Raw genomic sequence first — 50436 nt, 5'->3', positions numbered from 1 at the left:
GGCTTGTCCTTTTCCCCTCAGCCCATCCATGCTCGCTCGACCGTAGTGACCGCTATGCTCTTCGCTCCCGAGCACGTGCTGAGGGGAAAATGCCTGCGCCATCATCACGCCCCAGGTGAGAAATGCGGGCTAGAAAAACACCCGCTGGATCATCCAGTAGGCGCCCATGGCGGCAATGGCCAGGGACCCGGGAATGACCACGGCCTTGCGGTAGCGGTCCGGATCGCGCAGCCAGATCGTCAGCAGCAGGCCGGCGGCGATCACGGTCAACTGGCCCAGCTCCACCCCCAGGTTGAATCCCAGCAGTCCCACCAGCAGGGCCGCTGCCGGCAGGTCCAACTGGCTCAGGGCCCCCGCGAACCCCAGCCCGTGCACCAGGCCGAAGACGAAGACCACCAGCAGCCGCCAGGGGGTGTACCTGGGATAGAAGATGTTTTCCAGGGCGATCACCACGATGCTTCCGGCAATGATCGGCTCCACCACCGAGGCGGGGACGTGCACCACCCCGGTGGCGGCCAGGCCCAGGGTGAGGGTGTGGGCCAGGGTGAAGGCGGTCACCTGAAGCAACAGGGGCTTCCAGTGCCGGCTGAGCAGGAAAAGGCCCAGAACGAAGAGGATGTGGTCCATTCCGAGGGGCACCACGTGCACGAAGCCCGAGCGAATGAAGCTGGTGAAGGTGGCCCAGTTGCCGGGGGCGGTGATGCCTTCGATCAGGTTCTGGTCGGGGTCGCCGGTTTCCGCCTGGGCCAGGTTGGCGAGGTCGAGGACCCGACTGGTCTCATCCGGGAACAGCACCTGGATTCCCCGCAGGATTTCCCCCTGGTAGTAGTTTAGAAACAGCAGGCTCAATTCGGCCTCGGGCAGGGAGCGGGCCTGGTAGCCCGTCAGTCCCGAGGTGTCCTTCAGACGCCAGGACCCGGTCATCATCACCGGATCGTCGGCCCGGGTGAGTGGCCGGCCCCGGAAGGTGGTGAACTCGAATTCCCATTCGGGCCGGGCCGCTCCCCCGGGCTCGAAGGAGAGCTGGAGGACCTTGTCGGCGTAGGCTCGCGCCTGGGCCCGCAATTGGTCCCGGTCCGCCTCGCTCAGCAGCAGGTAATCCTCCAGGAACAGATAGGGCTCGGCTTCCGGATCCTGGCTGAAGCAGCGGGTGTCCAGCTCGATCTTGATGACTGCCGAGCCGTCGGCCTCGAAAAAGGACCGCAGGGGCACGTCGGGGATGGGATGGGCGACGGCGATTGGGACGAGGGACAGCAGCAGCCAGAACCTCAGCGCCATCCTTGCAAGGATGGACGGAGCAGGGGTTCGGCTGGTTCGCGGGCCGCGGCCGGGCTCCGGGACCTGACCGGCATTTGGGACAGGGCAACTTGGATGTTGTCTCATGGCGCTCCCTATGCTTTACTATGAGTAGTTAGGTCCAAAGACAATTGGTATGCGGCCTGACCGCTGTCAGCAAATAAGGAGAATCCGATGAAACTCTTCGTTTCGATGATCCTGGCTGCCGTTCTTGCCTTTGGCGTCAGCCTGGGTCCGGCCTACGCCGGCTGTGGCAAGAAGGTGACCAACAAGGGCACCCTGAAGAGCGTGGATGCCGACAAGAAGACCATCGTGGTCGCCAGCAAGGGTGAAGAGACCAAGCTGTCTCTGACCATGGGCACCAAGGCCATCGGCGCCGACAAGGTTGCCGACATGAAGGGCAAGATGGTCAAGGTGATCAGCGAGCACGGCAAGGTGGATTCCGTCGCCTTGCTCAACTAGCTGGACGCAGCTATTAGAGCCGGTCAGTGGTTGAAACCGACACTTCTAACAACACCAGGTGCGGATGAACTCAGCATAGGTGTCCGCGCCTCGGTGTAGCTGCTCGACCGAAATCCACTCGTCGAAGGTGTGGGCCTGCTCCACGTCTCCCGGTCCGATCAGGACCCGGTTCTTGAGGTCAGTATAAACCGAAGCCTCGCTTCCGTACCCCACCGTACGAGCACTCTCCCGCCCCGTAACCTTCACTACTTCACGGACGAAAGACGACGTGGGGTCCACGTGAAAGGCTTCGTGCCCCCGGTCCACCTTCAGTTCCACTCCGCATTCTTGCGCCGCCCGGGTCACTCGTTCGATCAACCGGTCGGTGCTGGTGCTGGGCATGGGGCGGAAGCCGATGCGGCAGATGCTGATCGGCTTCTTGACGTTCATGGCCTCGGGGTAGTCCTCGATACCGATGTTCCCTCCCAGGGTCGGAGGGTCGAACTCCGGGTCCTGCCACTCGGGACTGCTCTGGGTTTCGTCGTAAAGCTCCTTCATCCTGACCAGGAAGGGAATCATGACCCAGTTGGCGTTCAGCCCCACCCTGGTGCTGGAGTGGGCCGACTCTCCCCGGGCCGTGGCCTCGAATGAGCACCCGCCCTTGTGGGCGTAGACCACGTCCAGCAGGGTGGGCTCTCCCACGATGGTCCTGGTCTGGGCTTCCACCATCTCCCGATAGAAAAGGGATTCCTCCTTGACTTGGATGGCCCCTCCGTACCCGACCTCTTCGTCGGCGGTGCAGGCGATGTAGACAGGTTGATTCAACTCACCGGCTTCGAAACGCTCGGCCGCGGCCAACATGCTGGCCACCGATCCCTTCATGTCGCAGGCTCCCCGCCCGTAGAGCTTTCCCTGCCGAACGGCGGGCGTGAAGGGTCCGTGATCCTCGGTGAACCAGTTGATGGCCGGCACCACGTCGGTGTGCCCGAAGTAGGCCATTCCGCCCCGCCCTTCGCCCTTTTTCCCCACCACGCTGGCCTTGCGGACCCCGTTCTCGTCCTCATACTCCAAGCGTTCGGTCCGACAACCCATCTGCTTGAGACGATCCTCCAGGTAGTCGGTCAGGGCCACGTTGCTGAGGCTGCTGGTGGTGTCGAAGGCGATGATATCTTGGGCGTATTGGAGGGCGTCCACGAATCGGTCCTTTCTGTTGACGACGTAAGAGGCATTCCTGCGGAAGAGATAGTCTACAACCGGCGGATGCCGGCCTCAAACCCTATTCCGTCTTGAATGGACAATCACCATGTGGGCCTTCGTGGATTGAGAACCGACGTCTCCGGCCATTGGTGAGAAATGGGCGATTGGCTCCGTATCATCCGTCGCCGACCTGGATGCTGACCTCCTCCAGCACCGGAGTGCTGCCCCCGTCGGGGGTGGTGAGCAGGGCGCGGTACTGAAGCCAGCGGTGACCGGGAGGCGGCGGGGGAAGTTCGGAGGGCTGCCGGTAGTAGCTGCCGGGGCCGGCCGGCCCTTCCCAGGAGGCGGTTCCCAGAGCTCCTTGCGTCGGCCCGCTTCGCAGTTGAAACTTGACCGCCGTCCCGTGGGGCGTTCGGGCACGCCAGTCGAGCCGGGAGGGGCGTTTGCCCGCCGGGATGCTCAACGGGGGCGAATGGTACTCCTCTTCCAACTTTCGGTGATAGATGTTGCCGACGTCGTGGCGGACGCTGAAATGAGGCCCGAAGGTCTGGATCCAGAGCCGCCTGGAGAAGGAATACCCCTGAGGGGATCCCCAGAAGATGTTGGTTCCGACCCCGTGGTCGCCGTCGCGCAGGTGGTTGAATGGGACGATATCCATCCATCCGTCCTGATTCAGATCGGCCACCGTGAGGGCCAGGGTCGATTCTCCGGGCAGGCCCGTCCTGCGGGACTCGCTGTAGCCCTCCGGACCGCCCCAGTAGATGAAGCAGGGCAGCTTGCGGGTGGTGTAGGCGTGATAGTTGGTCATGACGATGTCCAGGTAGCCGTCCTTGTTGAGATCGGCCACCGACTGCTCCTCCGACTCGTAGGCCTCCAGCCTCTGGCTGCGGGAGAGGTCGAATCCGTCGGCGCTACCCCAGAGAAGGGTGGCGTGGCGCATGGGGCGCCCGTGCCTGGCCATGTCGTAGACGCCCCCCAGAACCAGGTCCAGCCAGCCGTCGGCGTTGAGATCGGCGATCTCCACCGTGGAGGCCGAATGGACCTTGAGCAGGCTGTGATTGTCCCGGCTGTAGTCGCCGCCGCGGCTGCCCCAGAAGATGTCCACGTTCTCCCGGTCCACGTCGGGGAAAATCAGGTCCAGAAACCCGTCCTTGTTGAGGTCGGCGATGGCGGCGCTCTGGCTGATGTTGGTGTTCAGGCTCAGCTCGGTGCGCCGCCGGCCATTGAATCCGTCCTCTCCGCCCCACAGCAGGATGCCCCGGGATGAAGCCTCCTGACCGTAGGCCGACCCGGAGGGAATGACCAGGTCCAGGTAGCCGTCGCGATTGAGATCGGCCGTGGAGGCGCCGTTCCCCCCCTCCAGGTTCAGCTCCTCCCTCCTCTGGGCCCCGTAGCCTTCGGCGTGCCCCCAGTAGATCCAGCCGTTGGGAAAGGCGATGTCCGTCCAGCCGTCCCGATTCAGGTCGGCGATGGCCGGCACCGCGCCAATGGCTCCCGGCACCCTCGAGACGGATGCGGCCGAGTAGTGGTGGCGTGGATTACCCCAGTAGATCAGGGAGTCGATGGCATCACGCGAGCCGCTGTTGCGGTTGACCAGCACCAGGTCGGGAAAGCCGTCCCGATTCAGGTCGGCGCCCTGGAGACTGACGGGGCCGAACCCCTGTAGCTGCAGCCTGTGGGCCGGGTCGAAGCCCTGGGGACCGTTCCAGTAAATGTAGGAGGGCACGTCGTGGGTGCGGGCATCGCCTTCATTGGCAAAGGCGACGTCGATCCAACCGTCCCGGTTGAAGTCGGCCGCCACGGCATCGCTGGCGTCCAGGGTGGGCAGGTCGGTCCGCCGTCCGGTCTCGTACCCCTGCGGGCCACCCCAGTAGATGGTGGAGGGCTTCTCGCCCCGGTTGGCCAGGATCAGATCGGGAAAGCCGTCCCGGTTCAACTCGGCGACTGTGCATCGAACCGCGCCGGCGGTGGGCAGCTCGGACCAGGGTTTCGCGGGAAAGTCTTGGGTTCCGCCTTTGAAGAGCTGGGCCCGGTCGTCGCGGTGAGTCACCACCAGGTCCGGGGCGCCGTCCCGGTCCAGGTCAGCCAGGCGCAGCCCCACCGGGTCTCCGCCCTCCATGCGGTGGCGCCGCTCGACGGAAAAGCCATCGGGGCCGCCCCAGTAGAGAAAAACGCTCTTCTCCTCATGGTTGTTGTTCACGAACAGCAGCTCGGGGAAGCCATCCCGGTTGAGGTCGCCGGCGGCCACGTCCAGGGCGCTGATCGAGGGCACCACCGTCCGCCTCTGGCTGCTGAAGCCAGTGGGACCGTTCCAGTAGATATAGGACTCCAGGTGTTGGGCGGTCCCGAAGCGTTTCCAGCCCTCGATGCCGTGGTTGGCGATGGCCAGGTCCACGAATCCATCCCTATTGAAATCGGCCGCCGCCACCGCGCTGCCCAGCAGGGTAGGCAACAGCGTTCTCCGGTTGGGCTGAAATCCCTCCCGCGACCCCCAGTAGATCATGGCGTCGGTCTCGACCCCGTAGTTGTGAATGAAGTTGCAGAAGACCAGGTCCAGGTAGCTGTCCTGATTGAGGTCCACCAGCAGGGAACGCCCGCCGCCCTTGCTGGGAAGCCGGGTCACGCCGGCCTCGCGCTGGCGAATCTCGCTCAGCAGCTTGCCCAACGGCTGCTGGTCGGGCAGGTCGGGAAGCAGGGAACGGAGTCCTCGCGGTCCCCCCCAGTAGACGAGAACATCCTCGCTCTCCACCTGGTTGTGGTCCTGTCCCACGAACAGGTCCAGGAACCCGTCGTTATTCAGGTCCCAGCGGTGGATCATCTCGACGGATCCGTCCCGGCCGACGTAGAGATTGGCGCCCCCGTCGGCCAGCGTTCCCCGCGAGAAATCCTCGAAGCTGGAGTGTCGCACCCAGGGCTGGTGGGAAACTGGACCGGAGGCGGCCGACAGCAGCAGCCCCGCCCCCAGGCACCCGGCGATGATGGAGGTTTTGGTCATGGTTGGGATGGGGCTGGCGGCGGCCCCTTGAACTTCAGGGGACCGTAGACCTCGTAGGAGTGGAATCCGCCGCTTTCGGTCACCGGGGCGGTGGCGGTATTCCGCGGCTGTTCCCAGCGCCCGTCATAGTCATACCTGCAGGCTGCCGCCTTCCAGACCTCCCCCTGCTTCGGGATGGAGTTTCCGGCATGATGCAGATCGGCCAGGGGAAGGGCCAGCTCCAGGGACCATCCTCGGTCGTCGTCCTCCGGATTGTTGAGAGTGCCGTCCACGGCCACCGCCACCCGGAGCCCGCTGTCCCAGGCCGTGGCCTCGTCCAGGGGGGCGCCGCGCTTGACAAAGTAGGCGTCGAAGATCTGGTTGCTGGGGCTGAACTCGAACTCGTAGTAGAGCGGAGAGGACTCCAACGGCTTGATGAAAAGCTCCAGCACGTCCTCCTCCCACAAGCGGGCGTCGCGGCCGGTCAAGGTGGAGCCCACATCTCGATCCTGGGCCGTCATGGCCACGAAGAGCTCCTTCCCGTCCCAGAGGAACCGGGCCGAAGCCCGCGTCGGGGACACCGGATTGCCCACGCCGTCGAACCGGAGCGGGATCTCCGGGGCCTGCCGCCAGGCCGGCTCGTCCGGGCGCCCGTCGATCTCGATGGGATCGCTGGTCAGGTAACAGGGAATGGGGTCTGCTTCGGCCGGCGGCGGGGCGCTGGCCTCCGGAGCCGGATCGACTTCCGGAGCGGGCGCACAGGAGCCGCAGAGCAGAGCCACAAGCAGCGGGGAAAGGATTGGGTTTATGCCTTTCATGAATTCGACCTCTTCAATCAGGGAACGGTTTCGTCTGTGTTGCCCGGGTAGTGGAAGCCTTCCCCCGGACCTGAAACGGATTCGGACTCGATCGGTAGCTCCCCATTGTCTCCAAAGTCCGACCGTTGCGCCAGAGACGCCGTTCGGATGCGACGCCAATCGGATCGAGTGGGAAGTCACCTCTCTTTCCTGAGAGACTAGTCCGACACGCCAGCCTCTTTCATCGCGGCCTCGGCCCGCTTCGCCATCTCCTCCTCGGAAACGTCCTCCACGTGGGTGCTGATGGTCCACACGTGGCCGAAGGGATCGGTCAGCGTTCCGGAACGGTCTCCGTAGAACTGATTCTGTAGCGGGCGAAGTTCCTTGCCACCGGCTGCAATTGCCTGCGGGTATGTCGTGTCGACGTCATCGACGTAGACCATCAGGGTGACGGAGGTTCCTCCAAGCGACTCGGGACCCCTGTAACCCATGTCGGGATATTCATCGGCGAGCATGACGTGGGAGTCCCCGATCTTGATCTCGGCGTGCCCGATCTTGCCACCCGGAGCCTCCATGCGGAACAGCTCCACGGCGCCAAGGGCCTTCTTGTAGAACTCGATTGCGGCGGCCGCGTCCTTCAGGATCAGATAGGGAGTGACTGAGTGGTACCCCTCGGGAATGGGTGAAACCGGCATGGTGCATGTCTCCTTGGTTAAGTCCATGATGGCAAATGACGCCACCGCTGCATCGGGGGAATAGTGCCTCCGGGTGGCGAATTGTACTCGGCGAGGCTGGCACTTGGCCAGTTTGTCCCGGAATGCACGACTATTTCACCCTACGACCGGTGTAGCACCGTGTCCCGCAGGGGCAGGCTGGGACCCAGGTCGGGGTCCTCGTTGCGATGGTAGTTCCTGCCCATCAGGTAGCGGATTTCCAGTTCCACGTCGTGCAGCAGAATTTCGGGAATGATGGTGGCGTCCCGGTGTTCCAGTAGAACCTCCACTTCGTTTTTTCCCTTCCGAGGCCAATGGGAGGCATCCAGGCGGTAGACGAACCAGTAGCCGAAACCCCCGCCCCGGTTGGGAGTGCTCATTCGGTAGAGCTGGTTGATCTTCCGCAGTCCCGAATCCGGCAGGGACCGGCCGTTCAGGCGGAAGACCAGCCGGTCCAGTTGATTGGTGTTCATCACCCGAAACCTCAGCAGCACCTCGTGGACCCGGTTGACCCGATTCCAGAAGGGCAGGTCGTCGCTGACGGGAAGTTCCAGGCGCAACGGTTCGCCCTGTGCCAGCTTGCGGGGCAGGGGCATCCCGGGTTCCCAGGGCGGGGATTGGTAGCTGCCCGCGGTCGGGACGAGATAGAGCTTGTCCTTGGGGGCCATGATGTCGGGATGGGGAATTTCCCGAAGCTGTTCGTAGAAGGCGGCCCGATAGGGCCAGTTGGCCCCCTGGAACCACTGGTTGAGGTAGATGCCGTCGACCCCCTGATCCCAGTAGTTGCAGGCCGCTGCCCGGATCATTTCAATCGAGCCGTTGGACAGGCGGTCGGAGTCGACCATGCTGTTGAGCACGGCGAAAACGCGGGTTGAGGTGCCCCTGGCCGCCTCCAGCAGGGGCCGGTAGTCGGCCGCATGGTCCACCCGACCCCAGTAGACCCCGAAAGTCTCGCCAATGACGACGTCCACGATCCCCTGCCGCATCCACTCCCTTACGTCCAGGCCCAGCCCCAGGCAGGTGTCGAGGTCTCCGGGGACCCGGATGGCCAGCTCACGATCCTGGCCGGTCTTCTTCAGGGTCCGGTGGATCCGCTCGATCCAGGCAGTCATGAGGGGACGGCCGGCCTCGACTTCATCGGGATGGAAGAAGTGGGGCGAGGGGCTCTGATAGGCCAGCGTCAGTTCGAATCCATCCACCGGGTAGTTCCTGAGCACCTCTTCGATCAGGGCGAAACGCTCCTCCCGGACCTCCGGATGCTTGAAGTCCAGGCTGGTGAGTCCGGAGAACTCCGGATCCAGGTCGCCGCGGGCGCCGATCTCCAGGTGCTGGTTGTCCAGGCGGAAAAGGGAGCTGCGCACGTCCTCCTCGCGTGACCCGCGCCTGCCCTGGTTCACCAGCAGAGCGGGATAGAGCAGCATGCCCTTTTCGTGGGACCGCTCGCAGAGCACCTGCAACTGATCCAGCCCGGCCTCCAGCAACGAACTCGCGTTCTGTTGGGCGCGCTGGAAGACCACGTGGGGCCACTTGCGGACGTGGTGTCCGAACACCTCTCCCACCTTCGTATCGTGAAAAAAGGTGCGGCCGTCCGCCAGGCAAAAGTTGAGCACTTCCACCGAGGTTTCTACCAGCTCATCCACGGCAGCTTCCACCTCCTGTTTCTGAATGGGGGGCTCGTACATGTACATGAGGGGATGGCGGCTGTCGTGGTAGAACATAATGCGCGGCTTCTTCGGGGCGGCCCCCGACCGTGGCCGAATCGGATTGGCCGACGCCGCTGGGGCCAGCAGACCCGGAGCCAAACCTGCGGCCAGTGCGGTTCTCACGAAATCGCGTCGTTTCATCGAAGCCTCCTTGAGGGGTGGTTGGGATGAGTATGGCTGGGGTCCATTTCTATCAAACGCTCCAACCGGAGAAAAGCATTCCGTAGTGACCATGCGGGGAGTTCGCGGACACTTCGCCTGAGACTCGCCTTGTTTCACCCCCGAAGGACCCGCCGGCAAATCGAGACGGCACCGCCCGGGAGCGCGGGCGTCCCGCCCGCCTGCTATCCCGCTGGGTGCCGCTCAGTTTCCCTGCGATGAGGCACGCGGCCACCGTCACGGCGGGAGCGGCATAGGCCCGGTCGAAGCAGACCCCTGGCGCCGTCGCCGGTCGACCCGGGTCGAGGAAATGGGCGAGGCCTTGCCAGTGTTGTGCGGGCGGGACGCCCGCGCTCCCGGGGGGACTTCATCCCATGACATCGTCCCACCGAGGGAACCCCCTGATCAATGGGTGCAAGCCGCCTCTCGAGGCGCTATACTTGCCACCCTAAATCTAACTGGGAACCACGAGAGGCAAAGGCGCCGCGCCACCGGACCCCTGTCTCTTGAAGGCAGCGCAATGCCATGAAGTGTTGCAGCCGGCCCCTGGCCCGTATTCTTGCGATGGCCGCCGCCGGAACAGTCCTGATCTGGTGGGTCTTGAATCCCTCGGACGGGAGCCGGCTTTCGGCCGGTCTGCAGGCTGCCACGGAAGCGATCGGAGCCAAGTCGGAGTTGCGCCCGCGGCCTGCTTACCCGCCGGAAAAGGTGGTGCGCATCCAGATCGAGGCCCTGGGAGACAATGACCGGCCCCACCCGGATGCCGGAATTGAAATCACCTTCCGTTTCGCATCGCCGGCCAACAAGAAGGCCACCGGCCCCCTGCCGCGCTTTATCGAGATGGTGCACAATCCAGCTTACCGGCCCATGTTGAATCATGGCGGGGCCCGCTATGGTAAACTCAAGCGGGAGGGGAATCAGGCCTCCCAGACGGTCATCCTGAAGGCAGGGGACGGCAGCCGGGTGGGCTATCTGTTCCAGTTGTCACGGCAGTCCGAAGCTCCCTTCAAGGACTGCTGGATGACCGACAGCGTGATGCGTTTCGAGGTTCGAGAGGATTACCGGCAGGTCTGAACTCGGCTGCGGTCGCCGCCTTGCATCCGGCTGGCGACGGATGCCGGCCAACAATCCAATGCGAACGAAATTCCTTCCGGTTCTGGCCCTGATTGCCGGGCTCTCGAGTTCGGTGACCGCCGGCTTGGCCCAAGACAAGCCGCCGCTGTTCGAGTCCGTCCAGGCCATCCTGGCCGAGAACTGCCTGAGCTGCCACGGGGCGGCCCAGATGTCGGGCCTGGACCTGAGGCAGCGGGAATCCTTCCTGAAGGGGGGCTCCCGCGGACCGTCGCTGGTCCCGGGAAAGGCCGAAGACAGTCTTCTGTTCCAGGCCGCCGCCCACATCGGGGAGCTCCAAATGCCCCCGGAATCACCCCGCCTGCCCAAGGAGAAGCTGGACCTCATTCGTCAATGGATCGACTCGGGCGCCGTCTGGGAAGACAACAGCGACGACGCCGACCCGGCAGCGGAGGAGCCCGACTGGTGGTCGTTCCGCAAGCCGCGGCGCCCCACTTTGCCCCTGGTAGGCGGGAAGGAGTGGCAAGGAAACCCGATCGACGCCTTCGTGCTGGCCAAGCTGCGGGAAAAAGGGTTGCCCGCAGCGCCTCCCGCCGACAAGCGCACCTTGATTCGGCGCGCCTACTTCGACCTGATCGGCCTTCCCCCCACGCCGGAGCAGGTGGACCGCTTCCTCAAGGACGACTCGCCCCGAGCCTTCCAGTCGGTGGTGAACGAGTTGCTGGAATCTCCCCACTACGGGGAACGCTGGGGACGGCACTGGCTGGACGTGGTGCGCTATGCCGACTCGGCCGGGTTTGAAACCGATGCCTTCTTCCCCCATGCCTGGCGCTACCGGGACTACGTCATCAAGTCCTTCAACGAGGACAAGCCCTTCGACCGATTCCTCCAGGAGCAGATCGCGGCCGACGAGCTCTGGCCCAACAACCTGGACCTGGAAGGCACCTACGCCATCGCGGTGGAGAAGCTGCGGCAGCTGGAAGCCCGGGTAGGCACGGGGCTCTACGGGCTGGTGCCCCAGACGGGCGAATCCAAGATGGACGCCAGCCGGGAGCTCAATGAAATCCTGACCGACTGGGTCGACACCACCGCCTCGGCATTCATGGGGCTCACGCTGGGCTGTGCCCGCTGCCACGACCACAAGTTCGATCCCCTGTCCCAGAAGGACTATTACCGCTTCCAGGCCATCTTCGCGGGCAGCGACACCATGGAAATTCCGGTGGTCACCAAGCTTTCCATGTTTCACCGGTCCGAATCCTACTCGGGCTTCCTGACCCTGGCCGAGCTCCGCTGGACGCACCGACTATTGGAGAAGAAAGTCAGCCGGCGCGTGTTCGAAGCCAAGAAGGCGGAGTTTCCGGCGGAGGTGGTGCAAGCCTTCGCAATTCCGGACGACGATCGCACGCTGGAGCAGGAAAGGCTGGCCGCTCCCCTGGCCGAGGCCTTGAAGAAGTTGGGCGACCCGAACGGATTGACCCTTCTGGACCTGGAAAAGCACCTGACCCCGCAGGAAAAGGTCCAGCGCAAGGAACTCGTGGAAAAGCTGGGGCACGCCGTGCTGAAGGTGCCGACCACCGAAGCCTCCCACCAGACCCATTACGACGCCCTGTTCGACATCCCCAAGGCGGTGGTCATGGGCCATCGCCAAGCCGAGCTGGTTCCGGCGATCCACGTCCTGGATCGGGGGGACCTGGGCAAAAACCTGGAGAAGGTGGAACCGGGGCTTCCTCGCATCCTGGCCAACGGAATGGACCTGGAGCAGCCTGCCTCGGAGCTGGCGGTTCCGCGGTCGCGGGCCAAGCTGGCCCTTTGGCTGAGCCGCCCCGACCATCCCCTGACCGCGCGAGTGCTGGCCAACCGCCTCTGGCAGTGGCATTTCGGATCGGGCATCGTGAGCACACCCAACGACTTCGGGCGAATGGGAGCCGAGCCCAGCCATCCGGAACTTCTGGACTGGCTGGCGACCGAGCTGGTGCGCAGGGGCTGGAGCCTCAAGTCGATGCACCGTCTCATCATGGCCTCCCAGGCCTATCGGAGGAGCAGCCAATACTCCGACCCGGCCGCGGCCCTGGCCGACCCCAAAAATCTCTACCTGTGGCGCATGAACCGGCGCCGCCTGGAGGCCGAGGCCCTGTGGGACGCCCTCCATGCCGCCGCCGGGACCCTCAACCGGAAGCTGGGCGGGCGGTCCTTTTGCCCGACGCCGGAGGAAGGGGACCTCTCGGGCAAGAACTGGATCCGGGTCTACGCCGACCCGGAGGAGCAGAATCGCCGGGCGGTCTACATCCTGGTGCAGCGGAATTTCGGATTCCCCATGTTCGAGACCTTCGACACACCCGATCCGGCCGTAAGCTGTTCGGTGCGCGAAGTCACCACCGTGCCTCCCCAGGCCCTCTTTTTCCTGAACGACAAGATGGTCTTCAGCCAGGCCCAGGCCTTTGCGGCCCGCCTGATCCGCGAGGTCGGGGACAATCCGTCCGGCTGGATCCGCCAGGCCTGGCGCGTTGCCCTGGGACGGGGACCCACCGCCAAAGAGCAGGACGAGGCCGCAACGCTGCTGGAGTCGCTGACGGAATCGGAGGTCAATGCCGGAAAGCCCGACTCGCTGGCCGAGAAGGGTCAGGCTCGCACCCGGGCCCTCACCCAGTTGTGCCTGGCCGTCTTCAACCTGAGCGAGTTTTCCTACGTGGACTGACAGTCCTTGTTAAACCCGGCCGCCGGCTGTTACCATGTCGGGTACGAGGAGCCAATTCCAATGGATCACAGTTGCTGCAACCGGCAAATGACCGTCAGGTCTCGGAGGGAGTTTCTGACCACCTCCGGCTTCGGCTTTGGAGGCCTGGCCCTGGGCTACCTGCTGAATCGTGAACAGGCCCTGGGGAACGTTGTGTCGTCCGCGCCCATCGATCCACTGGCTTCCCGGACGCCGCACTTCCCGGCCAAGGCCAAGAGTGTCATCTGTCTGTATATGAAGGGTGGCCCCAGTCAGATGGACAGCTTTGACCCCAAGCCCCTGCTGAGCCGGCTTGACGGTCAGCCCATCCCGCCCAGCTTCGTCACCAAGGACCTGGACTTGCAGTTCGTCAAGGTCGAGGACATGAAGCTGCTGGGGTCCCGGCGGACCTTCCGCCCGTATGGGCAATCGGGCCTGGAGATCTCCGACTTGTTCAGTCGGTTGGGCCAACACGCCGACGACCTGGCGGTGATCCGATCCTGCTACCACGACTCCTTCATCCACGGGCCCGCCATGAGCGTCATGCTGACGGGATCGGTCCGGCTGGGGCATCCCAGCGTGGGAGCCTGGGTGGTTTACGGCCTCGGCAGCGAGACCGAGAACCTGCCCGCCTACGTGGCCATGTCGGAGGGAGCCGGCGTCTCCACCAAGGCGGTCTATGGAGCCGGGTTCCTTCCCGCAGCCTACCAGGGCACCTTCATGCGGACCGAGGGGAATCCCCTTCGGAACCTGACGCCCCCCATCGATCCCGGAAACCAGCGAAAGATCCTGGACCAGGTGGGCCGCTGGAACCAGAGGCACCTGGACCAGGAGCGGCAGGACGACTCCCGCCTGGCCGCCCGCCTGACCAACTACGAGCTGGCTTTCCGCATGCAGACGGCAGCCCCCGAGCTGATCGACATCGCCGGCGAACCGGAACACGTTCGACAGTTGTACGGGTTGAATTCCGAAACCACGGCCAAGTTCGGGCGCATGTGCCTGCTGGCGCGGCGGATGGTCGAGCGGGGCGTCCGCTTCATCCAGCTCTACAAGAGCGGCTGGGACGGTCATACCGAGAACGATCAACTACACGTGGGCAGCGCCGCCAAGATCGACCAGCCCATCGCCGGCCTGATCGCCGACCTGAAGCAGCGCGGATTGCTGGACAGCACCCTGCTGCTCTGGACGGGCGAATTCGGCCGCACTCCCATCAACCAGGGAAAGATGGGCCGGGACCACAACCCCTACGGCTTCACCACCTGGATGGCCGGAGGCGGGATCCGCGGCGGCAAGGCCATCGGCGCCACAGACGAGCTGGGCTTCCGGGCCGTCGAGGACCGGGTGCACGTCCACGATCTGCATGCCACCATCCTTTCGCTGCTGGGTCTGGACCACGAGAAGCTGACCTACTTCTTCGAAGGCCGCAACCGACGGCTCACCGACGTCGGCGGACAGAACGACCTGTCCGGTAAGCTGGTCGCCGGTTGAACCCGGCAGCGCAAACGCGCCGCCGCCTTCGGTTCCAAGGCCGAACAAGCTCCCATCGCCCATTGCCCCTGCCGCCCAAGGCTTTTGGAGGCCGACTTCCCGCCGCCTCCCCGGACGGGATTTTCAGGTTCAAGGGAGAGGCGCCGGGGCTCCGCCCGTTCTTGAGACGTCCGCCATGCCGGTAACGATACTTCTCCTGCTTTGGCTCTTTCCCCTGGGCGCCGTGGCCCAGGAGGCGCCGCCGACTTACAAGGGAAGCCTCCGCCTGCCGCTGGAGCTGCAGACCCGGCAGGGTCAACCGGTGCCAAAGGGGAAAGTGGACCTGGAGGTACGACTCGAGCAAAAGACCTGGCTACTGTTCTCCCAGGGGGAGCAGGCCTTGGCCCGCGTGGAGGGAAAGGTTCTGGAAGACGACGCCCAGGACCTGCCGGGCGCGGTTCCCCTGTTGGGCACCGTATTTCTGCAGGCCTCGGCCGTGCCCCTTCGCAGCGACTTCGACCGGCGCTACAGCAAGACCGGAAAACCGCAATACCGCGAAGAGAGCTACGACTGGAGAGGCACCCTCAGGGTGCACCGCCCGCTGAACCCGCGGAGCCGGGAGGTCTACTTCGTCTTTCACGAACGCGGCCAGGACGAAAGGCACCGGCGCATTCAGTTCACCTTGCTTCGAACGGGAAGTGCGGAGTGAGCAATGCAGGGAGGAGTGGGCAAAGGCGGAGCAGCTAGCTAACCGCGTTCTTCGACCTCGAATACCAAGATTATTCCACGCGGACCCTTATTGGTCCCGACACGCAGCGAGTCCACCCGACCGAGTGACCACACCGCTCGAACATCCTTCTTCAGGGCGTCAGGGTCAAACCTGTCTCCGGGCCTGGTTTCGATCTTCGAGGCGATAAGCGCCTTCAAAGACTCGGGATCGCCGACAAATTTCCCGCAGATCTCGATACTCTCGACGACCATCTTGTCCGGCGGGTCTCCCGGCTCTAGGTTTGGGTGAGACCGACACGTCTCCGATACCGGGGTCGAGGCCTCGGCGGTCATTGGGACGATCCTGCCTAATCTCGCCCTCTCCATCTGGAGAATCTCTTCAATCCGTCCCAGACCCTTTTTATCGGCCTCCCGTACCAGAAAGGACCTGAACGCCGCAACACGACGGCGCTTGGCGGCCATACTTCGCCACGATTCGCTCCGATCGGGCCACACCTCGCTGTAATTCGGCCACCATTCGACACCAGGACTCCGCTCGCCTGGCGTTTCTACGAAATCCAATCTGACTTCGATGCGCTCAATTCCAGCGGGCATCCCAAGGGTTGCTTCGCTGGGTATTTCTATAGTACTTCCCGGCAAATATGGCTCCCCTCCCATGGATTCTTCGTTTCCAAAAGGACGTGTATCCGTGGTGACTGTCGCACTCGTCTTCCCGCCTGAACGACCGTGAACCGTCCAACGTACCTTAATAGCGGTCACAGGTTCGTCCGAAATGTTCCGGAACACGCTCACCAGATCCGTCAGGGTCGAGGTCGAATCCTGACTAAAGGTCGTGGTCACATATTCGACCGGCGCTGGAGTCGTCCCGTGAGACACGAACTGGACTTCAGGTTGTTCGGCTGCCTCAGGTGAAGAAGGTGTCAGAAAGACCATTCCGATCAGCACAAGACACCCAGTCAATGCCCACGAACCTCTCATATTCATGATTGCCCCCGGGGTTGGTTCATAACCCATGGTTGCATCATTCCTCGCCCAGGTCAAAGGCGACGAACTTTTCTCTGTTGCGGACGTAGAGGATGTCCCCGACCAGGGTGGGCGGCGTCCAGCAGTTGTGCTGCAGTGGCTGAGCCTGGACCAGGACTTCGATCCCCTCTTCGGCCGGCTCGGCCAGGGCCAGGGTGCCGTCTTCATCCAGGATGATGAACTTCCCGTCGGCGTAGAGCAGGGTTCCCTTGGCGAACCCCCGATGCCGCCAGACCACCTCGCCGTCGGAGACGCGGATGGCGGTGAGAAAGGCCGGCCCGAAGTCGCCGCTGAAGCCGTAGGCCAGGCCGTCCAGGCGAACGACGTTGCCGTGGTGCACCCGCATCCGCTTGGTGAACCACAGCTCTTCCACCGAGGTCCTGCCGTTGCGGCGAGTGAGCTCGAGGGCCCGGCTTCCCCCGGAGTAGGCGGTGGAGAGGAACAGGCGGTTGTCCTTTCCCCAGACCGGGGTGCTGACGGTGAGGCCTCCGGCCAGGCCGTGGGTGTGGCTCCAGAGCAGTTCCCCGGTCTCGGGATCGACACCCACCACCTGCTGAGCCATCATGCCCACAAACTGGTCCTGCCCATCCACGTTGATCAGGATGGGGGAGGAATGGGAACGCTTGAAGTCGTGACGGGCCCAGACCACCCGGCCGTCTGCGGCGTTGAAGGCCATCAGGCCGGACCCGGGACCTCCCACCAGGCAGAGGACCAGGTCTCTGTAGGCAACGGGGCTGGAGGAGAACCCCCGGCCCATGGAGGTGCTTCCGAAATCCCGAGCCAGATCGTGCGACCACAGGACTTTCCCGGTCTCCTTCTTCAGGCAGTGAAGGTTGCCGTTCCAGCCGATGGTCACCACCCCCTCCCGGGTCAGCACGGGGGTGGCCTGTGGACCCACGCCATATTTGCGGTGGGTGTTGTCCTGCTTCGCCGTGATGGGCGCCGGATAACGGTGCTCCCAGAGCGTGCGGCCCGTCGCGGGCTCCAGGGCAGCTACCACCTCGTCTTTCTCCTGCCGGTAAAAGGCATAGAGGCGCGCTCCGTCTGCCAGGATGGCGGAATAGCCGTCTCCCAGCTCCCGGCTCCAGAGTCGCGGAGGTCCCTCGGCGGGCCAGGAGGTCGAAAGACCGGCGGTCCGGACCTTGAAGTCACCGCCGGGGCCGCCCCAGCCGGGCCATCCCCACGAGGGGTGGATGGTGCAGCCGGCGGTCCACAGGAAAGCGGCGGCCGCGGCCCACAGCCACAGTCTGGAGGGCAGGCGACGGCAAGTTAAGGATTTTCGTGCCTCTGGAAGCTTCATCATTCCTTCGTGTCCCTTCTTCGTTTTTAGTGTCCCTTCGTGGATATCTCTCTTATTTCAATGCTTGCTGGTCTTTGGCATGTCGCCTCGCCAGGCTTGCGGGAACTTGTACAGTCCCCCCGTCAACACTCATGGATCCCCACGGATTCCGCGGTTTCCACCACCTTGCTCCAGATGTCCTCCGCGATGGGGATGCCCTCCCGTTCCCGTCGGGCCTGCGTCTCGACCTCGGGGTCTCCCGGAACCCGCACCTCCTTGAACCCGGGCGCCGGGGGTACCGACCGCACCCGCTGCTGCATCTGGTCGGCGCGCTTGGCGAAGGTCGGGTAGGACTGGAACAGGTCGGCTCGAAAGACCAGAAGGGTGTCTCCCTGGTGGCGCAGCACCTCGTCTGAGGTCTCGGGGTCGGCATAGGAATCGGAGCCCAGCAGGATTCGGCTCAGAAACTCGGCCGCCAGCATGATGGCCCAGCCCTTGTGCTGCCCGAAAGGGGTGTGGCCGCCCCCGTCGAAAAAGTCGGCCGGGTCGGTGGTGGGCCGGCCTTCCTTGTCAACGATGCAACCAGGAGGGAGCGACTCTCCGCGGCTGTAGGCGTTGTCGACCTTGACTCCCGAGATGGCCGATGTGGCGAAGTCGGCCACCATGGGCGGTTCGTCCCCCGCGGGGATTCCCAGGGCAATGGGATTGGTGTGCAGCAATCGGCGGCTGCCTCCGTAGGGCATCACCTTGGGCTGGTTCTGGCTGAAACCTCCCACCCAGACCAAGGAGATCATCTTCTCGGCGGCGGCCATTTCCGCGTAGTGCCCCAGGCGTCCGATGTGGTGGGCCTGGACCAGGCCCACCAGAGCCACCTGTTCCCGCTCCGCCTTGCGGATGGCGGTCTCCATGGCGAACCGGGCTGCCACCTGCCCGAACGTCCAGTGACCGGAGATCAGGGCCGTGTTGGGCTTTTCCTCGAGAATCCCGGGCTTTTGCGCGGCGGCGAGCTGACCGGCGCGGATGGCCTTCACGTATCCGGGAATGTGCCAGATGCCGTGGGTGTCGACTCCCTTCAGGTTGGCCAGCACCAGGTGCTCGGCAACCTCCTGGGCGTTGGACCGGTCGGCGCCGGCGGCTGACAGGATTTGGCAGGTGAGCTGGCGGATAGCCTCCGCCGTTCGAATGATCATGTTGGTATCCTGCCTCAGAAAAAGGACGGGGGCAAAACGACTCCACGGCCCTGCCAGCCTACCGAATCAAGCCGGCCTGAACGGCCAGTCCAAAGAGCACGCATCCCATGATCACCCCGGCCGAAGCCAGCAGCAGCACCGCCACCGGCCGGCTCATTCTCAGTGGCTTCTCGGTGCGGAAGGCCAGCCAGCAGATGGCGATGGTGGCCAGGGGCGTGCCCATCACGCCGATGATGTAGTGGCTGATCAGCACCATCAGGGCGGGCCGGGTGGGGACCAGCAGATAGAGGGTGAGCACCGACACCAGAAAGGCGGTCTGGACCACCTGCTGCGATCCTCGCACGGCCTGGGGGCGACTTCGGTCGACCAGGCCCAGGCTGCACAGAAAATCGGTGATGATCCTGCCGTTGACGGCGGTGGCCGCCAGCAGGGTGGAAAGCAGGGTGGCCATGGCGCTGACCAGGAAGATGCTCTTGGACCAGGGGCCGTAGCTCTCGGTAAAGATGGAGGAAATCTGGTCGACCACCCCGATGCCCGCCGGCGTCATGCCCAGGGGGAAGAGAATGGCCGCTCCCAGGATGAAGTAGGCCGCCGTCACCACCGTGGCCAGCAGGGTGGCCAGGCCGGCATCCACTTTGAGCATTCGGATCCAGCCCCGCGCCCGTTCCACCCAGCCCTCGGAATCCCGCGGCCCCAGATGTCTGCCGTAGCCCTTCTCCAGCACCCAGTAGGGGTAGACCACCAGTTCCGAACCGGAAACCCCCAGGGCGCCGATGAGGCTGATAACGGCAAAGGCCGCCAGGCGAACGTCGGTACCTCCCAGGGAAAAGCCCAGGCCTGACCACAAGTCAGCTCCGCTCACCCGAAAGGGCGTGCCCTGAAGCATGACCAGGCCCAGCAGCGCCGAGACGCTCAGCAGCAGGGCCAGGGCGATCAACATCTTCTCCAGCCGCCCGTAGATGCCTCGCCAGAGCAGCAGTTGGACCCCGGCGACCACAACCACCGCCCAGATTTGAACCGATCCGATGGCGTCGGAGGAGAGCGGCCGGATCCCGTGCATCAGGCCCGCCATGGCTCCCACCAGCCCCGAGGAGCCCACCTGGGCCAACAGCCATCCCAGCATGAAGGCCCACACCAGCCAGGACGTGTTCCGCAAACGGGGTCCGGGGAAGGGGCTCAGAGCCTGGAAGACGGTCCGGTTGTGGACCAGGCAATAGCGGCCCACCTCGACCTGCAGAAAGTACTTGATCATGCAGGACAGCAGCACCGCCCACAGCAGCACGAAGCCGAAGCGGGCCGCCTGCAGCGGCGTGTTGATCAGTTCGCCCGAGCCGATCACTCCGGCCGCCAGCACGATCCCCGGTCCCACGGCAAGCAGCATCGGCCAGGGCCTCACCGGTGCGTTTCTGATAGGAGAATCGGTACTCATGGGGGAAGGTTGTGGTGCGGCAAGCTTGCCGGCTCAGGCTTTGTCGGGTCGCATGCGCTGTTTCAATGCATCCAGGCTGAAGCGGTTTTCCACCAGGTCGAAGAACTCCGCCTCCTCATCCTGCACCTGCCGGGCCGCGTCCGCCAGGGAATCGACGGCCACCTCCGGGATAGTGATCAGGCCACTCTCGTCTCCGTGCAGCAGATCGCCGGGGTGGATGGTGAGGCCGGCCACGGTCACCGGGGTGTTGAAGCTGAGGTAGGCCGGATACCCGTGGGAAGCCACCCAACCGGCGGAGAAGACCTGGAACTCGGGAGTCCTGCGGGCGATTCCGCTCTTGTCCCGCGCGTTGACGTCGGTAACGATGCCGACGCCGCCCAACTTGTCCAGAACGCAGCAGAACATGTCCCCGATGACACAGCAGCGCTCGCGTTCGTGGCCACTGTGCTGGATCACCATGACGATGGGTCGGGGAGCGGCCTCCAGCGCTTCCAGCAGTTCGTCGACCCGAGGCGGCCTGCGGTCGCCCGGAGTGGTGCTGTCGGCGGTTGCCGTGACCGCGTAGCCGACCATGGGTTCGAGCTGGGGAAACTGGCAGGTGATCCGGTTGGAGGCAAAGCCGGTGGCACGGTCCCTCAGGGCCAGCTTCTCGATGGCGTTGGAAACCGTGGCCGTATCGAAGGCTCGCAGGGCCTGGAGCACTTCCGGCGAATGGCGCGAATTGGGGGACATGGGGTCTCCTGGATCTTCATCAAACTCGCCGAGCGAGCTCAGACGGCCTTGGCGATTCTCTCCTGCAAGGACGCCATTTTCTCCATCTGCTTCATGAAGTCGATGGTGCCGGTGAGAGCGGTCTTCCAGTCGGGCTTGCAGGGAACGCTGTCGAGTGAAATGTAGCCCGAGAAGTTCATGGCGTTGAGGGTCCGCACCACATCCAGAAAGTCGATGTGACCGGTCCCGGGCGTCTGCCGGTTGTTGTCCGCCAGGTGGATGTGCATGAGCCGGTCGCCGGCCTCCCGCAGGGCGTCGTTCAAGGGGCCGTCTTCCATGTTCACGTGGAAGAAATCGGCCAGGACTCCCAGGTTGGGGGCGTCAATCTCGTCCACGATTCCCTTGCCTTCAACCAGGCTGTTGAGGAAACCGGCGTACCCTTCGAAGCGGTTGATGGGCTCGATGGCGATATCGACGTTCCGCTCGGCCGCATACTCGGTGATCTCCCGGGTGGACTCGATGAAGTTGGCCCGAAGCAGGTGGATCGGCGTCTTGGTCACGGGGTACTCGGACTGTGCCGGCGAGGCCACGATCTCGAAGACGGGAGGATCCTCGAAGGTCGCCGCCAGGTCCACGCTTTTCTTGGCATAGTCCACGCCGTGGCGCCTCTCCGTTTCGTCGGTGGAGGCCAGGTCCCGGACCTCGCCCGCGTGCCAGGGCGCCCAGGCGCCGATCAGGGCAGGAACTTTCAGGCCCAGCGAGAAGGCCATTTCCTTGACCTGGTTGAACCGGCTGGCCTCGATGCGATCCGGCTCGGCATCCAGATCCACCCCGTCATAGCCCGCTTCGGCCACCGCTTCCAGCACTTCCCGCGGCTTCTCCCAGACATTGCCGCCGGTGGACGCCAGTGTGCATAGAATCACCGAATACTTGTGCCCCATGGTTCAACCTCCGCTCGCTTCAGACGGGTCTGCGACCTATCCTCGTGTCCTCCTGCCCTTGGCCCGCCGGTTCTCCGGCCGCCACGGCAGTCTAATCGAAAGGCCAGCGTCCTTCAAGGATTGGCAGGAGGAGGGACAAGCCTCTGTCGACAAAGAAGGGCCCAAGGTAGCTTCGATCCAATTGTTGCCCATTATCCGTGCGGTCGCTTCGCTCACAGGGACTCGGTCTTGGGACAGCAACCTCGAGGTCCCGGGGCGGTTGTTCAAACGGCAGACAACTCACGCCGATACCGGTGCTTTTTCAGCGCCTATGCGCGGGTGAACGTGGATCTGCACGTCTACGTGCTGGCCGAGCTTGTAGAGCACGGTCATCAGACGGTCAATGGTGAAACGGTCAAGCTGCACGTTGCGAATACGGGTAAAGTCCGCGTGACTGACACCTGTGCGGTTCTCGGCCTTGCGCGTCGAAAGCCCTTCATCGTCAAGAATACCGATGATTCTGGCGGCTAGAAGTGCCTTGGTCTGCTGTACGTCGGCGTCAGCGCGGCCGAAGTCACGAAAGACACTGCCGCTGCCGTGCACCAACTCAAGATCGTCGTCTGTTTTGCTCACTGCCGTAACTCCTTCTTCAAGCGGCTGAGCCGTTCGCGGATGAGATCGATATCCTGCTTAGGGGTCTTTACGCCCTACCTCGCCTTTTTCTGGAAGGCGTGTAGAACCCAAATCCGCCCCTTGAATTGCAGAGCGTAAACCGTCCGATACGCATCGGTACGGTACTTGAGAGCCACCTCAAATACACCGGACCCGAGACCCTTCAGCGGTTTGGCGATGTCGGCCTTGCGGCCTTCGGCCGCGACCGTCAGCACCCGCAAGATCTTTTCCTGCGCCCCATTGGGGAAGCCGTCGAAAACCTTGCGGGCCGCCTTGATCCAAGAGATCGGCCGGGTATTTCTGCTTTGCATGGGATATGGTGGCAGATATGTCACCAGAGATCAAGTCGGGCTCTCTCTCTATTTCAGACCGCCCTGGCTGTGACCCACACCCCCAACCTGGCAACCGTCCGGAGGGTTGCGATAAACTGCCTCTCGGGCGGAATGGAGGAGCATGGCCGTGAAAAGAGGAATCATCCTGGCTGGTCTCTTGTGCTGGTTGCCGGCGCCGCTGGAGCGGCTGCCGGGGCACGGGGTGCTGGGCCGGGTGGCCGAAGCCAGGCGGATCTACCAGCAACTGCGCCTGGATTGGAAGCGGGAAGCGTCCCAAAGGGCAGGGAGTCGGTGAAGGCTGCGAAGGGGGCTCCGCTTGGGTTCCTGCTTGCCCTCGACCGGGTGTTGCCTGTAGCCTAACTCATTGGAAACGGAGGAAAACATGCTGAGCCCAGAGCAGGTCCGCCAATACCGCACCGACGGCTTCACCGTCTGCCAGGGGTTTTTGCCCGAAGGGGAGGTCGACCGATTCAGGGGAGAAATCGAGGGTATCTGCGCCGGGAACACCCTGGCGAACCACGACAGCACCCTGATGGAAATGGAACCGGCCCAGCTCCCCGAGGGGAACCGGGTGAGGCGCATCTACCAGCCCTGCCACCACTTTCCGGAATTCGGGCGCCTTTCGTATTCGGACAGGCTGCTGGACTGTGTGGAGCAGCTTCTGGGGCCCGACCTGCTGATCCAGTACAGCAAGATCAACATGAAGCCCGCCGACGTGGGCTCGGTGGTGGAGTGGCACCAGGACCTTTCCTACTATCCTCTGACCAACCGGGACTCGTTGGCGGTCCTGTTCTATCTGGACGATGCCAGCCAAAGCAACGGCTGCCTGAAGATCATCCCGGGCCGCCACACCGGGCCCTTGCTGAGCCACACCCGGGACGGCCTCTTCCAGGGACGGGTTACCGAACACGTGGATGGATCCGGGGCGGTGTCTGTGGAGGGCGGAGCCGGAACCGCCATCTTCATGCACTGCATGGCTCCCCATGCCTCGGCGCCCAACACCTCTTCCCACCAGCGGCGAACGCTCATTCTCAGCTATCGGGCTGCCGACGCCTTCCGCATTTACGACGGCCAGAACACCGCCACCAGCGAGGCCTATGTCCGCCTGGTCCGGGGGCAGCACCGCAGTGTGGCCCGCTTTACCATGAACGAGTTTCCCATTCCCACCTATGAGGGAAAGTTCGTCTCCCTCTACGACCTTCAGGACAAGTCCCGCCAATCCGAAGTCGAGCAGGAGTCCATTGGATAGCCAAGGGTTTGTCGGCGATCATCGCGCCATGCAGTCCCCTTCGGGTGCTGCTTCCGGGGCTACTTGCTGCCGCCGCCTTCGCGGCTCGACTGGAATCCCCGGACTGCCCCCCGGGAAAATATTCCAATAAACAAGCACCTTCCCCCTTGCAGCATTGCGAGTTCGGTGAGAGCTGCGAAGCTGCGGTTGAGGTGGGTTACCCGGCAAGACGCCACCTACGGGCCATCCTTATAGAGCTGCGTAGCTGCGGCTCAGGGTAGCCCCGGGTGTCAACCCGGGGTCGTATGGGTTCCGTGCCAACCTAGCCGCGAATGCGGCGCATAGAAAGCACCCCTCCCGGAAAGCAATGCCTCCACAAAAAAGTAGGGGACGCCGAGTTTACCCCCTCCGGCTCGACTCCGGACCGTGCGACGGCGCGACTCAGAGAAAACTTTCCAGATACTTCAGGGGTTGAGGCGACAGCAGCAGTTGGTCCAGGTGGTATTGCCAGCAACACTCGGTGTCGGTGGACTCGAATTCCACTCGGCAACGGGAACAGTGGACCAGGGCCACCCAATGGTGGGGGTCGCTGCCGAAGAAGGCTTCGGCGAACTCTTCGGATAGCAGGATCCGGTCGGGGTGGTTGAACAGCCAGCTCTTGTTATCCAATCGGGAGGCGTTGACCCGGACCGTTCCCTGGTGGAGGATCGCCCCGTCGTAACGATAGCCCATGTCCCGGATGCCCAGCCAACCCTGGGCCACGGCCCGATCGACGGCCTTGATCAGGATCTCTCTTTCGGTCATGACCTGCGAGGGGGGAGAGCCCGGAGGGAGGAATCAGGCGGAGCCGGGCTCAGCGGCTCACGCCATGATCTTGTTCGCGACCACGCCGTGGACATCGGTCAGGCGAAAATCGCGGCCGCCGTGGTGGTAGGTGAGGGCCTCGTGATCCAGGCCGAGCAGGTGGAGGATGGTGGCATGCAGGTCGTGAATGTGCATGCGATCCTCCACGGCGTGATAGCCGAATTCATCGGTGGCGCCGTAGGTGGTTCCGGGCTTGACCCCGCCGCCGGCCATCCACATGGTGTATCCGTAGGGGTTGTGGTCGCGGCCGTCGTGCTGGGCGAAGGGCGTGCGTCCGAACTCGCCTCCCCACACCACCAGCGTATCCTTCAGCAACCCGCGGGCCTTGAGGTCGGTCAACAGTCCGGCGATGGGCCTGTCCACCTCGCGGGCGTTCTGGGCGTGCAGCCGCGCCAGATCGCTATGCTGGTCCCACTTGTAGCTGTGCCAGCATCGCACCACCCGCACACCCCTCTCCACCAGCCGGCGTGCCAGCAGCAACTGCCAGCCGTAGTCATGGGTGCGCTTGTCGTCCAGACCGTAGAGCTTCTGGGTTGGTTCCGATTCCCCCTTGATATCCAGGATCTCCGGGGCGTCCATCTGCATGCGGAAGGCCAGTTCGAATGACTGAATGCGGGCCTCCAGCTTGGGATCGAAATCGTTGTCCAGGGCGTTGCGCCGGTTGATCTTCTGCAGCATCTCCAGCTCGTAGCGCTGCTGCTCCGAGGTCAGGTTTCCGCTGGTCAGGTGCTCGATGGGGTTGTCCTGAATATCCGGCACCTTGACCGTGTCGTTGCCGATGGGAGTCCCCTGATAGGCGCCCGGCAGAAAGCCGGAATGCCAGTTCCTGGCCCCGCCGTGGTAATAGGAGGGCTTGATTTCGATATAACCGGGCAGATTCTGGTTCTCGGTCCCCAGGCCGTAAAAGATCCAGGACCCCATGCTGGGCAGGGTGAAGTTGAGCGTGCCGGTGTTGAGCTGGAGCAGGGCCGCCCCATGGTCCACCCCCTCGCCCACCATGGAGCGAATCACGCACAGCTCGTCGGCGTGGGCTCCCACGTGGCGAAAGAGATCGCTGACCGGAATGCCGCTCTCACCGTAGCGGCGAAAGGCGAAGGGCGACTTCATCAGGCCGCCCAGATCCTCGGTAGAGAACTGGAGCGACAGCTTGAAGGGGATGGGCTTGCCGTGATCCCTGTCCAGCCGGGGCTTGGGGTCGAAGGTGTCCACCTGGGAAGGGCCGCCGTGCATGAATACGAAGATGACCCGCTTGGCCCGGGGGCTGAAGTGGGGAAGCTTGGGAGCCAGTGGATTGCGAGGCGCGGAGCCGGCCAGCAGGCCGGCGTCCTGCGCCAGCAGGGCCTGCAATCCCAGAGCTCCGAATCCGCAGGCCGTTCGGCGCAGCATGGCCCGCCGGGAAATGGGTCGGGATGGGAGATTCATGGTTCCCTCAGTTGACAAAGTTGAACTCGTTGGAGGTCATCAGAATCCGGCAGAGGCTCTGCCAGGCGTCCAGACGGGAATCTTCGTCCTTCCCCGTCCCTGCCGGATAATTCCGCAGGTAGGCGAGTGACTCCTCCACCTCCTGGGGCGTGGGCAGCCGGGTCAGGGCAATCAGGTAGGCCCTGCGAACACGCCCGGAATCCTCCCCCTCATCGCCCACCGTCAAATGTTTGGCCAGGGAGCGCGACCGATCGGCCACGTTCTCGCTGTTCATCATGTAGAGCGCTTGGGTGGCCACGTTGCTCTCGGTCCGCCTGGCCGAACTCAAGGAGCTGTTGGCGAAGTCGAACAGCTTCATCACACCGGGGATCTTGTTGCGAATGACCGGAACGTAGAGGCTGCGCCGGCGGGTTTCGTTGGGATGAAAGGCCTGTTCCGGACCCTTCTGGGCATAGTCCATTTTCCGGGAGGCCAACGACCCTCCTAGGGTCAGGTCCAGGGAACCGTCCAGCGCCAGGAAGGCGTCCCGCATTTCCTCCACCGAGAGCCGGCGGCGTCTGGCTCGGGACCATAGCCGATTGTCCAGGTCCGATTCCATGGTCTTGGGAGAGGCCTGGCTGCTCTGCTGGTAGGTGTTGGACAGCAGCAGCATCCGGTGCATGGCCTTGAGGGACCATCCGCTCTCAACCAATCGGCGCGCCAGGTAGTCCATCAACCGAGGATGGGTGGGTCTCTCGCCGGTGGTGCCGAAGTTGTTGGGAGTGCGCACCAGGCCCTCGCCGAAGTGCCATTGCCAGATGCGGTTGACCATCACCCGGCTGGTCAGGGGATGGTCTGCTCGGGTCAGCCACTCGGCCAGCTCCCTGCGCCCGCTGCCTTGAGTGATCGGCGTCTGCCGGCTTCCGGCCAGCACCACCGGGAACTGCTTGGCCACCGGATCGCCAGGAGTCTGGTAACTGCCACGGACGAACACCCTCTGGTCGACCGGTTCCCCCTCGGCCACGGCGGAAGCCAGGGGTGGCTCCGGAGGCGAGGACTCCTCCAGAAGCTCCACCTCTTTTCTCAGTTCGCCGATGCGGTCCCGTGTCTCCTTGGGCAGCAGCTCTTCCTGATCCTCTTCCTGAATCCCGAAGGGTCCGCTGTCCGCCTTGGTCCCCTCGGCCTTGGGAGGAGGACTGATCACCGAGTTGAAAAAGCGACCCTCCACGGTGATGAACTCGTCAAAGAAGGCCGGTTTCTTGCGGGGGGCCTTGCCCTCCCGAACGGCCACCTCCACCTTCTGCTTCCATTGACGCAGGCGCTGGTGCCACCCTCCGGACAACCTGTCGAAGAGATCCTGGTATTCCCCTGCCACCCTGGCGAGTTCGGAGGACTCGGCCCGGTGCCACTTCTCCAGGTAGGGACGAAAAGCGTTGCCCGGTTGGAGGTATTCGATCCAGCGCTGCAGCAGTTGCGGGTCCAGATCCTCCGCTTCCGCCACCTGCTTCAGGGACTCACCTTGCCCGTAGACACGCCGGGCCGCCAACATGTATTCGGCCAGAAGGGGATAGAGCTTTTCCTCGAGATTCCCGGCGACCCCGGTCAGCACCAGTGCCTCGATCAGTGACTCCCGCCCCTTGATCTTGTCCTGGTGGCTCCGGTAGCGCTGGTGGACCTCCTTGGGAACCAGGGGCTCGAAGTAGAACTTGGACACGAAGGGCGGCTTCTTGTCGGGCGGTATGAGGACGCCGAAGCTGCGGGTGCTGGCGAAGATGGAAGCCAGGGAGTAGTAGTCCTTGGTCGAAATCGGGTCGAACTTGTGGTCGTGGCAGCGAGCACACGCGATGGTCAGTCCCAGGAAGGCCTTGGAAAGAGTGTCGATCTGCTCGTCCACCAGGTCGTAGACCATCTTGGTCTTGTCCTGCTGGGCGATGGCGCGGGGGCCGATTGCCAGAAACCCGGTCCCCAGCACGGCCCGAACGTTGGGGTGCCCCGGTCGGCCGGAGGGATAGAGGTCGCCTGCGATCTGGTCCTTGACGAATCGATCGTAGGGAAGGTCCCGATTGAAGCTGTCGACCACGTAATCCCGGTAGCGCCAGGCATAGGGCATGGTGATGTCTTCGTCGAGGCCGCTGGAATCGGCGTAGCGGGCGACGTCCAGCCAGTGGCGGCCCCAGCGTTCGCCGTAGCGGGGCGAGGCCAGCAGGCGGTCCACCAGCCGGGCGAAGGCCCCGGGAGCCCTGTCGCCGACAAACTGCTCGATTTCCTCCTCGGTGGGGGGCAGGCCGTGAAGGTCGAACTTGGCCCGGCGGAGCAGCATCAGCTTGCCGGCGCGGGGCGCCGGGTCCAAGCCTTTTTCCTCCAGCTTGTGCAGCACGAAGGCATCCACCGGCGTCCGAACCCAGCCCGGATTACGCACCTCAGGCGCCTCGGGGTCGCCCAACGCCTGAAACGACCACCAGTTGGAAATCCCGTTGGAACCATGAGGATCTTCCTCCCAGGGAGCGCCCGCCCGGATCCATTCTCTCAGGACCTCCACTTCATCCGGCGAGAGAGCGCCGCCCACCGGCATTTTCAACTCTCCGGACTGAAGGACAGCCTGGTAGAGCAGACTCTCTTCCGGGTGCCCGGGAACGATGGCGGGACCGCTGTCGCCGCCCTTGAGCAGGGTCTCCCGCTGGCGGAGATCCAGGCCCGAGATGCGCGCCTCCCCGTGGCAGGACAGGCAATGCTGCTGCAGGACAGCCTGGGCTTTTTCAGGCAGTGGGGCGTCGGCCGCCAGTCCCTGGGCCGGGCCGGCGGACAACATGAAGACAAGGATGGGAAGGGCTCTCGGGCTCAAACCAAGTCCCCGGTTTTTCGGTTACACTCGGGTCTATTTGCACCTAAGCAGGGGTTCATTCTAGCATAAAGGCAGCAAGCGGCTAGCGGCCTTCCAATCCCCGGGTGAATTCTCCGATGACCACCGACCAGGAGTCCGGCCCCCAGCGCTGGGTGATGGTATTCGAGACCACCGACGTGTCCCTGTTGATGCTGGTCAAGTCGGTGCTCGAGGATGCCGGCATCGACTACACGGTGCAGGGCGAGGAAGCCTCGACGCTGTTGCCGCTGGGACCCTTCGGGGCGGGCCTGAGCCGCCACGGCTTCGCAGCCAGAATCCACGTCCCCGAAGACCAGGCTTCGGATGCCGAAGAAGTGCTGGCCGTGCTGGACGAGGAGACGGAAGAGGACGCCGGCGCAGATGATTGAGCGCAAGCCTTCTCCTTGTCGGCATCCGGGGCGGCTCAACCGCTCACGGTTCTCGGGACAAACCCGTTTGTGCAGTCTCCCGATGGCGGACGGCGACCGCTTCCACCGCCACGCGGAAACCGAGGAGGTGCTCCTTTGATCGATTGGACTCAAATTGGCGAGTTCGCGACTCGCTATGCGGGTGCGGGCGCCAAAATTACCGGTCTGTTTCTCCTGGCTTGGATCGCCTCTCGCATGATTCATCACTACGTGCCCAAGCTGCGGATGCGGCTGGTCAGAGTCATGCAATCCCGACGGCACGAGCCGGACGTTGAGCTGGAGAAACGGGCGGCCACCCTGGGGGGCATCTTCCGAAAGACGGTGGTGGTGCTGATCTGGGTGGTGGTCTTCATGATGGCCCTGGAGGAAGCGGGCTTCAACGTGGGACCGCTGCTGGCCGGCGCCGGGGTGGCGGGGCTGGCGGTCGGCTTCGGGGCTCAGAACCTGGTACGGGACGTGATTTCAGGGCTCTTCATGCTGCTCGAGAACCAGGTCCGTGTCAACGACGTGGCCATCATCAACGGCACCGGGGGGCTGGTGGAGCAGATCAACCTGAGAACCACCGTGCTGCGAAGCCTGGACGGCACCGTTCACATCTTTCCCAACGGCACCATCAACACCCTGTCCAACATGACCCAGGAATACTCCTACTACGTCTTCAACATCGGCGTGGCCTACAAGGAGGATACCGACCACGTCTCGACGGTGGTCAGGGAGCTGGCCGACGAGATGATGCAGGAGGAGACCTATAGCTCGTTCATTCTGGCGCCGCTGGAGGTGATGGGGGTGGACGAGTTCGCCGACTCCGCCGTCATGATCAAGGCCCGCATCAAGACCGCGCCCATCAAGCAGTGGATGGTCGGCCGGGAGATGAATCGCCGCATCAAGAAAAGGTTCGACGAGCTGGGCATCGAGATTCCCTTCCCCCACCGCTCCCTCTATTTCGGCGAGGCCAGCAAGGCCTTCGCCACCCGGCCGGTCGGCGCCGATCCCGGCGAAATCAAGGCCATGATCCGCGAAGTGCTGGAGGAAAAGGGCTTGGGAGCCGGAAAGGTGGAACCTGCGAGCCTGACAAAGGCGGCACCCTCCACCCCGAAGCCAAGGGTCCGCCCCCAGCCGGCCAAGCCTCCCGCCGAACGGCGCCCACGCCGGCCGGCTCCCCTGGGAGAAAGCACGGCTGACTCCGAGGGCTACGAATGATCCTTTGAGGGGTCGGCGGCGACCGGTACGGCAGATCCGCTCCGAACTCGAACCGGCGGTGAGATCCGATGCCCAATCTGCAGAACGTCCTGAAACAGAAGGTGAGGGAGGGAGAGCTCTGGGAGCGGCTGGATGAGAAACGCATCCGCTGCTACGCCTGCGGGCACTGTTGCCCGATTCCCGAGGGCCGCCCGGGCGTCTGCCGGGTTCGGTTCAACCGGGGCGGCAAGTTGATGGTCCCCTGGGGATATACCGGAGGGGTGCAGTGCGACCCCATTGAAAAGAAGCCCTTCTTTCACGCCTACCCCGGGGCGCTGGCCTACAGCTTCGGCATGCTGGGCTGCGACCTGCACTGCGCCTACTGTCAGAACTGGGTGACCTCTCAGGCCTTGCGAGACCCGGCGGCGGTAGCGCCCCCGCGCAGGACCACGCCCCAGGCCCTGGCCCGGGCGGCCGTGAGGCAGCGGGCCAGGGTGATCGTGAGCACCTACAACGAGCCGCTGATCACCAGCGAGTGGGCGGTGGCGGTGTTCAGGGAGGCCCGCAAGGAGGGCCTGACCACCGGGTTCGTCTCCAACGGCAACGGCACTCCGGAGGTGCTGGAATACCTCAAACCCTGGGTGGACCTCTACAAGGTGGATCTGAAGAGTTTCCGGGATCGCCAGTACCGCAGACTGGGCGGGCGGCTGCAGCCGATCCTGGAGACCATCTCCAGCCTGTACCGGCAGGGATTCTGGCTGGAAATCGTGACGCTGCTGATACCGGGCTTCAACGATTCAGAGGATGAAGTCCGGCGGCTGGCGGCCTTCCTGGCGGGCGTGTCTCCCGATATTCCCTGGCATGTGACCGCCTTTCACCAGGACTACAAATTGACCGACCCCGACAATACCAGCGCCGAAATGCTGGTGGCGGCGGCCGAGATCGGCCGGCAGGAGGGACTGCGCTACGTCTATGCCGGCAACCGGCCGGGCCGGGTGGGGGATCTGGAGCACTCCTGCTGCCCGGGCTGCCGGACCCTGCTGATCGTGCGGTTCGGCTACCTTATCTTAGGGTACCACCTGACTCCGGAGGGAAACTGTCCGAGCTGCGGCCTGGCCATTCCCGGGCGCTGGGCCCAATCCTTCCAGCCTCAGGTGGCCGCCCATCCCTTCCTGCCCCGACAGGGGATCAACCCACCCCCGCTGTCTTCCTGAAGCCCCTTCCCTACGCAGATTTTTCACCGGCTCGCTGGGCAACGACTGGGATAGTGTTTAACTCCAGTATCCTGCGGCGCTTTATTGAAGAGCCTTCAGCGTCCAAACTGCGCTGGATGGGCCCCGACCTGTTTGAGATCGAACACCGGGGATGATTGCCGCCGCCGGGGGCTCGGTCTCGGCAGCCACGCCCTGGTTCCACTGGCCGCGGCCAGGGAGAAGGTGCTGGTCAACCGCAAGCTCGCTCGTGAGGGTGGAGACCCCCTTGCCGAGAAACGCCGCACCCAAGGCATCCCCACCTTCGCCGCAGCCGCCTCGCGTGTGCTGGAACAGAAGCGGGACGGATGGCGCGGCCGGTGCTACGACCGCGAGTGGATGTCCAACCTGAGGCGTTTCGCATTCCCCCACATCGGCAGCATGCCGGTCTCCGAGGTCAGCAGAGCCGGCCTGCTTGAGATCCTCACCCCTATCTGGCACCGGAAGCCCTCCAGCGCCCGGCGGGTGCGCCAGCGCCTGTGGACGGTCCTGGAATGGGCCGTGGCCATGGAGTACCCCTGCGACCGGATCGGCCCGGTTCTGGGTGCCCGACATGACGTTACCGATCACATGCGGGCCTTGCCCCTTGGGGAGGTGGCTGTGGCAATCCGGACGGTGCAGGCAGCGGTGGCGCCGGAGGTGGCCAAGCCGGCCTTCGGGTTTCTGGTGCTGACGGCGGCCAGGTGGAGTGAGGTGCGGTGGGCCGAGTGGAAGGAGATCGATCGGGAGGCTGGTGTCTGGACCGTCCCGGCCAAGCGGATGAAGGCGAACCGGAAGCACCGGGTGCCGCTGTGTGGACGTGCCCTGGAGATTCTCGAGGCGGCACGGACCTTAGGCCAGGGAGCCGGTCCTCTGGTGTTCACCCGTGGGCAGGGGAAGCCGCTCAATGACAAGGAGCTGCGGTGGCTGGTCCGCGAGCAGGAGATTGCGGCCGTGCCGTACCGGTTCCGCTCCAGCTTCCGGGACTGGGCGGCCGAAGAGACCGGCCATCCCCGGGAGGTGATTGAGGCGGCCCTGGCGCATGTGGTCGGCAACCGGGTCGAGGCGGCCTATGCCCGCTCCGACCTGTTCGAGCGCCGGCGTATCCTGATGAACGACTGGGCGCGCTACCTGACCCAAGGGATCGGTGGCCCGCACCAGATCCAGCAAAGCGACCTCCCCCGGGGCAGGTCGGCTTAAGCCGGACAACCCGGGTTCGGGTTTTCAGCATTTCCGCCTTCCCGGTCGGGTGGAGGCGGTCGGGCGCTGTGGGCCTGCCGGGAGTTACCGCCGCACCCTCTCCAAGACGCAATACCGATAGAGCTTGAGCGTCTCGCGCCAGTCCTCGGGGTAGGCGGCCACCGTCTCCGTCTGCCCGTATTCCTCGGCCAACTCCGAGAACGAACCCGACTCAACGACTCTGAGCGGCGTCTCGTTCTCAAACACGGCCAGGTCGGAAAAGCCCGTGGGGAATGAGGCGCTCATCGCCCGTTCCACCCCCTCAATGCGCTCACGGTCCTGCGGGTCTATGGATTCGCGATCCTGCAGGTCGAGCGCGAAGTAGTCGAAGGCGATGCGGAACGAAGGCATCGAATCGGCGAGGCGATCGAGGAACGGCACGACGCTCCCGGGAGGCAGGTACATGGTGTTGCCTTCCCAGACGATCAGCGTGGAAGCGGCCGGGGCGAAGCCGAGTTCCGCGAGGCTGGAGGGGATGTCGGCGTGGAGGTAGTTGGTGAGGAGCGAGGGGGGCTGAGCGAGTCCGCTCCGCCCCAGAATCCCACGCTTGAAATCGAGGATGGCCTTCTGGTCGACCTCGAAGAAAGCGATGTCCTGATTGCCGTACTGGTGGGCCCGCATGTCGAAGCCGCCGCCGAGCAGCACGACCTGGCGGGCGCCGGCCGCGATCCCGCGCTCGACGAAGCCGTTGAAGTAGCGGGTGCGGAAGCGGACCATGGTGGTCGACGGCGGAAAGGCGATGTCCAGTTGCCGCGCGGCGCCACGGGCGCGCTCGTTGGAGAACCATCTGGCATACGGGTCGCTGAACAGAGGCTCCGGCTTTTCATCCTCCAACGCGCGGATGGACGCGATGACGAATGCGGTCGCCCCGATTTCGTTGATGTCGGTCATCTCGCTCCTCTCTCGAAGGCACAGTAGCTGTCTCCTCCGTCCTGACCAGCCTGGTGCCTCTTCGGGCTCGGAGGCGGCCTGCTTCGCCCGAGGGGCGCGGGTGACCACAACGGTGCGCCGCTGCGTTAGGAGCGCACCGGTGCGGGGGTTCGGGGGCTGCGCCCCCGTGCGTCCGCTGCTCCGTCAGCGGCGCGAGAGGCCGGGGGCTCGAAGGGGGGCGCAGCATCCCCTCGCCAGCCCCAATGTACTACATTGGTAGGCTGGCTCCCCTTTATTACGCGTTGCGGCACCGGCCCCGCTGTCCCCGCCTCGCGACAGGAAGCGCGCCCGGACCCGCTCCCTCCTCTTCCGGAGAACGCGACCGCATGCGGGTCCCGATCCCCGACGGTGAGGTCTCCTCACAACATCCTCCTCCCCTCCAAGGCTGTGGAAGCAACAGCAATCCTATCGAGTCGGGATCGGTTGAGTCAAGGCCCTGGATCGGGACAAGTGACTGATTATTCGGACACTTATGGACGACAGCGGATGCCGGTGGACCGTATGGGAGGGCCATGGAAAGACTCCCGGCCTTGCCGCAAGGAGTTGCCCGGCCTGAAGACGGATGCCCGCGCCGCAACGATCGGGCCAGTGCCCTGGCCGGCCGGAGACATGGGCGAGGACGACAAAGAGGTCCTCATGTTCCGCCAAGCCATCACTCATACCGATTGGGGCACCGTCGAACGCCATGGCGGCTTCGATGTCGTCATGGAGAAGGTCGTCCAATGGGAGCAGGCACCCCCGGGCTCCAACGGCCGCGAAATGATCGACGATTTCCGCCTCCGGGGGTCAAGGCCGTGGCGTCGTAGAGGTGGCCCACTGACAAAACGGGGGTGGCTCACCTATAGCCCGTTTACATTCCTAAGGTGCTGTTTCTAAATGACCTAGTACGAAACATTCAACTCCAACCCTTGGGGTTAAGCAGTTGTGAATGATTGTCGATGCACTCGACGGGCTGGGGCATTCTTGCAGGGTCTACCCCAGCGTTGATAGCATCTACATATTGAGCTTTTTCCTGGGACTTTGCCTTTTGGCAATTGATAATCGCCTCTACCAGTTGTTTGTGGGAGGGCAGGGCAAATCCGTAATGAGCGCCATCGTCGAAAGATGGCGGGGCAGCGACGTCAAGAATCTTCCCCTTTATAGAATTTTCGTCGTAGAGAGAGACAATCTTCCGAAGGGTGTTGATGGTCTCTTGTCAGGGTTCAGTTAAATGCTCTTGGAAAGGTGGACAGGTGATTATCTTTTGGGTGCTGCTGGCCTGGCTGGTGATGGAGTTCCTCTTTTCCTATGGGAGAACCATCAGGGAATTCTACGAGGAGGAGCTGGAGCGCTAGGAGCTCGAGCTGGAGAAGTCAAAAGGAGGTGAGCGAACGTGAGAAAGCTGTTCTACAAGATGTTCGTGCTGATCAGAGAAGTCTGGGCAGTCCGGCACCGAGACAGGCTCATGCAGCGCCGTCTAGAGGCGAACTACGGAGACCAGTGGAAGAAGCCGAAGAAGTAATTCTGCTTTTTGTCGCATCATGGGTGGATGAATAGCGAGGACCACCATGAAACTGCTAACGGTAATTTTCGTTCTGCTCGCGGTCGGATGCAACACATCCAGAGAACCTTGCCCGGATTTGAGGGAAGTCGAGGTCAGGGTCTACCAGGTGAAGGGAGACAGCAAAAAACTGATTGGGAGATTTCATGCAGCCGGCGGCACATTCACAGTAAGCTCGTAACTGCCCGAACCGGATATTCCTTCCAAACCGGCAGCGCTGGTGGTATTTCGGTCGAAAACTGAATCAGGCGAGAAGATCATCACAGAGTTTTTTGTAAGCGATACGATAGTGGCAGAACACACCAAGGCAGAACACAATGTCGACCAAAACCCGCCGCAAAGAGGTTCGGCTTGTTCCGAACCTCTACCAGCCGACAAAGGCAGAAGTTGAGCCGGTCGAACCACCGTTGAACAATGCCGATGGTTCGGTCGTGACACTTGAGCAGATCGCCCGATCTGTGCTTGAACCTGTTACTCTGATTACAACCGAGCACCCCAAGTCAGAGGCGGCGTAGTTTCTGCGAGGCTGTCCAAAACTCCGTTCCTCTATTTGTGCCAGAAGTTTAGACCAACGGTGCGGGAGGAGAGAGCGGGCAACCTCACCAATTCGCATGAAAAAGCCAGTTGCTACATTCATGGTGATTCTGCTCACCCTCGGTTCACTATCGAACCTTCTTGGGATGGTTCTATCTCCCCTGCTGCCTCTACTACTCATTCTTGGTGCATTTATTGGAGTGGCACACTACGTGCATACCAAGTCACTGCAGCCTTCATCCGAACGGGAACCCGACCTGGGAACCGAACATCCGATAAGAATTCACAAATTGGTTCCGGATGAACCTGGACCCGGTTTCTCTGATGCCGACGGTTGATCCGGGACTTCCGTATAAAATTCCCAAACCAATCCCACTGATCCTCTCGCACGATCCTATTAAACAAGCCCTTGACGACACTCAGGGATTCTCTCACTAGAGGATCAGCTTAACGTACCGTACTCTTGGGTTCCAAAGCCCGGAGAGTACACTCAGCCGCGACGTAGCGACTCTTATGGACAGCTGGCCTTGGACGCGACATGCCGAAGCCCCATCTTTTCAGAGACGACCGGAAACAAGGGGTTGTCATTTTTCATAGTCAAGGATGCTATCGCACCTTCGGAGGGTGGTCGGAGGCCTGTGGACTGGTCGCCATGGTTGCGGGTGGCGCGCACTTCGTCGAGAGCTGTTGGTCGGGGGACGGGGGCTGCCCGGTGTCCTTCAGTCGCCGCTTGAGCATGAGCCCTGTGGAGTTGGCCAACAGCGGCAGCATTGATCGACGATTTCCGCCTCCGGGGGCAAGGACGTGGCGTCGTATGGGTGAAACGGCTACAACGCAGCGATGTTCACTCAGCCGTTTCCCGATTTCGACACCCTAGACGCTTTGCTGTCAAAGGGTGGAGCCCTCGCCGTTGTGGTTTGGGACTTTCCCGAAATGCCGCACCAGGCACAGGATCACACGGATTCCCCTCGTCCGCTAAGGGAACGCGAAGCGAGGCTGCGCCTCGCGGGTCCTCGTCCCGCCCAGCGCAACGGCGCGCCGCACGGGAGGGGAGAAAGTGGAGGGAGCGACCCTGTACCTTTCCGAGAAGGACCTATTGCGGATAATCGCGTAGAGGTTGGGCAGACCGCCGAGAGCAACCGAGAGCGACCTTGTGTCCTGGAACACTTAAGGGGGACGTGTGCCTCGGCGGTTGAGCCATCGATGGAAGCCCAGTGTGGAGGGTTGGCCGTTTCACCTCACAGTTCACGGTTAACCCTCCCCCTCCGGGGGTCGCTCCCTCGACCGTGATTCCTGGCGGGAAGGCTGTTGAGTCGGCCAGGAAGCCGACTCGAACAACAGCAGACCACAGATGCCCTGAACGGGTTGGACGGGCGTTGGCTTGCCTCAGGCGCTTTGCGCTCAGTTTACGATATACACGACCATAGCCGCGACCAGGGGCAATGTGACTGGGTTCAACACAGGTGACCAATCCCGTTTCTTCGGGTCCCCGCCCGCCTCTATCAGGATGTCAATGACTTCGGGATGGGCGTTGGACTTGATTGCCTGGGTCAGCGGAGTCTTTCCGACCCGAAATGTTCCTGTTCGTGCATTGGGGTCGGCGCCGGCTTCCACCAGAGCAGAAACAATGGCCGGATGAGCCCCCCACTCGATAGCGTGGAACAGGGGGGTCTGCCGGCTGGGATACTTGTCGCCGTGGGCGTTGGGATCAGCGCCGGCTTTCACCAGAGCGGTGATGATGGCTGGATTCGAGTTCCCTCGGGCCGCAAAATGGAGGGGGGTCAAGCCGAACCTGTTTTTCGACTTCGGGTCGGCTCCCGCCTTGAGCAGGGCGTCCAGGACCTCGGGATTCGTGTTCTGTTCCGCCGCCATGTCGAGGGGTGTCCTGCCGTGTTTGCCATGGGCCCGGGCCCTCGGGTTGGCGCCGGCCTCGAGCAGGGCGGCGACCACGCCGGGGTTTTCGTTTATGGCGGCGGCCCTATGCAGCGGATTCTCCCCATTTCGGCCCACTGATCTGAAGTCTGCGCCCGCTTGGATCAGCGCAGCGATGACGGCGGGACGTTGGGTGTGTGCGGCGGCCAGATGCAGCGGGATACGCCCCTTTGCATCCCTGTCGTTGGGATCGGCTCCTGATTCCAGGCAGGCTGTGACCTCCTCGACCGAAGCCTGTTTGAAGAAATCCACCGTATTCCACTCGGCGCAGCCAGCGCCCCTGTCTGCTGGAGTTTCGCCGCCGAGTGCGATTGCAGATCCCCCCATAAACACCATCAGCGTCAAAACGATCATCGGTTGCGATCTCATGACTTGACCTCCTCCTTAACACACGGTAGATGCGACTTTTGTATCTATACCCATATAAACATGCGAAACGGGGATCGATTACAACTTTTTTAGGGGAAGGGAATAGTTTAGGACTGCCTGAGTCTGCTTGGGGCCTACTGGTGGTGGTGTAGGCGAGGCTTGGCTGACGGAGCGAGACCCAGGCGAATTGCAGACCTGCCGGGTTGGCAAAAGCGTGCCTACCTGCGCGGTGCAGGCGGATGTTGCAGAAACCCTTCATCCCTACTCAAATTTCGAGGCGGGCCGGGGAGTGTGCCCCCTGCCGGGGAGGCGGTGAGGTTTATTGAAGGCCTGAATTGCAGCACGGGCAGCGTGCCATTCCGCTTGAAGGCCTCGGACTCAGGATTGAAACTCGGCTGACCTGTCTGCCAACATCCAAGATAGCCCAGTGGATTCCGGTTCAATGAGAGGGATTCAATGAGGGGATTGAAACAGAACAATCCACATTAAGTCTATTATAATGAGCAGGTACAAGTTTTTTGGTTTAGTCGCCGCATTCGCGGCTCGCTGCCCCCCCTGGCTGGCGCCAGGAGTCCTACTCGATTTCCAGCGGCGCAAATCCCGCCTCGCGGGCCAGTTTGTTGAAGGAGGCCGCCTCGCCTTGGCACAGTTCCCGCAGCCGGGCGATCTGAACGTCGATCTGGGCGCAGATTTCGTCAAAGACCTCGTAGGCCTGCCTGGGCGGGGCGGCATCGGCAATGCCGACCACGGCCACCAGGCCCCCCAGCTTGGCGTTCAGGCGGTTGGGGTGGCGCAGCCGGTCGAAGGGGGTCTTGTCCTTGGTCTGTATCAAGGCCTTTTCGATGGAATCCAGTTGATCTCTCAGGGTCTTGGCTTTTTCGGAGACGGGACTCGGCCCTTCCTGCTCACCTTGGCTCACCTTCCCGGAGCGCCGCGTCCACTCGGCCAGTTGCTCTTGCAGGCGGCGGGTGCGGTTGATGGCCCCATTGGTCTCCGAGAGCTTGTCCCGGATTCTGCACCACAACTCGAACTGTGCCTGAAAGTCCTCGGGCGTTGCCTCCACCCGGGGGTCCTTGAGGATCTCGAAGCTTTCGGTACAGGTCCGCCCGCCCGCGGTCAGACGGACCCCATAGGCGCCGGGAGGTGCCAGGGGGCCGTTCCCGCTTTTCTCGCGCGTGCCGAAGAGGGTGGACTGGTCTTTGTCCCGTTCCTCCACTTTCTCGGCGTCGGGGTAGTGCATGTCCCAGACGAACCGGTTCAGTCCGGGACAAGCGGTGATGTAACGGTCTGCCTTGGCAGAGGCCTCCGCGCCTTCGTCCTGCTCCGACTCCTCCGGCTTGCTGGTGAAGGTCTTGATCTCGCGGCCGTCGGCGTCGAGAAAGGTCAAGGCGATGGGCTCGCCGGGCGCCTCGGCCAGCAGGTAGTAGACGATGACACCCGAGGGCGGGTTCTGGCCGGCGTCCAGGAAGCGGCGAACCGCTTCGCCCTCGGAGGTCTCATCCTGGTAGTAGCAGGCGTTGCCCCCCAGTCCCAACATGTAGTTCTTTCCCTTGTCGGCGAACATGTTGACGCTCCAGTTCAGCCGGGTGCGATAGGTGGGACGGGGAGGGAACAGGCCGGCGGCGGCCCCGGCGGCCTGGGCGTCCAGCCGGCGCAAGGGGGTCAAGTCGTCCAGGATCCAGAAGGAACGCCCGTGGGTGCCGGCCACCAGGTCGGAGTCCTTGATCTTGAGGTCGTAGACCGGCACCACCGGGAGATTGTTCCGCAGCGGCTGCCAGTGTTCTCCGTCGTCGAAGGTGACGAAGACCCCGGTCTCGGTGCCGACGAAAAGCAGGCCCGCACGGACGGGGTCGGCTCTCACCACCCGGGTGATCTGGTCCTGGGGAAAGTCCCCGGTGACGCTGCGCCAGCTCCGGCCGTAGTCTTCGGTCTTGTAGAGGTAGGGGCGGTAGTCGTCCAGCTTGTAACGGGTGGCGGAGACATAAGCCGAGGCCGGGTCCAGGGGGGAGACCTCCACGCAACCCACGTAGGACCATTCCGGAAGCTCCGGCGGAGTGATGTTGTCCCAGTTGCCGCCACCGTCTCGGGAGAGATGGACCAGTCCATCGTCGGTGCCTGCCCAGAACACGCCCGGCTCGTGCTTCGACTCCACGAAGGTGGAGAGGGTGGCATACCCTTCAGCGCCGCTGGCGTCCTTGGTGACGGGCCCCCCGGAAGCCTCCAGCTTGGTGGGGTCGTTCCGGGACAGGTCCGGACTGATGGCTTCCCAACTGCCGCCGCCGTCGAGGCTGCGGAAAAGGAGGTTTCCGCCGGCATAGAGCACGTTGGGATCGTGGGGTGAAATGGCGATGGGATAGGTCCAGGCGAAGCGGTACTTGAGGTCTTTGGGCGCCCAGCCCGTCGACTCCTCGGGCCAGACGTTCACCAGGCGGATCTGCCCGGTCTTGCGATCATAACGCTGCAACACCCCGTTGCCCCCCGGCGAGCTCCCTATCGCCCCCAGATAGACGATGTCCGGGTTCTCGGGGTGGACGGCGATGAATCCGCTCTCCCCGGTGCCGGGGGAAAAGCAGTGGCCCCAGGCGATGGCGCCGTACTCGGTGGCGCTGGGAACGCAAATGGAGGCGTTGTCCTGCTGGGTGGCGTAGACCCGGTAGGGGTATTGGTTGTCGATATCGATGCGGTAGAGCTGCGCCGTGAGCTGGTTGTAGATGTTCGACCAGCTCCGGCCGCCGTTGAAGGAGACACAGGCGCCCCCGTCGTTCCCCTGAACCAGGTGACGGGGATCCTTCGGGTCGATCCAAAGGTCGTGGTTGTCTCCGTGGGGGGTGGTCACCTGCTCGAAGCGGCGGCCGCCGTCGGTGGACTTCCACATCTTGAGGTTGGTGACGTAGACGGTGTCGGCGTGGCAGGGGTCGGCGAAGACGTGGCAGTAGTACCAGGGCCGGTGGATCAGGTCGCGGTTGTCGCTGACCCGCTGCCACCGCTGTCCGCCGTCATCCGACCGGTAGAGGCCTTCCTGCTGCGATTCCACGATGGCCCAGACCCGGTCCGCCTGGGCCGGTGAGACAGCCACGCCGATCTTTCCCTTGATCCCCTTGGGCAGCCCCTCGTTGTCGCTGATCTCGGTCCAGGTGTCGCCGCCGTCGGTGGACTTGAAAAGGCCGCTGTCGGGTCCCCCGCTGGAGAGGGACCAGAAGTTACGGTAGGTCTCCCAGATGGAGGCGTAGAGCAGGCGGGGGTTGTTGGCGTCCATGGCCAGATCCACCGCACCGGCCTTGGGGCTGCGGTAGAGCACCTTCTCCCAGTTGCGGCCGCCGTCCCTGGAGCGGTAGACGCCCCGTTCCGGGTTGGGGCCGAAGGCGTGGCCCAGGGCTGCCACGTAGACCAGGTCGGGATCGTTCGGATGGACGCGGATCTCGCCGATGTGCCGAGTCTCCTCCAGTCCCAGGTGGGTCCAGGTCTTGCCTGCGTCGGTGGACTTGTAGACCCCGTCCCCGTAGGAGACGTCCAGGCGGATGGTGGTTTCGCCGGTGCCGGCGTAGATGACGTTGGGGTCCGAGGGAGCCACTGCCAGGGCGCCGATGGAGGAGGTGTTCAAGAAGCCGTCGGAGACGTTCTCCCAGTAGGTGCCCCCGTCGGTGGTCTTCCACACTCCACCGGCCACGGCTCCGAAATAGGCGGTCATGGGTTCCACCGGGTCACCCGCCACGGCCACCACCCGGCCGCCGCGCGGGGGGCCGATGCAGCGCCACTGGAGGTCCTGCAAGAAGCTGGGATCGTAGGGGGGAATGCTCATGAGCGGGGCTCCCTTCTGAGGAGGGGCGGCCCGCATGTCCGCGGAGCCGCCGGAAATAGGACGGAGACCATTATATATGGAGCCCTTTGCAAAATTCCGCAGGTAGTGAATAGGGGACGTTGTTGAATTACTGGAATAACTTCGATCAGCCTCTGTCGAATCGCTTTGATTCAACAACCTCCCCGGAGCTGTCGTGTCGGTGTTACCAGTACCAGCGGACCTTGGCGCTCAAGGTGCGGGGCTGTACCACGCGGGTCCCTACAAAGACGGATTGGAAGTTGTAGAGCGCCGTGCGATTGGTCAGGTTGGCCGCCTGGAAAACCAGGTCCCAGACGCGGCGGTCGCCGCGAATATGCCGGTAGCCGACGGTAGCATCCAGGATAGTCCTGGCCTTGACCCGAGGCGGGTCCGAGGTCAGGTTGACCAGGGGCAATTGATCGAAGTAGTCCGGGTCCCGGGCCACCTGGGCCGGGTCGGAGGGATTGGGCACCAGACCACTGTCGTAGCGAACCTGCCAGCTCGTCCACCAGTTCCGGCGCGGGCGGTAGGTGAGCAGGCCGCTGACCGCCAGTTTCTGGTCGTGGTCGATCACGAAGGGCCCTTCGCTCAAGAGGTCCAGCGTGGCACTGCCCAGGAAGAGGCCGCCGGTAAAGGGCGGGGTGACAACCACGTGATAGTGGGTGGTGCTGACCGAGCCGCCGAACCGGTGAATTTCCGGGAGGGTGAGCCGGGTCTCGAATCCGTTGACGTTGGAGCGGGCCAGCGAGGTGGGGAAGATGATTCCGGTATTGAGGAAGTTGTCATTGTCCTGCAGATCGCGGGAATCCTTGTGAAAAAACACGGCGTTCAGACTGGCCCGGTCGGCCAACCTCTGCTGCAGCCCCACCTCGTAGACGTTCTGGCGCTGGGGACCGATCAGGATGACCCCGCCGCTGAGGTCGCGCCTCACATCCGGAGGGGCCAAGCGTCCGGACGCAACCGAGTTGGACAGCAGCAGGTTTTCGTTAGGCGGAGTCTGGTAGTTCCGGTTGTAGGAGGCCCGCAGCACGGTTCCGGTCTCTCTGAGATGGTAGGCCACACCCAGGCGGGGCTGGAATTGAGATCCAACCGTCAGGAATCGGTAGCGATCGTAGCGACCGCCCAGGTTGAGCTGGAACCGGCCCAGCTTGATGCGGTCCTGCAGAAAGACGGTCTGCAGTTGGCCGGCCCCCCTGTCGGTAAAGCGGAACCAACGCCCGCCTCGGGTGAGGTCGAAGGGAGCCAGGTTGGGATTGAAGTCCCGCGACACAGGAGGGTTGAAGCCGGAGTCGGTAATTGCGAAAAAGAAGTTCTCGCTGACCGGAAAATACTGGTAGTCGAAGCCGATCTTCCAATGGTGCCGGCCGCGCAGGAGGTTGAAGCGGTTGAAGGTGGAGAAGGTCGACAGGTGCCGGGCCAGCGAGGCCGTCACCGGAGTGTCTCCCGGGCTGGGGAAGAGTTGGGCCACCGTGGTTCGGTAGGAGGTGGTGGAATCGAAGGTGGTCGAGGGAGAGATCAGGCGGACCCAGCCCAGCGAAACCGCCGCGTCGCGCAAGTGGCGCCTCTGTTGCTGGCCGTTCAGGTGCTGGGACCTCAGGTTGGCCAACTGGAAGGACGAGCGCCCGGCCAGCAGGCTCACCCGAAGACTGTCCTTGGGGGTGGCGTGGTAGTCCAGCCGCAGGAAGCCGCGCTCGGCGTTGCCGCCGTTGTGGAGGTTGTCGAGCGAGGGGCTGTCGAGGAAACGATTGCTCTTCACGGCCGACACCGAGCCGAAGTAACCCAGCTTTTCCCCGGCCCCGCCCAGCTGCAGGATGGCCGATCCGGTGTCGAACTGGGCGGCGCCGAGCTCGAGCATCCCGAAGAAATCGCCTCCCCCATCGAAGCCCGAATGGGTAGTGATGTTGGCCACCCCCGAAACCTTGCTGCCGTAGTCCGGCGGAATGTCCCCGGTGTAAAGCTCGAGGGATTGCACCATGGATGGATCGATGGAGGTCGCGAACGAGCCGGTGAATTGATCGCTGATGGGCATGCCGTCGACCACATAGGTCATCTGATTGTGGGCTCCCCGGGGATGAACGGCTCCGTTGGCATTGGCGGCGAACCCGGGGAAGTTGAGCAGGATTCCCTCCAGTCCTCGGGCCCCGGCCTGGACGGGCATTTGCTCGATGGCCGCGCGGTTGAGCTCGGTGCGGGTCCCGGTGGCCTCGGTATCGATCAGCGTGATTCGCTCCACCAGGGAGACGTCAATGGCCTCTTGTTGAGTCGCCAGCGAGAGCTGGACCGGGATGAGGACGGGGACGTTGGAGCGAAGTTGAACGGCCTGGGTGTGGGTGGCGAAGCCGGAATGGCTTACCTGCAGCTCATAGGTCTGGAAGGGAACGTTGACGATCTGGAAGGAGCCACCGGAACGTGTGGTGGTTTGGCGCTCGAAACCGGTCAGGAAATTGGTCAAACGGACATTGGCGCCGGAGACGGGGGCTCCCAGCGGATCGACCACCGTTCCGCTCAGTTGCGCGGTTGCCTGAGCCCTGGCCTGCCAGGGGACGGTGAGAATCAGCAGGATTCCAGAAAGGATTGAATAGACCATCGCCTGGATTCCCGCCAATGCCATGGCGGGTGGCAGGAGATTTTCCCGGCTCGAGGATTGCCGGGAATTGCCGGTGAAACGCCTGCCTGGGACACTCCGCCGCATCCCCCTGTCCTCCTGGAGCCATCGGGCCCAATCTCTTCCTCGGAAGCATGCTCGCCCGCCTGTTCATCCAAGCTTTTGCAAGCTTAAAATAAAGTTTAGATAAGGCTAAATATTCTGTCAACGGTTATGTGAGCGGGACCGGGAAGGGGAGGAAACATCGGCCGCAAGGCCGCCGGTCAGGTCGCAACCAGCGACAGCAGCCATCCCAGCACGCCGCCCCCGACCACGACCCAGGCCAGGTTCACTTTCCAGCGGAGACCGATCAGGGTGGCCGCCACGGCGATCAGCCAGACCGGCCAGGCGGTGAGAGTGGCCTGGCCCAGCTTCACGGTCACGGCCGCCATCAGCGCCACGGCGCTGACGTTGACCGCGTCCAGAAAGGCAGCCGTCCAGGGTGAATTGCGCAGGCGGGGAATCCAGGGATTGACCAGGGCGACAAAGAGGAAGGAGGGAGCGAAAATGGCAGTGGTCGCCACCGCCGCCCCACCGGCTCCGGCGATCATGTAGCCGATGAAGGTTGCGGTGGATAAAACGGGTCCAGGGGTGAACTGACCGATGGCAATGGCGTCCAGCAGCTCCTGCTGAGTCAGCCAGCCATATTCGTGGACCAGGCCGCCCTGCAGAAACGCAACCAGCACGTAACCGCTTCCGTAGAGGACGGCGCCGACCTTCAGGAAGAAGAGGCCCAGCTTCCACAACGAGGCCGAGGCTGCTCCCGCCCCGCCTGCACCCGCGGCGGCCAGCAACACCCCGACGTTCTTGCTCCCCCATTGTCCCAACCAGGCTCCCGCGACCACCGGAACAATCTTTCCCCGTCGTGATCGAAACGCCTGGGGCACCCGCAACCAGAGCATGCCGGCCACGCCCCCCAGCAGCAGGGCGGCCACCTCGTTGACCTGCAGCAGGGAAGCTGCCAGAACGGCGGCGCCGATGACCCCGAGCGACCAGGTCTTGCAGGCCTTCTTCCCCAGCCGCCAGACGGAAACCGCGATGATGGCCACCACGGCCGGCTTGATCCCCAACAGCCAGGGTGCGACCTGGGGAAGTTGGCCAAAATGGACGTATATCCAGGCCAGGCCGGCCGTCAAGCCTACAGCAGGCAAAATGAAGCAGATCCCCGCAACCGCCAGGCCGCTCCAACCGGCTCTGACATAGCCGAGATGGATGGCCATCTCGGTTGAGTTGGGACCGGGGATCAGGTTGGTGGCGCCCAACAGATCCAGGAAGCGCTGGCGCGTCAGCCAGCCGCGCCGCGCCACCACCTCCTCTTCCATCATGGCGATGTGGGCCGCCGGCCCCCCGAAGCCCAGGACTCCCAGCTTCAGGAAAACCAGGGCCAGCTCCTTGAGGCGGGCGAGGGCGCTTGGGCTTGGGGTCATGGCTTACAGGGAGTGGGTCCGACAAGGGTCGGAGAGGATGCTAACACAGATCCGGCCCCGGAAGCGGGATGGGGAAAAGAGTTGGGTCCGTCGATCGGACTCGACTATGATGCCGCCGGACCCGGTGGTTCCGGGGGTTCGGAATTTCCGGGACAGAGACCGGAACCGACGAGGACACGAAAATGACGCTGGCCAATTGGAAGACTCAAGCTTACAGCGGGATTCAAAGCCTGCTTTTCAACAACCCCCATCGGGTTATCGAGTTCAGCGTCGCTCAGAGCGACGGAAGCCGGCGCAACCGGGCGGAAATTCCGGCCCCGGTACGAAGGCTTTATGAAACCGAGGCGCCGGAGGAGCGAACATGCCTGCAGACGACCCAGTTCGTCCACCACATGATGATCCCGCCCGGGGGGCGTCATGTGGCCGAACTCCACATCCACCCCGATGCCGAAGAGATCCTGGTGGTGACCCGGGGAAGTGGCCAGGCTCGCATTGACGGCCGCAACCATCCGGTGGCGAGGGAGGACGTGCTCTATGTCCCTCCCGGAGCCGAGCACGAAATTCGTAACACCAGCGAGGAGATTTTGGGTATACTGTTCATCAACGTGCCGACGGGAGAAGGTCTGAAGAAGCTGCTGTCGGCCCAGGGGAAGACCAAGAGCCCTTGATCCCCTCGCACCGCCGGCTCAAAATTGGACCGGGGCGGTGCATCGCCGAAGTGATGTGGCGATCGACTCGGTCTGGTTGCAATTCGGTTTTCCCACCGACGACGAGCAGGAGTTTTTAGAGAGACCCTCCCGGCAGGATCCTTAACGCTTCCCCACCAGGCAGCCGTTCCTCCCATCAGGATTCATCCTGAGACGATGCAACTTTCCGCACGGAAAAGACATCTTGGTAGGAGGCACGTCACTGTCCCCGGTTGAAACGGGACAAGCTCTGGCGCCTGCCGGCATGATGTGATCGATTGAAGGAGCGTATTGAATGTTTGTGACTTGCCCCAAATGCAACCGGGGACTTACCGTCAAGGAACTGGTGACCGATTCTCACCAGTGCAGCCCGGAGAAGCCCTCCAACCAAGCCGCGCGGTCCACGAGGATCCCCCGCAACCCGAAGTACATCAAGGACAACTTCGATTCCCTGGTTGCGGCCGCCCTGAAGAACTCCTGACAGTTCTCCTCCCCAACCCCCCGGCGCCTGTCGGTCGTCAATGCTCGGAAGCGGACTCGATGGCCACCGCCGGGGTCTCGCCCGCCTTTCTCACCAGGGGGCGTGATGATGGCGCAGGCCTTTTCCCCTCAGCGCGTGCTCGCGACCGAAGAGCGTAGCGGTTTCTACGGTCGAGGGAGCCTGTGCGCGCTGAGGGGAAAAGGACAAGCCAGGGCGCGCCCAGCACCGTGTGTCACTGCGAGGCATTCCACTCGGACCAACAAGTTGCTGAAAATAAATGGCCGTTCATTATGAATCCAGCGACCTGGTGAGAAAGGCGGGCTAACCCTCGGGCTCGCGCACCGAATCCACCAGGTTCTTGACTTCGTCGCTCGGCTCCCGGCAGAAGGGCGTCAGTCCTAGCGTCACCAGGAAATTGAGAGCCATGCCGATGGCTCCGATGCCCTGAGGGCTGATCCCCTTCTCGAAGACGCCGAAGGTCCAGGGGGCCATTCCTCCGTAGACGCTGGCCACGATGTAGAAGCTGGTGAAGGCCAGGCCCACGATCATCCCAGCCACGGCCGGCACCGTCCCCACCCGTTTGTGGAAGATGCCCAGGACGATGGCCGGAAAGAAGGAGGCGGCCGCCAAGCCGAAGGCGAAGGCCACCACCTGGCTGACGAAGCCGGGAGGAAAGATGCCGAAGAGTCCTGCCACCACCACCGCCACCCCGATGACGCTGCGCCCCACCAGCAGCCGTTGCTTCTCGCTGGCGGCAGGGTTGATCACCCGGGCGTAGAGGTCGTGAGCCACGGCCGAGGAGATGACCAGCAGCAGCCCCGAGGCGGTGGACAGGGCTGCCGCCAGTCCTCCCGCGGCCACCAGCGCCACAATCCAGGCGAAGAGCTCCGCCATCTCGGGAGTGGCCAGCACGATGATGTCGCGGTCCGGGCCGGTGAGCTTGGCCTCCCGGAACAGGGGACGCCAGTCGCGACCCTCCGCGCCGCCTGAGGCGATCCACTCCTGATGGCTCCGGGTGATCTGAGCCAGGGACATCGATTCACCCCCAACCACCACCCTGCCGGCCTTGTAGCTGAAGATTTCGTTGTCCGCGCCCCCGGAGTAGCGCAGCCGGCGGTCGCCGTCGTCCAGCCACAGGATCAGGCCGGTCTTCTCCCAACTTCGGAACCAGTCCGGCAATTGCGCGGCCGTCCTGCCCTGAAGCGAGTCGATCATGTAATAGCGGGCGAAGGCTCCGGTGGCCGGCGCCGTCAGATAGAGCAGGGAAATGAAGAACAGGGCCCAGAAGGCCGATGTACGGGCCGCCCGCACGGTCTTCACGGTGTAGAAGCGCACGATGACGTGGGGAAGACCGGCGGTGCCGGCCATCAGGGCCAGGGTCACCAGGAAGACATTGGCCATGTCCCAAGGACCGTCGAAGGCCGCCGTGTAGCTGGAGAAGCCGAGGTCGGCATGGATCTTGTCCAGCTTGTCCAGCAGGTAACCGCCCTCGAGCAGCTCCGCTCCCAGTCCTATCTGGGGAAAGGCATGCCCGGTCAGGCGGATGCTGATGGCGATGGCGGGAATGAGGAAGGCCGTGATCAACACCCAATACTGGGCCACCTGGGTCCAGGTGATCCCTTTCATACCTCCAAGGGTGGCGTAGATGAAGACGATGGCCATGCCGATGGCGACGCCCACGTTGATGTCCACTTCCAGGAAGCGGGAAAAGACCACGCCCACCCCGCGCATCTGCCCGGCCACGTAGGTGAAGCTGACGAACAGCGCCGAGATCACCGCCACCAGGCGCGCCGTATTGGAGGCGTAGCGGTCGCCGATGAAATCGGGGACGGTGAAGTGGCCGAACTTGCGGAGATAGGGCGCCAGCAGGAGGGCCAGCAGCACGTAGCCGCCGGTCCATCCCATCAGGTACATCCCGCCGGCGTATCCCATGAAGCTGATCAGCCCGGCCATGGAGATGAAGGAAGCCGCGCTCATCCAATCGGCCGCGGTGGCCATGCCGTTGGCCGCCGCCGGAACCCCCCGCCCTGCCACGTAAAAACCCTGGGTGTCCCGCACCCGACTGAGCCAGGCGATGAGCAGGTACAAGCCGAAGCTCAATCCCACAAAAACGAAGGTCCAGCCGCTGACGGTCATGGATGCTCCTCCCCACCGCCCTGCTTCAGCCTTTCCATCTCGGCGTGGTGCCTGGCGTCAAGCCGGTTGAGCAGCAGCGAATAGATCAGTATCAGGAGCACGAAGACGATGATGGATCCCTGCTGGGCAAACCAGAAACCCAAGGGATAGCCCCCCAGGCTGTAGGCGTTGAGAGCATCGGCGAAGAGGACCCCGCAACCCAGGCCGGCGACCGCCCAGACGGCCAGCAACATCATCATGATCTTCAGGTTGGTGCGCCAGTAGCGCTTCAGCGACTCCTGGAGAGCCGGGTTCAGGCGCGCGGGCCGGGTCGGGCCGGGTGCGTCTTCCGACGGTATCTGGTGGGACATGTTATTCCCCTGGTTAAGCTGAAGAATCGACGCAAAGGCGCCCATGTTACCAGCATTTGTTGGGTTTCGGAACGCCGCATTGTCCCCCTCCGGCTCGACGACGGGCTGGATCTCCTGGGTGGCAATCTCGCCGATTCCGTCCCCCCACCGGTTCGACTGCGGGCGGAGCCCTTGTCTCTGTGCAATCCATTCATGGTTTACACAATAAACCGCATACATGGTTTACACGGGCAGTCTTCTTTATGTAGGGCTAAGCATATCTCCAAGGGGGTCGATGGGCAACGAGCGGGCGTGCTCCGCAGGGAGGGCGGAGCCCGACCGAAGGAGCACTCCCGGCTTCACTCCC

38 protein-coding genes and 1 pseudogene are annotated in these 50436 nt (G+C 63.5%); 15 read left to right on the top strand and 24 right to left on the bottom strand.

The features are described 5' to 3' along the window. Positions 1-129: 129 nt before the first annotated feature. On the bottom strand, positions 130-1278 hold the full coding sequence (locus OXI69_07135) for a HupE/UreJ family protein (GenBank protein MDE2665906.1): 1149 nt from the start codon (positions 1276-1278) through the stop codon (positions 130-132). Between the two features lie 192 nt (positions 1279-1470). Here OXI69_07135 and OXI69_07130 point away from each other — a divergent pair, with 192 nt between their 5' ends. Then, positions 1471-1758, top strand: a complete 288-nt coding sequence (locus tag OXI69_07130) for a hypothetical protein (GenBank protein ID MDE2665905.1) — start codon at positions 1471-1473, stop codon at positions 1756-1758. 45 nt (positions 1759-1803) lie between these two features. On the opposite strand, the gene OXI69_07125 is transcribed toward OXI69_07130, so the two are convergent. From OXI69_07125 to OXI69_07105, 5 genes are all read right to left on the bottom strand, one after another. Then, entirely contained in the window at positions 1804-2931 is a 1128-nt protein-coding gene (locus tag OXI69_07125) for a M20/M25/M40 family metallo-hydrolase (GenBank protein ID MDE2665904.1), read from the bottom strand. A gap of 178 nt (positions 2932-3109) precedes the next feature. Further along, positions 3110-5929, bottom strand: coding sequence for a VCBS repeat-containing protein (locus tag OXI69_07120; GenBank protein MDE2665903.1), 2820 nt, complete (start codon positions 5927-5929; stop codon positions 3110-3112). Continuing rightward, positions 5926-6726 (bottom strand): carbohydrate-binding family 9-like protein, encoded by an 801-nt coding sequence (locus tag OXI69_07115; protein ID MDE2665902.1) that lies wholly within the window; start codon positions 6724-6726, stop codon positions 5926-5928. Before OXI69_07115 ends, OXI69_07120 begins: the two co-directional genes overlap by 4 nt. Before the next feature lie 197 nt (positions 6727-6923). After that, positions 6924-7400 (bottom strand): VOC family protein, encoded by a 477-nt coding sequence (locus OXI69_07110; GenBank protein ID MDE2665901.1) that lies wholly within the window; start codon positions 7398-7400, stop codon positions 6924-6926. Positions 7401-7540: 140 nt separating this feature from the next. Next, positions 7541-9262, bottom strand: a complete 1722-nt coding sequence (locus OXI69_07105) for a hypothetical protein (GenBank protein ID MDE2665900.1) — start codon at positions 9260-9262, stop codon at positions 7541-7543. A gap of 543 nt (positions 9263-9805) precedes the next feature. Here OXI69_07105 and OXI69_07100 point away from each other — a divergent pair. The 4 genes from OXI69_07100 (at position 9806) to OXI69_07085 (ending at position 15240) form a co-directional block, all read left to right on the top strand. Beyond that, complete coding sequence (locus OXI69_07100; protein ID MDE2665899.1) at positions 9806-10354, top strand: DUF4864 domain-containing protein; 549 nt, start codon at positions 9806-9808, stop codon at positions 10352-10354. A 58-nt stretch (positions 10355-10412) separates the two neighbouring features. Further along, positions 10413-13046 carry a PSD1 and planctomycete cytochrome C domain-containing protein gene (locus OXI69_07095; protein MDE2665898.1) on the top strand — a complete coding sequence of 878 codons (2634 nt, stop codon included), beginning with the start codon at positions 10413-10415 and terminating at the stop codon, positions 13044-13046. A 60-nt stretch (positions 13047-13106) separates the two neighbouring features. Then, positions 13107-14552, top strand: coding sequence for a DUF1501 domain-containing protein (locus tag OXI69_07090; protein ID MDE2665897.1), 1446 nt, complete (start codon positions 13107-13109; stop codon positions 14550-14552). A 175-nt stretch (positions 14553-14727) separates the two neighbouring features. Continuing rightward, complete coding sequence (locus OXI69_07085) at positions 14728-15240, top strand: hypothetical protein (GenBank protein ID MDE2665896.1); 513 nt, start codon at positions 14728-14730, stop codon at positions 15238-15240. Positions 15241-15278: 38 nt separating this feature from the next. Here OXI69_07085 and OXI69_07080 read toward each other — a convergent pair whose 3' ends face one another. The 8 genes and pseudogenes from OXI69_07080 to OXI69_07045 all read right to left on the bottom strand — a co-directional run bounded on the left by OXI69_07080 (position 15279) and on the right by OXI69_07045 (position 22795). Continuing rightward, the gene (locus OXI69_07080; GenBank protein MDE2665895.1) at positions 15279-16274 is read right to left on the bottom strand and encodes a hypothetical protein; all 996 of its coding nucleotides are present in this window, start codon (positions 16272-16274) and stop codon (positions 15279-15281) included. Positions 16275-16281: 7 nt separating this feature from the next. Further along, positions 16282-17586 carry a PQQ-like beta-propeller repeat protein gene (locus OXI69_07075; protein MDE2665894.1) on the bottom strand — a complete coding sequence of 435 codons (1305 nt, stop codon included), beginning with the start codon at positions 17584-17586 and terminating at the stop codon, positions 16282-16284. A 119-nt stretch (positions 17587-17705) separates the two neighbouring features. Next, the gene (locus tag OXI69_07070) at positions 17706-18752 is read right to left on the bottom strand and encodes an Ldh family oxidoreductase (GenBank protein ID MDE2665893.1); all 1047 of its coding nucleotides are present in this window, start codon (positions 18750-18752) and stop codon (positions 17706-17708) included. A 58-nt stretch (positions 18753-18810) separates the two neighbouring features. Then, positions 18811-20133 carry an Nramp family divalent metal transporter gene (locus OXI69_07065; protein MDE2665892.1) on the bottom strand — a complete coding sequence of 441 codons (1323 nt, stop codon included), beginning with the start codon at positions 20131-20133 and terminating at the stop codon, positions 18811-18813. 81 nt (positions 20134-20214) lie between these two features. Then, positions 20215-20913 (bottom strand): RraA family protein, encoded by a 699-nt coding sequence (locus tag OXI69_07060; GenBank protein ID MDE2665891.1) that lies wholly within the window; start codon positions 20911-20913, stop codon positions 20215-20217. Positions 20914-20951: 38 nt separating this feature from the next. After that, a complete protein-coding gene (locus tag OXI69_07055; GenBank protein MDE2665890.1) occupies positions 20952-21833 on the bottom strand; it encodes a sugar phosphate isomerase/epimerase in 882 nt (293 codons plus the stop codon). A gap of 279 nt (positions 21834-22112) precedes the next feature. After that, positions 22113-22445, bottom strand: a complete 333-nt coding sequence (locus tag OXI69_07050) for a helix-turn-helix transcriptional regulator (GenBank protein ID MDE2665889.1) — start codon at positions 22443-22445, stop codon at positions 22113-22115. Then, positions 22442-22795 (bottom strand): annotated as a pseudogene (locus tag OXI69_07045) (type II toxin-antitoxin system RelE/ParE family toxin). Before OXI69_07045 ends, OXI69_07050 begins: the two are co-directional and overlap by 4 nt. 148 nt (positions 22796-22943) lie before the next feature. Here OXI69_07045 and OXI69_07040 point away from each other — a divergent pair. Together OXI69_07040 and OXI69_07035 are read left to right on the top strand one after the other, a co-directional pair. Then, complete coding sequence (locus OXI69_07040; protein MDE2665888.1) at positions 22944-23111, top strand: hypothetical protein; 168 nt, start codon at positions 22944-22946, stop codon at positions 23109-23111. 87 nt (positions 23112-23198) lie between these two features. After that, on the top strand, positions 23199-24065 hold the full coding sequence (locus OXI69_07035; protein MDE2665887.1) for a phytanoyl-CoA dioxygenase family protein: 867 nt from the start codon (positions 23199-23201) through the stop codon (positions 24063-24065). Between the two features lie 420 nt (positions 24066-24485). On the opposite strand, the gene OXI69_07030 is transcribed toward OXI69_07035, so the two are convergent. Genes OXI69_07030 through OXI69_07020 form a run of 3 tightly spaced genes read right to left on the bottom strand, consistent with a single transcriptional unit; the run spans position 24486 to position 29151 of the window. After that, on the bottom strand, positions 24486-24848 hold the full coding sequence (locus OXI69_07030) for a hypothetical protein (protein ID MDE2665886.1): 363 nt from the start codon (positions 24846-24848) through the stop codon (positions 24486-24488). A gap of 57 nt (positions 24849-24905) precedes the next feature. After that, entirely contained in the window at positions 24906-26330 is a 1425-nt protein-coding gene (locus tag OXI69_07025; protein MDE2665885.1) for a DUF1501 domain-containing protein, read from the bottom strand. Positions 26331-26337: 7 nt separating this feature from the next. Then, positions 26338-29151, bottom strand: a complete 2814-nt coding sequence (locus OXI69_07020; protein ID MDE2665884.1) for a PSD1 and planctomycete cytochrome C domain-containing protein — start codon at positions 29149-29151, stop codon at positions 26338-26340. Between the two features lie 116 nt (positions 29152-29267). Here OXI69_07020 and OXI69_07015 point away from each other — a divergent pair, with 116 nt between their 5' ends. The 4 genes from OXI69_07015 to OXI69_07000 all read left to right on the top strand — a co-directional run bounded on the left by OXI69_07015 (position 29268) and on the right by OXI69_07000 (position 33205). After that, entirely contained in the window at positions 29268-29558 is a 291-nt protein-coding gene (locus OXI69_07015; GenBank protein MDE2665883.1) for a DUF2007 domain-containing protein, read from the top strand. 135 nt (positions 29559-29693) lie between these two features. Next, on the top strand, positions 29694-30797 hold the full coding sequence (locus OXI69_07010; GenBank protein MDE2665882.1) for a mechanosensitive ion channel family protein: 1104 nt from the start codon (positions 29694-29696) through the stop codon (positions 30795-30797). A gap of 68 nt (positions 30798-30865) precedes the next feature. Beyond that, positions 30866-31990: an AmmeMemoRadiSam system radical SAM enzyme gene (gene amrS / locus OXI69_07005; GenBank protein MDE2665881.1), complete on the top strand. Its 1125-nt coding sequence runs from the start codon at positions 30866-30868 to the stop codon at positions 31988-31990. A gap of 132 nt (positions 31991-32122) precedes the next feature. Continuing rightward, positions 32123-33205, top strand: a complete 1083-nt coding sequence (locus OXI69_07000) for a site-specific integrase (protein MDE2665880.1) — start codon at positions 32123-32125, stop codon at positions 33203-33205. An 84-nt stretch (positions 33206-33289) separates the two neighbouring features. On the opposite strand, the gene OXI69_06995 is transcribed toward OXI69_07000, so the two are convergent. Further along, positions 33290-34135: an SAM-dependent methyltransferase gene (locus tag OXI69_06995; GenBank protein MDE2665879.1), complete on the bottom strand. Its 846-nt coding sequence runs from the start codon at positions 34133-34135 to the stop codon at positions 33290-33292. Between the two features lie 1411 nt (positions 34136-35546). On the opposite strand from OXI69_06995, the gene OXI69_06990 reads away from it, so the two are divergent. After that, complete coding sequence (locus OXI69_06990; protein MDE2665878.1) at positions 35547-35675, top strand: hypothetical protein; 129 nt, start codon at positions 35547-35549, stop codon at positions 35673-35675. Between the two features lie 356 nt (positions 35676-36031). Beyond that, the gene (locus OXI69_06985; GenBank protein MDE2665877.1) at positions 36032-36229 is read left to right on the top strand and encodes a hypothetical protein; all 198 of its coding nucleotides are present in this window, start codon (positions 36032-36034) and stop codon (positions 36227-36229) included. Between the two features lie 1420 nt (positions 36230-37649). Here OXI69_06985 and OXI69_06980 read toward each other — a convergent pair. The 4 genes from OXI69_06980 to chrA all read right to left on the bottom strand — a co-directional run bounded on the left by OXI69_06980 (position 37650) and on the right by chrA (position 46437). Beyond that, positions 37650-38549, bottom strand: a complete 900-nt coding sequence (locus OXI69_06980) for an ankyrin repeat domain-containing protein (protein MDE2665876.1) — start codon at positions 38547-38549, stop codon at positions 37650-37652. A 574-nt stretch (positions 38550-39123) separates the two neighbouring features. Next, complete coding sequence (locus OXI69_06975; GenBank protein ID MDE2665875.1) at positions 39124-42348, bottom strand: glycosyl hydrolase; 3225 nt, start codon at positions 42346-42348, stop codon at positions 39124-39126. 202 nt (positions 42349-42550) lie between these two features. After that, positions 42551-45058 carry a TonB-dependent receptor gene (locus OXI69_06970; GenBank protein ID MDE2665874.1) on the bottom strand — a complete coding sequence of 836 codons (2508 nt, stop codon included), beginning with the start codon at positions 45056-45058 and terminating at the stop codon, positions 42551-42553. 176 nt (positions 45059-45234) lie between these two features. Next, positions 45235-46437 (bottom strand): chromate efflux transporter, encoded by a 1203-nt coding sequence (gene chrA, locus OXI69_06965; GenBank protein MDE2665873.1) that lies wholly within the window; start codon positions 46435-46437, stop codon positions 45235-45237. Positions 46438-46619: 182 nt separating this feature from the next. On the opposite strand from chrA, the gene OXI69_06960 reads away from it, so the two are divergent. Both OXI69_06960 and OXI69_06955 read left to right on the top strand, forming a co-directional pair. Next, the gene (locus OXI69_06960) at positions 46620-47105 is read left to right on the top strand and encodes a cupin domain-containing protein (GenBank protein ID MDE2665872.1); all 486 of its coding nucleotides are present in this window, start codon (positions 46620-46622) and stop codon (positions 47103-47105) included. Positions 47106-47418: 313 nt separating this feature from the next. Next, a complete protein-coding gene (locus tag OXI69_06955) occupies positions 47419-47604 on the top strand; it encodes a hypothetical protein (protein ID MDE2665871.1) in 186 nt (61 codons plus the stop codon). Positions 47605-47925: 321 nt separating this feature from the next. On the opposite strand, the gene OXI69_06950 is transcribed toward OXI69_06955, so the two are convergent. Both OXI69_06950 and OXI69_06945 read right to left on the bottom strand, forming a co-directional pair. Continuing rightward, complete coding sequence (locus OXI69_06950; GenBank protein ID MDE2665870.1) at positions 47926-49740, bottom strand: cation acetate symporter; 1815 nt, start codon at positions 49738-49740, stop codon at positions 47926-47928. Next, positions 49737-50036, bottom strand: a complete 300-nt coding sequence (locus tag OXI69_06945) for a DUF4212 domain-containing protein (GenBank protein MDE2665869.1) — start codon at positions 50034-50036, stop codon at positions 49737-49739. The genes OXI69_06950 and OXI69_06945 overlap by 4 nt, the downstream gene beginning before the upstream one ends. Between the last annotated feature and the right edge of the window lie 400 nt (positions 50037-50436).

Source organism: Acidobacteriota bacterium (assembly GCA_028875575.1).
Taxonomy (GTDB): Bacteria; Acidobacteriota; Terriglobia; order Versatilivoradales; family Versatilivoraceae; genus Versatilivorator.
This window is presented reverse-complemented; position numbering and strand designations above follow the sequence as displayed.

What these genes read in the sequence shown, in the direction of transcription:
- OXI69_07135 (MDE2665906.1), bottom strand. Translation starts at nt 1,278, where the DNA reads ATGGCGCTGAGGTTCTGGCTGCTGCTGTCCCTCGTCCCAATCGCCGTC.
- OXI69_07130 (MDE2665905.1), top strand. Translation starts at nt 1,471, where the DNA reads ATGAAACTCTTCGTTTCGATGATCCTGGCTGCCGTTCTTGCCTTTGGC.
- OXI69_07120 (MDE2665903.1), bottom strand. Translation starts at nt 5,929, where the DNA reads ATGACCAAAACCTCCATCATCGCCGGGTGCCTGGGGGCGGGGCTGCTG.
- OXI69_07115 (MDE2665902.1), bottom strand. Translation starts at nt 6,726, where the DNA reads ATGAAAGGCATAAACCCAATCCTTTCCCCGCTGCTTGTGGCTCTGCTC.
- OXI69_07110 (MDE2665901.1), bottom strand. Translation starts at nt 7,400, where the DNA reads ATGCCGGTTTCACCCATTCCCGAGGGGTACCACTCAGTCACTCCCTAT.
- OXI69_07105 (MDE2665900.1), bottom strand. Translation starts at nt 9,262, where the DNA reads ATGAAACGACGCGATTTCGTGAGAACCGCACTGGCCGCAGGTTTGGCT.
- OXI69_07100 (MDE2665899.1), top strand. Translation starts at nt 9,806, where the DNA reads ATGAAGTGTTGCAGCCGGCCCCTGGCCCGTATTCTTGCGATGGCCGCC.
- OXI69_07095 (MDE2665898.1), top strand. Translation starts at nt 10,413, where the DNA reads ATGCGAACGAAATTCCTTCCGGTTCTGGCCCTGATTGCCGGGCTCTCG.
- OXI69_07090 (MDE2665897.1), top strand. Translation starts at nt 13,107, where the DNA reads ATGGATCACAGTTGCTGCAACCGGCAAATGACCGTCAGGTCTCGGAGG.
- OXI69_07085 (MDE2665896.1), top strand. Translation starts at nt 14,728, where the DNA reads ATGCCGGTAACGATACTTCTCCTGCTTTGGCTCTTTCCCCTGGGCGCC.
- OXI69_07080 (MDE2665895.1), bottom strand. Translation starts at nt 16,274, where the DNA reads ATGGGTTATGAACCAACCCCGGGGGCAATCATGAATATGAGAGGTTCG.
- OXI69_07075 (MDE2665894.1), bottom strand. Translation starts at nt 17,586, where the DNA reads ATGATGAAGCTTCCAGAGGCACGAAAATCCTTAACTTGCCGTCGCCTG.
- OXI69_07070 (MDE2665893.1), bottom strand. Translation starts at nt 18,752, where the DNA reads ATGATCATTCGAACGGCGGAGGCTATCCGCCAGCTCACCTGCCAAATC.
- OXI69_07065 (MDE2665892.1), bottom strand. Translation starts at nt 20,133, where the DNA reads ATGCTGCTTGCCGTGGGACCGGGGATCGTGCTGGCGGCCGGAGTGATC.
- OXI69_07060 (MDE2665891.1), bottom strand. Translation starts at nt 20,913, where the DNA reads ATGTCCCCCAATTCGCGCCATTCGCCGGAAGTGCTCCAGGCCCTGCGA.
- OXI69_07055 (MDE2665890.1), bottom strand. Translation starts at nt 21,833, where the DNA reads ATGGGGCACAAGTATTCGGTGATTCTATGCACACTGGCGTCCACCGGC.
- OXI69_07035 (MDE2665887.1), top strand. Translation starts at nt 23,199, where the DNA reads ATGCTGAGCCCAGAGCAGGTCCGCCAATACCGCACCGACGGCTTCACC.
- OXI69_07030 (MDE2665886.1), bottom strand. Translation starts at nt 24,848, where the DNA reads ATGACCGAAAGAGAGATCCTGATCAAGGCCGTCGATCGGGCCGTGGCC.
- OXI69_07025 (MDE2665885.1), bottom strand. Translation starts at nt 26,330, where the DNA reads ATGAATCTCCCATCCCGACCCATTTCCCGGCGGGCCATGCTGCGCCGA.
- OXI69_07015 (MDE2665883.1), top strand. Translation starts at nt 29,268, where the DNA reads ATGACCACCGACCAGGAGTCCGGCCCCCAGCGCTGGGTGATGGTATTC.
- amrS (MDE2665881.1), top strand. Translation starts at nt 30,866, where the DNA reads ATGCCCAATCTGCAGAACGTCCTGAAACAGAAGGTGAGGGAGGGAGAG.
- OXI69_06995 (MDE2665879.1), bottom strand. Translation starts at nt 34,135, where the DNA reads ATGACCGACATCAACGAAATCGGGGCGACCGCATTCGTCATCGCGTCC.
- OXI69_06985 (MDE2665877.1), top strand. Translation starts at nt 36,032, where the DNA reads ATGTCGACCAAAACCCGCCGCAAAGAGGTTCGGCTTGTTCCGAACCTC.
- OXI69_06980 (MDE2665876.1), bottom strand. Translation starts at nt 38,549, where the DNA reads ATGAGATCGCAACCGATGATCGTTTTGACGCTGATGGTGTTTATGGGG.
- OXI69_06975 (MDE2665875.1), bottom strand. Translation starts at nt 42,348, where the DNA reads ATGAGCATTCCCCCCTACGATCCCAGCTTCTTGCAGGACCTCCAGTGG.
- OXI69_06970 (MDE2665874.1), bottom strand. Translation starts at nt 45,058, where the DNA reads ATGCGGCGGAGTGTCCCAGGCAGGCGTTTCACCGGCAATTCCCGGCAA.
- chrA (MDE2665873.1), bottom strand. Translation starts at nt 46,437, where the DNA reads ATGACCCCAAGCCCAAGCGCCCTCGCCCGCCTCAAGGAGCTGGCCCTG.
- OXI69_06960 (MDE2665872.1), top strand. Translation starts at nt 46,620, where the DNA reads ATGACGCTGGCCAATTGGAAGACTCAAGCTTACAGCGGGATTCAAAGC.
- OXI69_06955 (MDE2665871.1), top strand. Translation starts at nt 47,419, where the DNA reads ATGTTTGTGACTTGCCCCAAATGCAACCGGGGACTTACCGTCAAGGAA.
- OXI69_06950 (MDE2665870.1), bottom strand. Translation starts at nt 49,740, where the DNA reads ATGACCGTCAGCGGCTGGACCTTCGTTTTTGTGGGATTGAGCTTCGGC.